Here is a 57,671-nt window from a genome sequence, read left to right as displayed (position 1 = left end):
GCTGCACCTCAATAAAGTCATAAAATTCGGCAACCTTTTCGGCCTGCTCCTTCGATTTCTGCATCATAGTTTCAAAGACTTCACCTTGATCACATGCTGTGCCAACTAGGATGCCATTGCGATACTGCTGTAATTTCGAGCGCGGAATTCGCGGAACTCGATAGAAATAATCAATATGGGATAGTGACACTAATTTGTATAGATTTTTTAATCCTTCTTCATCTGTTGCCAACAAAGTTGCATGGAATGGCCGTGATCGCTGATAGGCATTTCCTTCACCCATATGGCGATTAAATTGATTGTGATTCACAATATCTCGTTCTAATGATAGTTTAATGAATTTCCATAGTAAATATCCCGTTGCCTCGGCATCATAGATGGCACGGTGGTGTTGTGTCAGTTCAATATCTAGCTTCTTACATAATGTGTTGAGCCGGTGGTTTTTCAATTCTGGAAATAACAGCCTTGCTAACTCCAATGTGTCAATTACAGGATTGGACGCTTCTTCTAAATCAATCCGCTTAAAACCTGTATTTAAGAAGCCCATATCAAAGCTGGCGTTATGTGCTACCAAAATAGCATCGCCCATCCATTCATGGAATTCTTTTAAGACATCATCTACCTCTGGAGCATCCTTTACCATATCATCCGTAATACCTGTTAGATTTATCGTCGTATCAGACAAAGGATGATGAGGATTGGCAAAAGATTCATAGCGATCAATAATTTCTCCATTACATAATTTAACTGCTGCCAACTCAATGATCGTATCATAAATAGCAGATAGTCCTGTTGTTTCCACGTCAAATACAACATAGGTATCGTCAGCTAATACACGGTCTGCTTCGTTGTAGGCAATTGGTACCCCGTCATCGACTAGATTGGCTTCCACACCGTACAGCACTTTGACACCATGTTTCTTTCCGGCGGCAAAGGCTTCTGGATAGGCCTGAGCCACAGCATGATCGGTAATGGCAATCGCCTGATGCCCCCATTTAGCGGCCTGTTCAATTAACTTAGAAGCAGAGACAACCGAATCCATTTGACTCATTAAGGTATGGGTATGTAATTCCACTCGTTTCTTGTCGTTATACCCCTTGTCTTCACGTGTAACAGAAGAAACCTGCTGGATATCCCTGGCCATCATTGTTAATTCATGGGTAAAATTATCGGTTTGAACTACACCCTGAGCCTTGACCCACATTCCTTCTTTTAACTGATTAAACTTTTCCACATCTTGATCGCCTTTGGAAAACATTTTGATTTGAAAAGAATCCGTATAATCCGTTACTTTTAACATTAACAAATGTCTACCAGAACGTAATTCTCTGATTTCCACATCAAATAATAAACCTTGAAAGACAACGCTCTTCTCTTCCTCTGTCACAGATTCCATTGGAACCGGGGCTTCCTTAATCGCATAGCCAAGCTGAACTGGACCGCTTGGTTTATCTTCATTAGCTGCCTCTTTTGCCCGTTTCACTTGCTGTTTAAATGCCTCTTCTACCTTCTTACGGTCTTCTTCTGCTTTTGCTTGTTGAAACTTCTCCAGTTCTTCCTGTTCAGCAGAAACCTGTAAGTCGATGGTGTATTTACCGATTCCGACTTTTTCACAAAAATGATCGAGGGTTTGCTGTAAGTCTTTTTTCCAGTTTGCTTCAATTTCATTGCTTACAGTTAACATAATGTTTTTATCGTTAATTAATGGTTTCTTTTTCTCAAAGCTACGGTATTTAGGTGAATGTCGTGTCAGCTCGGACAAAAATATCTGCCAATATTTAAATTGTTCTTGTTCATCGAGTTCCTGAGATTCTGTTTCAATTGTCCATGATACCTTGGCTATCGATGAGAAGGTTTCTGTAAGCTTCAAAATAAATAACTGATATATATCTGCTGGAATTGACTCGGCGAGACGAAAATGAAAGCACCATTGTTGATTGGACTTAAAAACTTCTAATTTCCGAATATAGGCCTTTTGAAAATACCTGTTTTTCATATCATCTGCTATGCCAATCTGCTTCATTAATAATTGAAACTTTTCCTCACCAGAGATACTCATATACAAGCTCCTTTACTTTATGGTCGATTACTATTTTAACATAATAATTATAGGTTAAGAAAATCTAGTATAGTCTCCTTGTCACACCACTTTTCTTCCCCCATAAAAATACATCCCTTGCCTGTATCGTGCAGACAAGGGATGTGTTATCTATGACAGCAGTTCTTTTAGCTTATCTTGTAACTCTGAGATATGGACGTCGAATTGTTCGCCGCTTTCTCTCAGCTTACATTCAACATATCCCTCAGAAGCTGCTTTTCCAACAGTGATTCGAACAGGCAAGCCAATCAAATCACTATCTTTAAACTTTAAGCCTGGACGTTCTTGACGATCATCATAAAGAACAGAAATGTTTGCTTCTTGCAGCTCAACATAAATTTGTTCTGCTAATGCTGATTGTTCTTCTTTTTTAGGATTCACCGCAATTAAATGGGTCAAATAAGGTGCTACTTCCATCGGCCAAATAATCCCATCTTCATCATGGTGTTGCTCTACAATGGCTGCGACAGTACGTGAAATACCGATTCCATAACAGCCCATAGTCATGATTTCTTGTTTTCCTTGTTCATTCAGATATTGTGCGCCCAGCTTCTCTGCATAGAATTGACCGAGTTTAAAGACTTGTCCTACTTCAATTCCTTTGGCAAATTGGATCGTTCCTTTACCATCTGGTGATGGATCTCCTTCTTTGATAAAACATAAATCATAATACCCGTCTACGTGGAAATCGCGATCTGCATTGGCATTAAGGTAATGTTTATCTGTTTGATTTGCTCCGCAATACAGATTACGCATAGCTGCTATCGCATGGTCAGCAACCACTTCGATTCCTTCTGGCACGTTCACAGGGCCAATAGAACCTACCTCTGCCTGCAATAGCTCTTTTGTCTCCTCCACACTGGCCAATTCCACCTCTTTTGCACCTAAGGCATGACGCAATTTAATATCGTTAATATCGCGGTCACCCCGTGCTAATACTAAGACAAAACGCTCATCCACCTTGAATAGCAAAGATTTCACACCTTGCTCTAAAGGAAGCTGCAAAAATGCAGACACTTCCACCATTGTTTTTTGTCCTGGTGTATCAATTAGTTCTAATTCTTTTAAAGGCTCCTCACTTGGTGGATAGGTAATGTTCACTTCAGCCATTTCAATATTAGCAGCAAAATCAGACTGATCGGAATAAGCAATCGTATCTTCGCCTACTTCTGATAAGGCCATAAACTCATGGGTATCTTTTCCACCCATTGCACCAGAGTCAGCAATAACTGGTCTGAAATTAAGATTACAGCGGGTGAATATCTTTGTATAGGCTTGATACATATTTTCATAGGCTTCATCCAAGCTTTCTGCTGTAGCATGGAAGGAATAACCGTCCTTCATAATAAATTCTCTTCCTCTAAGCAAGCCAAATCGTGGACGCTGTTCATCACGAAACTTGGTTTGAATTTGATAAATACTTAACGGCAGGCGTTTATAACTTTTTACTTCATCGGCAATCAAGGTAGTAATAACTTCTTCATGGGTAGGGCCTAAAGCAAATTCCCGGTCATGACGGTCATGCAATCGCATTAATTCACCACCCATTTTATACCATCGTCCGGTTTTCTTCCATAGCTCCGCGGCTTGTAAGGCAGGCATTAGCATTTCTGCCACACCAGCTTTATCCATTTCTTCCCGGACAATTGCTTCTACCTTTTGTAATACTTTATTTCCTAACGGGAGAAAACTATATACACCAGAAGCTGTCTGTCTAATATATCCGGCCCTCAATAATAGTTGATGACTTTTAATATCTGCGTCAGCTGGTATTTCTTTAAGTGTTGGTATTAATGTTTGACTATGTCTCATCTTCTATTCTCACCTCATTCATTGAATCCAATGCTATTTATGATGTTGTACCTAAGGAAAGCAGTATGCCAATGTTTACCACAGTTGCACTCGGTTTATTACGATACTAGCGGCCCGTTAACATCTCGCTTAAAAACCAGCATCAGCGGGAGCAATCCCACTGATGAATATTTCAATTTAATTACACATTTATAAAAACAAACGCTGTATATCATTCCAAGTAACAATCAGCATTAAAATCATCAATAATGCAAAACCGATAAAATGGACTACGCCTTCTTTCTGTGGATCAATTGGTTTCCTGCGAATGGCTTCTAAACCTACGAACATAAGTCTTCCACCGTCTAACGCAGGTAGCGGTAAAAGGTTAATAATACCTAGATTCACGCTTAATACTGCTGTCCATGTCATAAAGTTTAAAAAACCAGTTTTTACTACTTGATCAGTAGCATCATAAATTCCAACTGGGCCTGAAAGTACGTCGATCGAGAATTGTCCTGTAATTAACTTACCTAAATTGGTTAGAATTAATGTTGACCAGGTGTATGTCTCTTCCAGACTATAAGGAATTGACCGAACAAAGGATTTCTCTAATGCCGGTGTCACCCCGACCTGACCAAGCGATTGATCTGGCATTTCAATAAGAGCAGGTGTTACTTCGATCTCCATCATTTCATCTCCACGAGTTACTTCCATGTTTAAGGCCTTATTTGGATTGACCTCTACAATAGAACGGAAATCATCCCATTTCTCAATGGCTTGCCCATCGATGGCTGTGATCTTATCACCAGGTTCAAAACCTGCTTCCTCAGCTGGGCTGTTTTCCGCAATCGATCCAACCGTGGCATCCGCAACCGGAATCCCTTGAATATTCGCCAAAATCAGAAAAAGAACAATCGATAATAGGAAATTCATTAAAGGTCCTGCGAATAATTGCAAGCCCCTTTGTCCCACTGTTTTAGAAGCAAACTGACGATTATAAGGAGCTATTTGTGTGGCCTTCTCATCCATAATAAAGTCGGCTTTATCGTTTACACGAAAAGAATACTTTTCTTCATCATTGACTTCATAGCCCTCAATCCTTAATTCATGGTCTAAATCAATGTGCTCTACTTCTATCACAAATGCCTCTGGATGTTTGGCTTTATTATTGACAATAATTTGGCTGACTTCACCTTCATCATTGAAATTTAAGCCAATATGCTGACCAGGCTTAAGTTCAACAATTTCAGGGTCCTCACCTGCTACCCTTACATAGCCGCCCATTGGCAGCAACCGGATCGTATATAAAGTTTCATTCTTTACTGTTGCAAATACCTTTGGACCAAATCCAATGGCAAACTCTCTTACAAGCATGCCTGTCTTTTTGGCAACATAAAAGTGGCCAAACTCATGGACGGTTACTAATAGACCGAACATCAAAATAAAGGCTATTACCGTTGTCAATCAAAAGCACTCCCTTTCTATTATCTCGTGCTATTCATACTTATCATATATTTGCACACGTGTTTCTTGATCAATAGCTTGTATTGTCTCTAAACCTGGATTTACTATAACTTGATGAGCACCCATCGCCTGCTCAATAATTTCTTCGATTTCTAAAAATGTTATTTTTTCTTGTAAAAACAGATCTACAGCAGCTTCGTTAGCCGCATTTAAGACCGTTGGTAAAGAACCACCTTGCTTCCCAGCTTGGTAGGCATATGCTAAACAAGGAAACCGCTCTTGATCCATTTCGGAAAAGTGTAAAGTGCTTATTTCTGCAAGATTTAAACTCTTGGAGGAAGCGAGTGGTAATCGGTTAGGGTAGGATAGTGCATATTGAATTGGCACACGCATATCAGGTGTCCCTAACTGTGCGAGTATGCTTTTATCAGTATATTCAACCATGGAATGGATAATACTTTCTTTATGCTGAAGCACCTCAATTTGTTCATATGGAATTTGAAACAGCCAATGAGCCTCAATTACTTCTAAGCCCTTATTCATCATCGTGGCAGAATCAATTGTTATCTTGGCACCCATGCTCCAGTTTGGATGATTCAGTGCATCAGAAACACTCACTCCTTGCAATTGTTCTCTGGTTTTATCGCGGAAACTGCCCCCTGATGCCGTCAAAATCAACTTATCGATATCTCGATGGGACTCTCCATTTAACGATTGAAAAATAGCAGAGTGCTCACTATCCACAGGCAGTAATTGTACATTATGTTTTTTCGCAGCTTCCATGACTAAGTGCCCTGCTGTTACTAACGTTTCCTTGTTAGCTATAGCAATCCGTTTCTGATGTTCAATTGCAGTAAGTGTCGCTGTAAGTCCTACACTTCCCATTACCGCATTAACAACAATGTCTGTGTTTGGATCTGCACAGACTTGCTCTAATCCTTCTGTACCGATCAGGACCTTGGATGAATCGATATATGGTGTTAATTGTTGTTTAATAGGCAAATCCTGTGTAACTACGATCTCTGGAGAAAACTCACGAATAATCCTAGCCGCTTGTTCTATATTTTTTCCAAATGCAAAGCTATATAATCTAAATTCATGTTTATGTTCTCTTAATACATCCAAGGTTTGCATACCAATCGAACCCGTTGCACCTAGTAAAGTAATATTTTTCATTATAATAACTCCCCAATTTTAACGCTAAATTCACTTGCAATACGTGTCTATCCAATAAAATGAATAAAATGCAGCAAAGGAAAGACAAACAGCCAGCTGTCAAACCTATCTAAAATACCGCCATGCCCGGGTAACAGCTTACCGGAATCTTTCACATCGAATTGACGCTTAATTGCAGATTCCACTAAATCCCCTATTTGTGCACCGGCTGAGGCAATGATCGTTACAATAATTACGATCCAAACAGAATGGCTGACAGGATAGAACAAATGAAAAATAACCGCCACAACAGTTGCTAACAAAATACCGCCTAGTGCCCCCTCAATCGTCTTATTGGGACTGATTAACGGCCATAATTTATGCTTGCCAAATGCCCTGCCAAAGAAATAAGCACCCGTATCTGTCGAAAGTATAACTAGAATAGCATAAAAAATATAGACTAGTCCATTATCAACCTCACGTGTCTGGATAAAATAATAGAAACCAAATCCAACATAAATACAAGCTAAAAGAAGGAAGCCACCATCTTCAAATGTGAATTTATTTTTTACCAATACCGTATAGGCCAACAATACAAGTACAAAAAACATTAGCAACTCCATTCGGGAGGCGAAAAACAGGTAGTCACTCTGAAATAGTAAGGCCCATAACAACAACACACCTAACGCCGTCGGAATAGGGTATTTCGTCATTTTTCTCATATGTAATAATTCTAAAAAGCCGATAGTTGCAATAATATACATAATAACTTGAAAAGGCAGTCCGCCAAAAAATACAAAAGGGAAGAAAAATAGTATTGCAATGATAGCTGTGATAATTCTTATTTTCATATTCGCCATTCACACCTTATATCCCGCCAAACCGACGTTTTCTTTGTTGAAAATCTTGTATCGCTTTCCCAAACTCTTCTGGTCCAAAATCCGGCCATAACGTTTCTGTAAACCATAGCTCGGAATAGGCAGATTGCCATAAAAGAAAGTTACTCAGCCTCACTTCCCCACTTGTCCGTATCAAAAGGTCTGGGTCTTGATAATTTTTCGTATATAAATGCTTGCTCAATGTTTCTTCTGTAATATCATTGATACTATATTTACCTTCTTGTACCTCCTGGTATATCTCCTTAATCGAGTGGAGCATTTCGCCCCTGCTGCCGTAGTTAATTGCAATATTAAGGATTAATCCCGTGTTATTAGCCGTCTGGTCCTTCGCTCGCAAAATGGCCGCCCGCGTATTTTTCGGAAGACGTTCAATTTCACCGATTGTTTCAATGCGGACATTTTCTTCAATTAACTCTGGTAAATAATGCTGAAGAAAATCGATTGGCAGTTTCATTATATATTCTACCTCTGAGGTAGGTCTCTTCCAGTTTTCCGTAGAAAAGGCGTAGAGTGTTAATATATGTATCCCCATATGATTAGCAGCCTTCACTACCCGTTTCACGTTGTCCATCCCTTCACGGTGGCCTGCAATGCGCGGAAGTCCGCGTTTTTGCGCCCATCTTCCATTACCGTCCATAATAATTGCCACGTGTTCGGGTACATTGATCTCCGCTGACAATAATTGTTCTTTTTCTCTTATTTTCTTAAAAGGAAGCTTAAACAAATGCATACATGTTCCTCCATTATAACAAAGCCATTCTTTCCTTAGCTAGTATATTCATATATAAGTGGAAAAACCCTCTTCTTGGCAAGAGGGCTTCTACACTTATCATTTATTCTACCTTGTTTTTGCTTAAACTTCCATAATTTCTTGTTCTTTTTCTTTAGTTAATTGATCAATTTTCTTGATGTAGTTATCTGTTTCATTCTGAACATCCTCTTGATAAGCCCGCAAATCGTCTTCTGTTAAGTCGCCTGCTTTCTCATCTTTCTTTAATTGATCATTGGCGTCACGTCGAATATTACGAATTTGCACCTTAGATTCTTCGGCATATTTTCCAACTACTTTCACCAGTTCTTTACGACGTTCTTCCGTTAATGGCGGAATACTGATGCGGAGGACATTCCCGTCATTAGAAGGTGTCAAACCTAGATCAGCCTTTTGGATTGCTTTCTCCATATCAGAGATAGAGGATTTATCAAATGGTGTAATGACTAATAAACGTGCCTCTGGTACTGAAATAGAAGCCAGTTGATTCAATGGTGTAAGAGCACCATAGTATTCTACTTGTACACCGTCTAACAAGGCCGGATTAGCTCGTCCTGCTCGTACAGTAGCCAGGTTCTTAGAGTACGCCTTTGTTGCTTGTTCCATCTTCTCACGCGTTTCTTTCATTAACTGTTCAGACATGTTTAGCTCCCCTTTATAATAGTTCCTATATTTTCACCCATTACCGCTTTTTTGATATTGCCATTCTCTGAAATAGAGAATACGAGTAATGGAATATTATTATCCATACATAAGGATGAAGCAGTAGAATCCATCACACCAAGTCCTTCATTCAGAATGTCTAAGTAAGACAATTGATCATATTTTTCTGCTTCTGTATGAACCTTAGGATCTGCTGTGTAAACTCCATCTACATTATTTTTCGCCATCAAAATCACATCAGCTTCAATTTCAGCCGCTCGTAAGGCTGCTGTTGTATCTGTCGAAAAATAAGGATTCCCAGTTCCTGCTGCAAAAATAACCACGCGTTTCTTTTCTAAATGACGGATTGCCTTACGTCTAATATAAGGTTCTGCCACCTGTCTCATTTCGATAGATGTTTGTACACGTGTTGGGATTCCAACATTCTCTAAGCTGTCTTGTAATGCTAATGAGTTCATCACTGTCGCCAACATGCCCATATAGTCGGCATTAGCCCGATCCATCCCCATTTCACTACCAACTTTACCTCTCCAGATATTACCGCCTCCAACAACAACGGCTACCTCTACTCCCAGTTCTACTATATCTTTTACTTGTTGTGCTACAGATTGAATGATGGATGGCTCCAAACCAAAGCCCTGTTCTCCACTTAGTGCTTCCCCACTTAACTTAAGCACAATTCTTTTATAGTTAGCGATAGTCATAATTACCTCCATGTATGTAAATAATATAAGAGTGAGACTCCTGTTCGTCCCACTGAGGATCTGCCAATTTATCAGAATGACAAGCGTTTGTTATCCCTCATCCTGCTTATAAAAGCTGGTGAGATTATACATACGGCCAGCACTGTGATAAAGCAATGTAAATCACCAGCGAAAGGTAATTATACATTTTTTTGTCCCATCTTATTATGCTACAAAAACTAAATCTTTTCAAACAAAAGGGACACGATGTGCCCCTCTTGTTAAAAAAGTAAAGAAGGAAACGGCCTTTGCCTGATATTGCTGTCCGGCAGGATACCTATTTCATTCTTTGCTTATTATTTTTTGTTCACTTGGCTCATTACTTCTTCCGCAAAGTTATCTTCACGTTTCTCAATACCTTCGCCAACTTCATAACGAACAAAAGATTGAACAGTAGCATTGTGATTAGCAGCTACTTGTTTTACTTTTTGATCTGGGTCTTTCACAAAGCTTTGGTCTAATAAACAAATCTCTTCAAAGAATTTATTAAGACGGCCTTCTACCATTTTTTCAACGATTTTTTCTGGTTTTCCTTCGTTTAATGCTTGTGTTTTTAATACTTCTCGTTCTTTTTCTATATCTTCTGCAGAAACAGCGTCACGAGACAAATATTTAGGGTTGATCGCAGCAATATGCATAGCAATATCTTTGGCTACCTGCTCATTGTCTGTCCCTTCAAGAACAGTGACAACACCGATTTTACCACCCATGTGAATATAAGCACCAAATACATCATTGTCTGTTTTGTTGAAGATAGCGAATCGGCGTAAAGAAATCTTTTCACCAATTTTGGCAATGTTAGAGTTAATAAATGCCTCTACTGTATCCTCTCCACCCTGGAATGATTGTTGAAGAGCCTCTTCCACATTCGCAGGCTTTGCAGCTAAAAGATGTTTAGCCAAATCCTGAGCTAATTGTTGGAACTGATCATTCTTTGTTACGAAATCTGTTTCACAGTTTAACTCTAATAATACCGCATCATTACCAGATATTTCAATATAAGCAGAACCTTCTGCAGCAATACGATCTGCCTTTTTTGCTGCTTTTGCAATACCTTTTTCACGCAAGTAATCAATTGCTGCGTCGATATTTCCATCTGTTTCTTGAAGTGCCTTCTTACAATCCATCATACCAGCACCAGTTTTTTCTCTTAGTTCTTTTACCAATTGAGCTGTAATTGCCATAATACCTATTCCTCCTTGTAATATCGAGTATTGTCATTAAAAAAACTTATCATACGTTACTTTATTCTGTATACCCCCTGCCTCTTGTTGCAAAAAGGCATAAAGAACAAACGACACTAACCGACTGATACGTCCCATTAAACCTCACTTGCCGATGAGCGTATCACTTTAAAGTTACTCGTTTATTATTCTTGAAAAAAGGTGATAAAAGGTCTCCCTCTTATCACCAAAACCTTTGATTACTCTTCTACAGTTTCTGCTTCTTTTTCTTCTGTTACTGCTTCTGCCTGAACGTCAGCTTCTTCTGTTACTTCGCCTTGTTTTGCTTCTAAAATAGCATCTGCCATTTTACCAGTAAGAAGTTTTACTGCACGAATCGCATCATCATTTGCAGGAATTACATAATCAATCTCATCTGGATCACAGTTTGTATCTACAATACCAACGATCGGGATATTTAATTTATGAGCTTCCGCTACCGCAATGCGTTCTTTTCTAGGGTCAATAATGAATAACGCATCAGGAACTTTGTTCATTTCTTTAATACCGCCTAAGAATTTCACTAAGCGTTCTTTCTCTTTAAGAAGACCAACTACTTCTTTTTTAGGTAATACTTCAAAAGTACCGTCTTCTTCCATTTTCTCAATATCTTTCAAACGATTAATACGTTTACGGATGGTTTCAAAGTTTGTTAAAGTTCCACCTAACCAACGCTGGTTTACAAAATACATTCCAGAACGGATAGCTTCTTCTTTCACAGATTCTTGTGCTTGCTTTTTTGTACCTACGAAAAGTACAGTACCGTCATTTTCCGCAACTTCTTTAATGAAGTTATATGCTTCTTCTACTTTCTTCACTGTCTTTTGTAAGTCAATGATATAAATGCCGTTACGTTCTGTGAAGATATATTTCTTCATTTTTGGGTTCCAACGGCGTGTTTGATGTCCAAAATGAACACCAGCTTCTAGTAATTGTTTCATAGAAATTACTGCCATGATATTTTTCCTCCTAGTTTTGGTTTATTATCCTCCATTTGTGTCATTAAATACAAGGACTCTAAAGAGCACCTCCTGTATTCTCCACAAACGTGTGTATTTAACACCGTCATTAAATATAACACAACGATTAAGGTCAAGCAAGCGATTTATTGATTTTTTTGTTGGAATTTCAGTAATAATTCAATTTCGGTTGTTCCTTTATTTAGTTGTTTCGCAATTTCTTCTACCGTATAGCCCTTTGCCTGTAAGTGCAAGGCTTTAGCAGCAAGCGATTGTTCTACTTTATCTTCGACCTTATCGTCCACCGTAATCGGCTGAAAATCAGGTGGCGAAAGGGGCAGATCGGCTACAGGTTCCTGTTCAACCGGTGCTTCTGTTGCTGGCTGCGGATCTTCTGCTACATTATTTACTGGTTGTTCTGTTTCCGTTTGAATATGACGGGCGTTCTCCAAACGTTGCAGCAGTTCATTGTTTTCTTGTCTTATGTCAATCAAATACACCGCTAATGTATCTTCGATGGCTTTGGCCTGCTCTTTGATATCTTGCTCCATATCCCCGTATGTATCTAATTTTAACTTGAACTGCCTGATGATGATAAACGTTGCTACATGAATCAAAAAGCTTATTAATAACAAAATGTATACCATATACAACACCTTATTTCTGTCAATTTCCTTGTCTGTGCACCTGTTCAAATATACGATTATTCGTTTTCAAACAGACTCAACTTTCGCACACATAAACAAACACGGCACAGCTTGCTATGATGTATAAACCTGTTCACCATTATTGCCCTTCCCTTATCATTATTTAGACTGAATAAGCGCGTGAAAACCTGCTCCGACCTACCACATCGCGACGACAATCGCAACGTCTGCACTAGTACGTCCTGTACGTCGGAAAGCGAAACGGTCAGCCGCAGCGGTTGCTTTGCTCACGATACCTTACACGCTAAGATATCTGATCACAAAGTACGGTAGCATACAAAACATGCGCTAGTTCCTTTATCAGGAAGTCGGGAAAAGCCACTACAAGTACTTGGTGTCTATCGATTTGTATACAGCATTTCAGAGTGTGACAATTGAGTAACAGATAACGTACGTTTCCTATATATACCCTTGGTCCATTTTCCGAAAACACAGAAATTTATTTTTTGTACTTTCTGAAAATAGACCAATTTAGAAAGGGCACATAGTATGGAAGGGGCGCTACCTTCATACAACCTATTGGTAATGTGCAAACAAACGGCGAATTTTGGTGATCGCTTGTTTATGGATTTGTGAAATCCGTGAAGTCGTTAACTGCAGAACCTTGCCTATCTCAGTAAAAGTGAGCTCTTTATCATAAAATAAATCTAACACCAATTGTTCATTTTCATTTAATTGTTTCATACAATCAGCCAAGGTTTGATAACTCTCTTGTTTTAAAAGATGGTTTTCTGGTTTAGGCTCTCGATCATCGGGAATCAAATAGCCAATCGCTTCACGTGTCTCATCTGTGGCCAATTTACTTTTTTCTTCTATAGATAGCAAATTGGAAAAAAAGCTGTCCTTCATGATTTCTTCCACTTCATCGGTTGAAATTTGCATATGATTTGCAATTTCTGCTGTGGTTACTTCATGTTGTAATTGCTGTTCTAATAATTCGATAGTTTGCTCTACTTTTTTCACCCTGTCTCTTGTTGTACGCGGAAGCCAGTCTTCTTTACGCAGGCCATCAATAATAGCACCTTTGATGCGAAAAGAGGCATACGTATCGAATTTTAACTCACGAGTATGATCAAACTTCAGAAGGGCATCATACAGCCCTGTCATCCCCAAACTTCTAATATCATCCTTATTTACATTCCTAGGCAGATTTGCAGTGATTCGTTGGACATGATAATTCACTAAATACATATAATATTCAATTAATTGATTTGCATCTTCCTCGCGTTTTTTAGTCAGCCAATTTTCCCAAAGTATCTGTTCAGAAGCTGCCTCTTTCACCATCGAATCACCCCAATTCTTGTAGTCATTGTAAATTTCACCTTCTGTTTTGGATCTGCTAACCTGCCAGAAAAGTCTTGTTTGTTCTGATTGTCAAGGTTAGATTTGACTAACACCTTCATGAACGGTTCTAATCTCCAACATACCTGTATCAATATTAAACTCAATCGTTCGCCCTTTACTGCCGCCTACATCCTTAGCTACAACCCTGATTTGATATTCTTTCAATTTCCGAAGCACTGCCTCTACATTTCGTTCACCAATCTTCAACATATTACTGTTTTGATTGGAAAACATATGGGCACCGCCAGCTAATTTTGCCTTTAAACCAGTCCTCGAAATTCCTCGTTTTTTTAATTCCTCCATTAACATATCTACGGCAGTATCGGCATATTTCAATTTATTGGAGATAGGGCGTTTCGAAGAGGTAGAGTCTGGCAGCATCACATGCGCTAAACCAGCAACCTTGCTATTATAAATAACCACACCGACACAGGATCCCAATCCAGATGTTTTAAGTGTATTGGGTGCTTTTGTTACCTTCAAGTCGGCAATACCTATTTTTACTACGTTTTTTATTAGCGTCATTATTCTATAACTCCTAGTGATTCGAAAATTTTCCCGAAGGAGTCTGGATCAGGCAGCAATAAGAAATGACCTTTGATTAGTTCTCGCTGCGGGCTGCCTTCTTGAACAATGGAAGTATCGATAATAATCGCATAATCACTTTCTTGGGAAATCTCTATCATCCCTTGCATGAGAATTGCCGCGGCCATATCCATTACTAATGTCGGAACAGTAGGCTGCATATTAATAGAGGTGAAATCGGACAAAGCCGATAGATAAGAACCTGATAGGATATTACCTACCTCTGATATAGCAGAAAGCGCCATCTCATCCTCGATGATATCTGATACATTTACGTTTATTAACTGTTCCGCCAGTAAATTTGCTTCCTCCGGCTGTAAGACAAAAAACATACTGCCAGGGGCTTCTCCTTGAATTCTGAGACAGACACTGACAATCACTTGATCAGGTCCGCCAACATATTCCATTAATTCATTGAACTCTACAATTTTAATAGCAGGGACAGACATATCAATCTTCTTATTTAACAGGTTGGATAAAGCCGTTGCGGCATTACCTGATCCTATATTGCCAATTTCACTTAATATATCCAGATGGAGTGAGGATAAATTATTCATGTCAACCATTTAGCTGGCCTACTTTCCCTTTCATGGCTTGCAATGCCTCTAAGTCCAGTACCTTTTCTAAATCTAACAGCATAATCAAACGATCGTTTACCTGGGCAACGCCTTTAATATAATCCACGTCTACTGCACCGATAACTTGTGGTGCCGGCTCTAATTTATTCTGAGGAATATCCAGCACATCGTATGCTGCATCAACAATCAAACCAACATCATAGTTCTCCATATGTACAATGATGATACGATTGCTTTCATTTGTTTCTACAGAAGATGTCATGCCAAACCGTTCGCGGAGATGGACAATCGGTGTAATTACACCACGAAGGTTAATAACCCCTTTCACACAAGGCGCTGTCTTAGGCACACGCGTCATATGCAGTTTCCGTTCAATGGCGCCCACCTTCTCCACTGGTATGGCATATTCCTGGTTATCAAGCTGTGCCACAATACATTTGTATATATTTGCATTTCCATCCATGTTTGTTCCCCCCTAAGTGATAATTGTGTTTGTATCGATAATTAAAGCAACTTGACCATCGCCTAAGATCGTGGCACCAGAAATAGCAAAGACATCCCCTAAGAATTCTCCCAAGGATTTAAGTACAATTTCCTGCTGTCCAATAAATGTATCGACAATCAGACCAGCCATTTTATCCCCTTTACGAATAATGACCACTGGATACAGGTCTGATTCTTCCTTTTCTACAGGGACTTCAAAGACATCCTTTAAATCAAGCAGGGGAACAACCTTGCCTCTGAAATCAATGACTTGCTTATTATGAGCATTGAGGATATCTTCCTTATGAATAATCGCCGTTTCAATAATTGAAGAGAGTGGAATTGCATATTTTTCATCAGCTACTTCCACCAGTAAGGCAGAAATAATCGATAAGGTAAGTGGTAACTGAATAGAAAATAACGAGCCTGACCCTTCCTCTGACTCGATTGTCAGCATGCCGCCAAGAGACTCAATCGTATTCTTAACAACATCTAACCCAACACCGCGGCCAGAAACATCACTGATATGATCAGCAGTCGAAAAGCCGCTGGATAAAATTAATTGATAGATTTCTTTTTCGCTAAGCTGTTCCGCCACCTCTGGCGTGACCACCTGATTCTCGATTGCCTTGTGAAGTACCTTTTCTTTATTGATACCAGCTCCATCATCTGAAATTTCAATAAAAACATGGTTACCACTATGATATGCCTTTAACAACAGTTTTCCTGTTTCATTTTTGCCAGCTTGTATTCGCTTATCAGGTGTTTCGATCCCGTGGTCTAATGAGTTGCGAATTAAATGAACTAAAGGATCGCCAATTTCATCAATCACCGTTCGATCCAGTTCTGTCTCCGCTCCTACGATTTGCAAGTCAATCTTTTTGCCTAAATCTTTGGATAATTGGCGTACCATGCGCGGGAATCGGTTAAATACTTGCTCCACAGGAACCATTCTCATATTCAGAATAATATTCTGTAAATCATTTGAGATTCTTGACATATGCTCGACAGTGTCTTGTAATTCACTATGTCTTAAATTGGTAGAAATTTGCTCCAGGCGACCTTTATCAATCACTAACTCTTCGAATAAGTTCATTAATGCATCCAAACGATCGATATTGACACGGATGGTCTTACTCACAACATTTTGTGCTTTCTTTGTTTTCGTTGTCGTTTCTTGCTGCTTCGGTGCGGCTGTCTTCTGTTCCTCTTTCGATTCGTCCAGTTTTGTTTCCTCTTGCTGAGCTGATTCTGACGGTTCTGCCAGCTCATACTCTTGGATAACTACTTCCTCAACCTCTGAAACCTTAAGAATCTTATTTTTTACCTGATCTGCTGTTTCTTTGGTAATCAATAATACATGAAAAGAGCTCTCAAAATTCTCTTCTTCTAATTCCTGTACGGTTGGATCAGATTTAATTACTTCGCCTACTTGTTCCAATACTTCAAAAACCATATAAACACGAGCTGCTTTCAACAAGCAATTCTCTGCCAGCCTTACATTTATCTCTAAATTATTACAATCATTTTCTTTCGATTGCCTTAAGACTGTCTGCTCAAATTCATCCAGATTGGCAAATGGGCTGAATATTGTATCTGCAGCTTCTGGCTTACTATCCACGATATCGGCTGATGCAAAACCTGCACTTGCCTTTGGAATCTCTTCCTTATTCTCAATTGCTTGAAGTTGAGTCACTAACTGCTGAACATCGGCGGCACCTTCGCCACCATCCACAATGTCTAAAACCATTCCCTCCAGCTGATCAACAGCTTGAAATAATACATCCATTATTTCCGAATGAATACTAATTTGATTATTTCGAACTGCATCAAAGACATTCTCCATTTTATGTGTCAAGTCCGCAATATCTCTATACCCCATTGTAGCAGCCATACCTTTCAATGTATGAGCAGAACGAAAGATTTCACTGACTGTTTCCATATTGGCAGGGTCGTTTTCTAATATTAATAAATGATCATTCAATGATTGAATATGTTCCTTACTTTCCTCAATAAACACCTCTAAATATTCATTTACTTCCATCCACCTATCACCTCTTGTTAGGGACTTTTTGTATTAATACATCACTTACATCGTTCAGATCTTCCGTGTAATCTATCAACCCCGTCTTCACAGCAGCTTGAGGCATTCCGTAAACAACACAGCTTGCCTCGGACTGTGCAATCGCGATCGTTCTCGGATGATGCTTCTTTAATTGAATTAAGCCATTGGTTCCATCGCTTCCCATACCTGTTAAAATGACGGCGATTGGGTGGCAGTGTCTGATACTGGCAATCGATTCAAACAGAACATCTACGGCAGGCTGATGACCGTTTACTGGTTCTGATTCTTTTACATCGGCAATCAATTGCGTTCCTGCAGAAATCACTTTAAATTGCTTCGCCCCCTGTGCCACATAAACATGTCCTTTTTCGATGACATCACCATGTGCGACTTCTTTTACATGCAGCGCAGACATCTTATTAAGTCGTTCTGCTAAGGATTTAGTAAACCCTTTTGGCATGTGCTGTACAATCACAACAGGCGCCTGAAAACCTGCGGGTAAACCTGTGATTACATCTTGCAATGCACGCGGTCCCCCTGTAGACGATCCAATCGCCACAATCGGATGATCACTTTGAATTGCTTTATATGTATTCTTTCTCTTCGTTGAGACTGCTTTCTCAGCAGGCAGCCAGCGAAAATGGCTGACTTGTGTAGCTCGCTCAACCTTACTGATAATCTCCTCTTGGATATCTTTAATATTAAGAGAGATTGCTCCGGAAGGTTTGGCAATAAAATCAACAGCTCCATAAGACATCGCCTCCATTGTCTTATCCGCACCTTGTTTTGTTAGACTGGAGAGCATCACTACTGGGGTCGGCTGACGTTTCATAATTTCCTGCAAGGTAGAAATGCCATCCATTACCGGCATTTCTACATCTAGTGTAATTACATCTGGTTTCCATTCAATCAGCTTCTTTAAGGCATCTTCCCCATTTCTTGCTGTACCGCAGACCTCCAGCTGATCGGAGGCACTTAAAATATCTGTGATCATCTTGCGCATAAATGCGGAATCATCTACAACCAAGATTTGTTTTTTGGCCATGGCAGTCTACCTTTCTGTAAAGATTCTTTTTAATCGCCTGATAAACCCTGAACGATTGGTTGGCTCGACAGGTTCATTCAAATATTGCTTGGCAATGCTTTCTAAGGCTTTTGCCGCCCGTGAGTTATGTTGATGCAGTACAAATGGTTCTTGAGCAATGACAGCATTTACAACTGCCTCATCGTCAGGTACAGAACCCAATGGATGAATAGACTGATTTAAGAAACGCTTCACCACACCTATTAATCTATTGCTTACCTCTATCCCCTGCTTGGCATTGCGTGTTCGATTAACAATTACATGAAAGGCTGTTTCTCGTTCCATCAGTACATGTTTGATCATAGAATAGGCATCTGTTATAGATGTTGGCTCAGGAGTTGTTACAAGTATACATTCATCCACTGCCTTCATGAATTCGATCGTATCCCTGGTTACCCCTGCCCCCATATCAAAGATAATATAATCATAGGTTTTCACCGCTTGCTCCAACTGCTGAATAAAAAAAGTTAATTTTTGCTGATTCAGTTGAAATATCTCGTTTAATCCACTGCCACCGGCTATAAAATCTAAGCAATTTGGCCCTGTTTCTATCATATCAAAAAACGTGACTTTTTGCTCAAATAAATGCGAAATAGAGTATTTGGCGTTAGTTCCTAACAAAATATCGATATTGCCCATTCCTATATCTAGATCAATTAATAAGACTTTTTTTGATCTTTTTGCCAACAGTAATGAAAAATTTATGGCGATATTCGATTTACCAACCCCGCCTTTCCCACTAACAATTGCCAGTGTTTTAGCCTGTGGTATAACAGCGTGGCTATCCTGTAACTTTCTTCTTAGTTGTTCTGCTTGATCTGTCATTTACGCAAACCACCAACAATTAGATTAGCAACTTGGTCAATAGAAGCCTCTTGAATATCATCTGGTACATCCTGTCCGTTGGTAATATAAGCCAAACCGACGTCATGTTTCAAACATAAGTTAAGTACTGTACCATAGGTATTTGTTTCGTCTTCTTTTGTAAGAATCGCCTGTTTAATCGGGATCTTATTAAACTGTTGATAAATTACCTCAACATCACTAGCTCTTGTTGTTAATGAAAGCACTAAATATGTATTTACTTCATAGGTTAAGTCAACTATTTTACCGAGTTCATCCACATATTTATCATCGCGGAAATTCCGTCCAGCCGTATCAACAAAGATATAATCATAATCTTTAAATTGGTCCCTTGCCTTCTGATAATCTTTCATGTTATAAGCGATCTCAATCGGTACATCAAGTATTTTGGAATACGTTTTTAATTGTTCAATCGCTGCAATCCGATACGTATCAGTGGTAATAAACGCTACCTTCTTTTTACGGTTTAGTACACATTCAGCTGCCAGTTTGGCAATGGTAGTTGTTTTACCAACACCTGTCGGACCGACTAAATGGATAATCTGCTTATCAAAAGCATCACCGCCAAAGTTGCCTTTCTGTGCCAAGCGATTTTTGATTTCAAATGCAAGCTGGTTAGATAATTGATCCATATCTATTTCTTTGGACTCAAATCGGTGCTGAATCGCTTGGATGATCTCATGTGCGATTGATGAGTCAACCTCTGCCGCTAACAAATGTTGATAGGCTTCTTGATAAGGAGCAGCAAACAGATCATCATTTTTTTGTTCTTTCAGCATACTCTTCATCTCACGCAATTCTTTTAAAAGACTATCCTGCGCAGAAATGGTTGCCGCTTTTTCTAGCTTCTGTCTGTTTTTTACTTTTTGTTTTACCGGGTTTTTCTTTGGTGTTGCGGCATGATCAACAGCCGCAAGCACTTCAATTTTGCGTTTTTTAAATAGACCTAAAAAGCCACCCTCATAGACAATCTTTGAATTTAAAATAACGGCATCCGGGCCCAATTCTTTTTTGACCACCTGCATTACTTCTGGCATTGTTTCACCTTTAATCTTTTTTACCTTCATGCCACATTCACCACCCCGATGCTTTGGATTTCTGCTGTAGGCTCAATCTCGTTATAGGAAAGCACTGTAACATGAGGATAGAAGCGATCTAATAACTGTTTAAAATACATTCTGATCGTTGGAGAACAGATAATAACAGGTGTCTCTTCTTGTAAACTCATGTTTTCGACATTCTCTGACACAGATTGAATAACTCTTTGTTGTGTATCTGGATCCATTGCTAGATAACTTCCATACTCTGTTTGTTGGATATGTTCTGCGATTAATTTCTCTACCTCTCCGGAAACAGTGATGACCTTCAGCTGTTGTTTACCATGTAACAGTTCGGTTGTAATTTGGGCAGATAATGCTTGTCTTACATATTCCCCTAATAGATCGGTATCGGTTGTCATTTTTGAGAAATCAGCTAATGTTTCAAAAATAACAGGTAAATTCTTAATCGAGACATGTTCACGTAACAGTTTGGCTAATACCTTCTGAATATCTCCTACACTTAATGGCTCTGGTGTTACTTCCTCCACCAAAATTGGATTACTTTCTTTTAAGTGATCGATTAATTGCTGTGTTTCTTGACGGCCAATTAACTGGTGAGCGTGCCGCTTAATGACCTCGGTAATATGAGTCGATACAACGGAAGGTGGGTCTACTACTGTATAACCAGACATTTCCGCTTCATCTTTTACTGCCTCTGTTATCCATTTTGCGGGAAGACCAAAGGCAGGTTCAACCGTATCGATCCCCTCTAAATCATCATCTTCAATCCCTGGGCTCATTGCCAAATAGTGATCTAACAGCAACTCACCTTTAGCAGCTTCATTTCCTTTGATTTTCAATCGATATTCATTTGGGTTTAATTGAATATTATCACGGATACGTACAACTGGTATAACTAATCCTAGTTCTATTGCTAATTGGCGCCGAATCATCACTACTCGGTCTAACAAATCGCCCCCCTGATTCGTATCTGCTAATGGAATTAAGCCATATCCAAATTCAAACTCAATCGGATCCATATTAATTAAGCCAATCACATTCTCTGGTGCTTTCATCTCTTCTGACTCCTCTTGAGCCAGTTCTTCTTCTGTCGATGGCTCTTCCACATTTGACCTTCGTGACAGTAGAAAGGCTGCTATAATTAACACGGCAGCAATCGAGCCTGTCAAAAAGAAATTAATAGGGGTAAGCCCTAGCAAAAAGATTGTACCGCCTGCGATATATAACATGGTAGGATATTGGAGCAGCTGCTTACTTACATTGGTACTTAAATTACTATCTGAGGCAACACGTGTGACAACGATACCTGTAGCCGTCGAAATAAGCAAAGCTGGAATCTGTGTAACTAATCCGTCGCCTACTGTTAAGCGCATATAGGTATCAATCGCTTCACCAAAACTAAAGCCCATCTGTGTCATCCCAATAATCAATCCAAAAATAATATTGATAATTACAATGATAATACTGGCAATGGCATCCCCTTTGACAAATTTACTGGCCCCATCCATTGATCCATAAAAATCAGATTCATTTTCGATTTTTTCGCGGCGTTCTTTAGCTTGCTGTTCATTAATTAAACCGGCATTCAGGTCGGCATCAATGCTCATCTGCTTTCCAGGCATAGCATCTAAAGTAAATCGGGCAGCAACCTCTGATACACGTTCACTACCTTTTGTAATAACAATAAATTGGATAATAACCAAAATAATAAATACAACAAAACCAACCAAAGGATTGTCTCCGATAACGAAGGAACCAAAGGTATCTACTACACCGCCGGCATCCGCTTCGGAAAGAATCGATCTAGTAGTGGATACACTGATACCTAGGCGAAATAAGGTAAGCAATAGTAATAAAGAGGGAAACACGGAGAACTGCAATGTTTCCGTTGTATTCATCGCTACAAGGATTACAATTAGTGCTAGAGACATATTCAATAAAATAAGTATACTTAATAACCACCCTGGCAGTGGAATAATTAACATAACAACAATGGAGATAACTCCTAATAAAACAAATAGATCTCTAGATTTCATTTTCTTGCAACTCCTTTATATCCAACTCACACTTCACTCCACGACTTATGCCTTTTTCTGCACACGATACACATAAGCCAGTATCTCAGCCACTGTTTTAAAATATTCTTCTCCAATAACTTGATTTATTTCTACCTCATTATATAATGCTCTTGCTAAAGGGCGATTTTCTACCATCATGATATCATGGTTTCTTGCAACGTCCTTTATCCGCATCGCAACAAAATCAACCCCTTTGGCAACAACATACGGTGCGTCTGCCTTGTCTTCATCATATTTCAACGCAATCGCGTAATGGGTTGGGTTGGTAATCACTACATCTGCATTGGGAATTTCACTCATCATCCGCTGCATGGACATCTGTCGCTGTTTCTCTTTGATCTTCGATTTAATTAAGGGATCACCTTCGATATTTTTATGCTCATCTTTGATATCATTTTTGGACATTCTATTTTGCTTTTCGAAATCATACTTTTGATAACTGTAATCAAGTATAGAAATAATAAGTAAGGCGATGGCAGTAGCCAGCCCCATTTGGATCGTCAATTGCCCAAAGAATGCTAACGAAATGTTGACTTCATTATACGTTAACATCATAATCTCTCCACGATTCATCCAAATAATCGAGAAAGTGATAGTAGCAATAACTGCAATTTTCAACACAGATTTAACCAGTTCTACAAGTGCCCTTGCAGAAAAAATTCTTTTTGCCCCTTGGATAGGGTCAATTTTGTTTAATTTCATTTTTAATGGTTCTGTTGAAAATAGAAAACCAAATTGTAAGAAATTCGAAGCTAGACCTGCGACGACAGCAATTAACATAATTGGTGCTAGTACCAGTGCGATCTGTGAAACCACATCGATAAACATTTTATGTATCTCAATTGCCGTCACCTCATGGTGGATATACTCCGTAAACGACTTATTGTACATCTCTGTCATGGCATTTTTTAATGAATTGCCAATCACTAACAAAATGATAAATACAAAGAATAACAAAATGGCCGTATTTACATCCTGACTCTTTGCTACTTGTCCTTTCTTTCTTACATCCTGTCGCTTCTTTGGGGTTGCCTTTTCTGTTTTTTCACCAGCAAAATATTGCAGATTTAATGGTAAACGCATAGTTAGCCTCCCCCAAGTATTTGCATAAGGTTTTGCATCGATTCTAGAGTAAATTGAAATAACCGTTGGACGATAGTAATATAAAAGGCCATAAATACAAACAAAGTTGCAAAAGATACCAAGATCTTCAAAGGAAGTCCAACCACAAAAACATTCAACTGTGGCACTGTCCTTGCGATCATCCCTAAAGCAACATCCACCAAAAACAAACAACCGACAATCGGTAAAGCCAACTGAAAGGCCATTAAAAACATCTGACTAAACACTTGTAAAATAAATTCCGGATTATCCAACTGGATCGGCTGGTCTAACTGCAATGCTTCAAAACTATACATCACGCCATTCAGAAACAAGTGATGGGCGTCCACTGTTAAAAGAAACAAAATCGCAATGGTATAAAAATACTGGCCGATGATCGGACTTTGGGCGCCTGTCTGTGGATCCACCACATTGGCTATGGCAAAGCCCATTTGAAAATCGATAAATCCTCCGGCTATTTGAATCGCCGTGAGAATAAGAAATGCCAGTAAACCTAGCATTAAGCCGATAAGCGCCTCTTTTAAAGCTAACAGCAAGAACATACCGTCAACGGCTAGTTCCGGTATATCCAATGCATAAAACGTAACCCAAGCAATGAAGAAACCGACCCCTATCTTCAACTGAGCTGGAATATTTCGGTAAGAAAAAATTGGTACTGTTGCCAAAAAAGCCATAATCCTTATTAAAATTAAAATAAAAGCAGGTAATTGATTGATATTTAACAATTCCAACATCGTCTATCTCACAAACTGATTGATGTTTTGAAAAATATTAGAAGCAAATTCAACCATGGTGGCTAACATCCATGGACCGAAAAATACAATCCCCAGTAATACAGCAACAATCTTTGGAATAAAGGCAAGTGTCTGCTCTTGGATCTGCGTGGTTGCTTGAAAGACACTGACTAGCAAGCCGACCACTAATGCCAGTAACAGGAGTGGGCCAGTAACCATTAATATTGTATAAATTCCCTGCTCTGCTAATGAAATAACTGTTTCACCACTCACTTGTTAAACATCCCTTTCCTATACATCCTAAAGTGCATGAATATCCTTATAAGTGCGAGTTCAAAAAGTTCGGTAAAAAGGACCAAGAAGTTCTAGGCGGCGCAGACTTTGAGCCACGGAGCGTATGCTTTTAATACGTGAGTAGCGGAAAAGCAAGCCAACGCAGAAATTCGCCGTGTCATTTTTATCGGACTTTTTGAATATCCCCTACAAAGGTAAAAAACCATCTAGTAAGGAACGGGTAATCAAATACCACCCATCCACTAATACAAATAATAATATTTTAAACGGCAATGAAATCATCACTGGGGGCAACATCATCATCCCCATTGACATCAATACACTTGCAACGGCCATATCAATTACCAGAAATGGCACAAAAATCATAAATCCCATTTGGAAGGCTGTCTTGAGTTCACTGATCGCGAAAGCCGGCACTAATGTTGTTAGTGGAATATCCTCAAGTGACTCCGGCCGATCCATTTCGGCATAATTCATAAACAAAGCTAAGTCCTTTTCCCTTGTATGTTTAGACATAAATTCCTTAATTGGCATGCTGGCATTATCGTAGGCTTCCTCTAGTGTTATTTCCTCATTAAACAATGGCTGCAGCGCATCTTGGTTAATTTCCTGAAAAGTCGGTGCCATAATAAAGAATGTCATAAACAAAGCAAGTCCTATCAATACTTGGTTTGGCGGCATCTGTTGGGTAGCAAGTGATGTTCGAACAAATGATAATACAATAATAATTCGGATAAAACTCGTCATTAAGATTAATAGACTTGGAGCAATAGCCAGTACGGTTAAAAGCAGTAACAGTCGAACCGATGTCGAAATATTACCAGGGTCACTGCCTGAGAATACATCAATCAGACTAATGATCATGGTCTTTTTCTCTTTCTTTCCATTTTTCGAATGCCTTTCTGCGACCGTCTTTCATACTATTTATCTCCTTATTAAATAAAGTGGAAAAAGCCTTGGTATTTTCCTCGCTGTTAGGTTCTTGATTCATATTCCACAACTTTGTCTTTAGTTTATCTAGTGACTCATTTGGTTCACTTTCTGCTTCTAACTGTTCAATGGTTTTCCCGTCGGTAATTTCCATTAATAATTCGATGTTGTCCCCTACACCAACTACAAAATAACGATTGCCTATCTTAATGATTTGAATTGTTTTGTTAGGCCCTAAGGAAATGCCACCGTAATTCTCCACTATTTGCTGCCGCTTGAATAACTTGTTCTTTTTCTGGAGGAACTTAGAGATAAAAATAATAATAGCAATAACCACTGCCAATGCTAATACTAAACGAAGCAGACTACTTAGGAAGCTGGGGTTAGCCTCTTCCATCACCGGCTCCTCTTGACCTTGGTCGACATTATTTGGTTCTTCTTGTTCTGACGGCGCCTGTTCTTGATCAAACATATCGTTTACCATAGCTGCAGACTCGATGTAAGAACCTGAGAACAGCCAAGCCATACTAAAGATACAGAACAAGATTTGAAAGGATATTTTTTTCACCTGATTACCCCATTGCTTTAGAAATGGCTTCAATCACGCGATCTGCTTGGAATGGCTTAACGATAAAATCTTTCGCTCCTGCCTGAATGGCATCAATGACCATTGCCTGTTGTCCCATTGCTGAACACATAATAACAGTCGCATCCGCATGAAGACTTTTAATCTCTTTTAGTGCAGCAATGCCATCCTTTTCTGGCATAGTAATATCCATGGTAACTAAATCTGGTGTTAGCTCTTTATACTTGTCGACTGCTTCCTGCCCATCTTGAGCTTCTCCTACTACTTCATATCCATTTTTTGTAAGTATATCCTTGATCATCATTCGCATAAAAGCTGCGTCATCTACTACTAATACTTTTTTTGCCATAGTTATCTACCTCTCTTAATATCTATTTTAATTGTTGGATTCGATCTACTTTGCTAACTATTTCTGTCAAGCGCACGCCAAAGTTCTCATCAATTACTACTACTTCGCCTTTGGCAATTAATTTCTGATTTACTAATATATCTACTGGTTCTCCGGCAAGTTTATCCAATTCAATAATCGACCCTGAAGACAATTCCAATATTTCTTTCACGGAACGTTTCGTTCTGCCAAGCTCCACAGTTACTTGTAATGGAATATCCATTAATAGATCTAAATTACGTTGTTCATGTTGAGGCAGTTCTACCTCTTCAAAACTAGAAAAAGCTGCCGTTTGTGCTGGTTTAACAGGGGTTGTCTGTTGATTTTCTATATGTATAGGCGTCTGTTCTTGTGGTACAGTCTGTTGAATGGTGGCTTGACCAGCTGGCTCTGCCTCGCTAACAACAGGCTCCTCTGTGACTGCTTCTTCACTTGCACTTGTATCAACTAACTCTTCAGTCAAAGATTCTGCTGCTGTATCCACTTTTTGTTCTGGATACAATAGTTCATCTACCAATTCTTTCGCAAAAGAAACAGGTAATAATTGCATAATTTTAGAATCGATTAACGTGCCAATTTTTAACTGAAAAGAAACTTTAATCAATAAATCATCATCTGGTGTTAGCTTAGGTGACTCTTCTTTCGCTACGTCCATCACTGAAGTAACTGGCGGTGAAATATCCACTCTTTTATTGAATATAGTTGACATGCTTGTTGCAGCTGTGCCCATCATCTGGTTCATCGCTTCCTGAACGGCACTAAGATGAATATCATTCAATTCCGTTGATTCTGGATTGCCTTCTCCACCTAACATCAAGTCTGCAATAATCGCTGCATCATTGGACTCCAGCACAAATAAATTCGCACCTGTAAAACCATCTGTATATTTTACTTCAATACCGACATATGGTACGGGAAATTCATTTGCTAACTCTTCCTTCTTAATGGTAGTTATAGTTGGTGTCGTGATATCCACTTTTTGATTTAAAATAGTGGCCAATGTAGTGGCCGAACTTCCGAAGGATATATTGCCGATCTCTCCTAAGGCGTCTGTCTCTATTGAGGATAGATACTCATTGGCGGAAGATGTCTCATTATCATCACTGTCAACCGATCCATTAAGTAACGCATCTATCTCGTCTTGGGATAACATTCCATCGTTCATCATCCTAATCCCCTCCCTTGAACTCTTCTAATACTTGTACAGCCATTTTTTTCTTTTTCTTGCCTGGCTGCACCAAAAATTTTGGTTTTTGATCAACAAATAATGTCAATTCCTGATCTACTGCTTGATCTAATCTAATTGTATCCTCTATACCTAATGATAAAAATTGTTCTAAGCTGATCTTTGTCTTTCCTAATAGAACCGATAGATTTACAGTTGTCTGTTTAATTTGATGATTTAATGCTGAATATTCTTCTGGCTTTCTTTCGATATTTGCCTCGTTCTGCATCCAATAGTGGGCTGATAATTTAGGCATAATCGGCTCTAGAACAACATGAGGAATACAGATATTGATCATTCCGCTGCTGTCACCAATCGTTGTATCTAAGGATACAACGACTACAGTTTCGTTTGGTGAAACCAATTGTAAGAATTGGGGATTGACTTCAAAATCCTCAAGGACCGGATCGATTTCTGAGACAGACATCCATGCCTCTCTCAGGTTATCCATAGATTTCTCAAACAGCTGAGACATTAAGGTGGTTTCAATTTCGGTCAGGTTATCAATCTTATTGACACTGTTTCCTTTACCGCCCAGCAAGCGGTCTAACATGGCATAGGCTATATTCGGGTTGAATTCAAAAATAATTCTGCCATCAAGTGGTTCGACACTATAGACATTAAGAATTGTTTTTGCTGGGATAGAGCGGATAAATTCCTCATACGGAATTTGATCCACTGAAGTTACTGCGATATGAACATATGTCCTTAATTGAGCAGAAAAATAGGTGGATAATAGCCGAGCGAAGTTATCGTGCATCCTGCTGATACTTCTTATCTGATCTTTAGAAAATCGCAAAGCCCGTTTGAAATCATATACTTTTACTTTTTTATCTTTTTCTTCTTCTTTTAATTGATCGGCATCCATTTCTCCAGAGGATAATGCGGATAATAATGCATCAATCTCATTTTGTGAGAGTATCTCTTCTGCCATTCTTCCACCTCCATTTCGGAGCTACATCTATTGAAGCACTTTATTAATAACTAGTACCTCGGCAATTTCTCCATCTTCCATATGGGCATTCATAGCTGTTTTCATATTCTCTTCTAAACTGCTTAAATCTTCTTTGAAGTCCTTGGCTGACAACTCAGCTGACTGTTTTATAAATTCATTTTTAATTTGAAATTCTCTCTTTTCAATTTCCTCTAACCCCTTAGTAGAATCAGTAATAAATTGAAACTGAATCAAGACAAACTTCCCATCTGGCAAATCTGTCCGAATCTCTTCTGTTGTGTAGGAATTTTCCACCATCTCGTCAAGGGTCATACCGCTGCTTGTCTGCTCTGGTTCATCGCTTAAAACAATGTATAACGCACCTGCTCCTGCACCAACAATAATAAGCAGTGCACTGACTAAGATTTTGATTAATTTAGAACTCATGACCCTGTTCACCTACCTCTTGTGGAAAACGAAATAAGCCTATTTCTTTATAGAATGCAGTGACCAATTGCTTTACTTCTTTTCCTGACTCTTTTACAAAAACTTTCTTATTATTGACCAGAGTGATTGTTGTATCGGGTAATTCTTCGACCCGTTCAATATAAACAGCATTAATCGTTAATTTTTGGTTATTTAATTTGGTTAAGGTAATCATACATGCAGGAGGGTTAAGGAGAGCATCCTTAACCCTCTTCCCCCTTTTTTATCGTTTCAGATTAACAAGCTCCTGCAGAATTTCATCCGACGTAGTAATAATTCTTGTATTTGCCTGAAAACCGCGCTGTGCCGTGATCATTTCGGTAAATTCTTCTGATAAGTCGACGTTAGACATCTCTAAAGCACCCGATACGAGAGCTGCTGTACCATCTGATTCTGGTTGAAAATAGATACTATTATTTTCTCCGGTTTCAAATTGCCCAGCATTTTGTGATGTTTGATACATATTAGCGCCAACTTTCTCTAAACCGCCGGCATTAGAAAATTTACTTAAGGCGATTTGCCCAGCTACTCTTGTTTCCCCATTTTCTAAATAGGTAACCAAGCCATTACTTTGGATACTTAAACTGCTTGCCGATTCAGGAATTTGAATCTGACCGACAGTGGTGTGATCAATATCATCAATAGATGAGGGTTGAGCACCATTCGTTGAGAAACCCATTAAATATTGGCCATTAGGATTGACAACGTATCCATCATCATCTAAATATAGATTACCAGCTCTAGAATACTGAATCTCTTCCTGACCGCCAGGATATCTAGCAAAAACTAACATCCCATCCCCTTCTAACTGAATATCAAGCGGGCGTTCTGTCGTCTGCCGGTTACCACCTGTATGAATATTGTCGATCGCACCTAATTGGACACCTGTTCCAACCTGAGATGGATTTAGACCACCACGGATATCTGTTGGAGCACTTGCTCCTGACATAGGCTGACTCATCATATCTTGAAAAGTTACCCGGCCTTTTTTAAATCCTGTTGTATTTACATTCGCGATATTATTGCCGATGACATCCAACTTTGTTTGAAAACCTTTCATTCCTGAGATACCTGCATACATTGAACGTAACATAATTGATTCTCTCCTTTTCTTATTCCATTACACTGCTTCTGTCATTCTGCAGTGGTCGGCTTCCCTGTTGGGTCCAGCCTAGTCTAATAGAATAGTTCCATTAATATTAGTGAAAATTTTACTATTCATTTCTTGCTTATCTAATGCAGTAATCACCGTTTTGTTCTGCGCGTTAACAATTAACCCTGCATTATCCAAAAGCACTAAAGACTCCTTAACCCCTTTTTGCTTGGCTTCTTCTAATTTCTGCTCCATTTGAAACCACTTATCTTCGCTTATTGCAATATTTCTTGTCCGTAACCTCTCGTTGGCATGTTTACTAATTGTAATGGATTGCTCACTTTTTAGAACCTTTGCAAAAGAGCTGGCTACTGGCTGCGGCTTTGCTGCCGGTTTTGGACTTGCAATAATGGGAGGATGGTAAGCATGAATTCTATTCTCCATCTTGGGACTCCCCTGCCTCTTCTGAGATATCAGAGATCTTAAGAATCTCATCGGTATATATTTTGGTGCCATCTTGTAATTCTATCACTGCATAACCTTGATTTTGGGAGATGGATGTAACTACACTCTCTACCATTTCTTTCGGTTCCGCAACCTTCCCTGTTTCTTCATCTATCTTATAGTACGACACTTGCTTGCCTATTAAATGACTATACTGGATTACAGGTGAGACCATTTGGTTACCGACTAGAAGCTCAATGGATCGAGACATATTCATCAATTGTTCTAATGAAGAAAAAGTAGCCATTTGTGAGATAAATTCCTTATCGTCCATCGGATTCAAAGGATCTTGATTTTGCAATTGAGTCATTAATATTTTTAAAAATTCATCTTTTCCTAGATTGCTGCTCACTTGCCTCTGATTAGTCTGGTTATTCAGATAATACGTTGGATCAATCGATGTCACATGATTCACCTACACTTTCATTTCCATCAGTATCTCATGAAAGTCTTGTGCACTCTCATCAAATGATGGGTTTTCTTTCGGTTGGTCTTGCTGCTCTTCCTGCTCTTGTGAGTCATCTTGGTCTTTGGTCAGGTTTTCCGTCGTCTGTGAAGCAATTGCTTCCTGCCTTTCAATCGTTACTTGCTGCGGACTGAATAAGTGGCGCAACTGGTTCATATTTGTTTCTAATAACTCCTTGGTAGTTTGTGAAGTTACCAACATCTTGACCATCATCTCGCCATTCATTTGTACGAGCCTCACCGTAATATCTCCAAGATTTTCCGGGCGCAATTGAATAGTTAGTTGGGAGTTGCCATTAGCAAACTGCATAAAATTACTTTTTTGCATTACTCGCTGAAATTGTTGAATCAATTGGTTTTGTACCGCTTGTTGTTCTGTATTTGTCTGTTGCAAATGAATCACATAATGCTGAGCCTTAGACATTAATGGTTGTTGATATATAAAAGAAGAGTCTGTCTGTCTGCTGCCCAGTGCTTCCATACCTTTTGTCTGCTCTAATGCATGTTTGATCCATTTCGTTATATCTTGTGCTGTGACTTCTTTTGTATAACCAGTTTGTGATGACATGCTCTTCCTAGTCTGATAGTTGATCAGTAACTTATTCCATACCGCCTTTTCCTGCTCTGTCCATTTGGTTTCTGCAACAAAATTTATTACTTTCTGTGCAGCCGGATTGAGCTGTATCCAGCGCTCTAATAGTATTAACATGTGTTTTGCCTCTGTAGGTGACACTTGGCTGTTCTGCTGGCTGCTGCTCCATTTGTTTAATACAGCTTCCAATGCTTGGACGAATGCCGGCAGATGAAGTTCTTGTTCCGGTTGATTTACTTCTGCTTCTATCAAAGGAAAGAGTGCTTCTATCTTCTGGTCTGACTGAACCGCTTGTTTTAAGACGGGGATCAGCTGCAGAAGTTCGATTTCCTCTGCTGCGATCATCTCTTGCAGCCCCTCTTCTGACATATCGATGGACAAACTTTCTAGCAATTGCTGTAAGACAGGTAATAATGCTTGTTCTAGATTAGAAGATTGAACTAAGAACTCTGGTAACTCTTCCAGCTCTTCAGGCACTGTTGACACTTTTGTTTCATCTGGTTTTATTTCCAGCTCTTCTGTCTTTGGTTCTTCCGTTTTCTCTGACACTTCTGATCGTTTGGCCTCACTGATCGCTGCAATCTCTTCTAAGGTATTTCCATCCTTAAGCAGGCTTATTACTTCTTCTTTTGTTAAGTACAAGCCTTGTAACGAAGGTAGAGACACGACCTCTCCTGTGTCCGCATGCAATAATTGTCTGATCGATAATGCTGGTGTTAAGTCTCCTAGTTGCTGCTGTGTTTGACTTTCAAGCACATGTTGAAAAGACTGAACTTGTCCTCTAATCAATGGGTTACTGGCCGCTGTTGTATGAAACAATTCCATCCCAGCATTTCCTGACATTGCAAATACATCCGTTAGTTTCATCCTTTCTGATTCACCTCCTTTCAACAGGCCTATTCTATTATTCTTGTGAGGCTAGCAGGCTGGCATAATTAGCCGCAACCTCCACGTCCATTTGGGCAAAGATTTTGCCTCTTGTTTCAGAATCCAACATATTTAAAAGTGGAAGGGCGATATCATCTGCTAGATTCTCAATAATTGGTGCTGCCTCTTTCGGTTTCATAGAAAGAAATGACTTGGACAATTCTTTGATATGCTGATCTTCTTCCTGTTCTTCTTCTGTTTCTTCACTGCCGTTTAATTCAACCGTTTCGGTAGACAAAGTTGCGACCTCTTCCTCTAAGCCAGTTATTGTGTCTTCCCTTGCTCCCAACTCTGCTTCCAGTTCTTCTACCTTTGTCTCTAACTGCTCAATTGATCTATCTCTTTGGGTGATCTGGTTCTCATAGTATGCTTCCTCATCAGTTGTGACAAGTTCTTGGATAAAGGGAACCTTATTCAAGGCTTCTTTTGTATGTTTGGCAACGTCCACACCCATTACTGCTAAGATAATTACAGTAATGATAATGGCGAAAAGGAGAGGAACGATAATGACGATCAACCATTGTAAAACACCTGGTTTTTTTTCTGTATTTGTAGATGACTTTTTAGCCATGACCTCACCTTTCCTTACTTATGCATAAACTGTCTTAATGATATTTCATCCATCATTAAGGCTTCATTTCTTTTTTCGATCTGATAAGAAGCTTCTTTTTTCTTTTCGATAATTTTGTCGATCTTCTTTACTTCGATATAGTCCTCTGACACCTTTTCTTGTAATTTCTGCATCTCACCCCTGGCTTGATCTACCTTTTGCTGCACTTGCAAAATGGCTGGTGTCAGAAAATGCAAATATTGGTGATAAGAACTTAAGGTTGCGATCTTTGTTGGCTCAACTAATGATTTTTTATAGGCTTCTTCAATCGATTCTTTCTGCTTCAATAGTTCATATAGGTGCTCCGCGTGTTCTTCAAATACAGCAACTGACTCCTTATATTTCAGTTCCGTCTGTTGTTTTTGATTATCTCTAAACCGTCTAATTTTCTCATAACCTTGCCACTCTTCCATATTGCCCTATCCTTTCGTGATCAAAGTCTTCATTCTTTCCATTATCTGATCTGGTTTGACCTGCTCATCTATTCCTTGTTTTAAAAAGTCCATTATTTCTGGATGCATGCGAATGGATTGATCTACCATCCGGTTCGAGCCTTTTTTATAGGCACCAATTTGAATTAGCTCTTCATTATCTTCATATGTAGCTAACATCGTACGCAGTGATTGCACAATCTGCAGCTGTTCTTTCGATACAACTTCATTCATTACACGGCTCACCGAATGAAGTACATTGATGGCCGGGAATTGACCTTTTTCTGCGAGCTTTCGATCCAAAATAAAGTGGCCGTCTAAAATACCACGGGTCGTATCCGCAATCGGTTCATTAAAGTCGTCACCATCTACAAGCACTGTATAAAATCCTGTAATCGAACCTTTGTCACTTGTTCCTGCACGTTCTAGCAAAGAAGGCAGTAAGGCGAAAACAGATGGTGTATATCCTTTCGTAGTAGGCGGCTCGCCGATTGCCAAACCTATCTCGCGCTGTGCCATTGCGACCCTGGTAACTGAATCCATCATCAGGTTAACGCTATACCCTAAATCCCGGAAGTATTCGCTAATGGCAGTGGCCGTATAGGCACCTTTGATTCTCATTAAGGCTGATTGATCCGAAGTAGCCACCACCACAATCGACTTCTTCAATCCTTCTTCCCCTAAATCCTTCTCCATGAATTCTTTTACTTCGCGTCCCCGTTCACCGATCAGGCCTATGACATTAATATCAGCTTCACTGTTTCGGGCAATCATCCCCATAAGCGTACTTTTACCTACACCACTACCTGCAAATATCCCAACTCTTTGCCCCTTTCCAACAGTGAGCATAGCATCTATCGCTCGGACACCGATTGGAATAGCTTCCGTAATTCGTGGTCTTTCTAAGGGATTCGGAGGAGCTTGTTCAGTTGGATACTCTTTTAAGCCTTTCGGTAAAGGGGTGCCATTTAGCATTTCGCCTGTTGAGTCAAGTACACAGCCAATTAGAGAACGGCCAACCTTGATTTGTAATGATTGTTTGGTTGCTTCAACCAGACAGCCAGAAGCGATGTTTTGTACGCTCGTATAAGGCATTAACAGCACCTTCTCTTCATAAAAACCGATGACTTCTGCTCTGATTTTTCTCCCAGCTTGCATAGTGTGTATATAACAAAGTTCACCTATCCTGGCTTCTGGCCCTTTTGCTTCAATTAATAGCCCTATAACGCGATCCACTTTCCCATAGCGCTTATAGGTATCAACCTGCTCTACTTCATTCAACACTTTCGTGACATTCACTAGTAATTTCCTCCGTTACTTTGGACAAGTGATTGCGAATTTCATCCAACTGACTGTCAATCGAAGCATCTACCTTGCCAAATGGTGTTTCGATCATGATTTGCTGCTTGTTCTCACTCATGATTGGGTAGATAGAAAAACCTGCTTGATGGTGAACAATCGCCGCCAACTCCTCTTTCTGTTCGACAAACATCGGATATACCTCATTTGGTACATATAATTTGATCTCAGGATGGTCCTTCACCTGGTGGATGAGTGCCTGAGCAACTGGGAAAAACTGTTCTTTATTTTCCGTTAGCTCCGTATGTAATACTTTTTCTGCAACTGCCAGTGCGATGTGAATAATGGTTTCATCACTTTCAGAAATGATACGCTGATATTCCTTTTTGGCAATGAATAGTGTCTCTTGGGCTTGATCCAACAATTGCTGAAATTGATGATAGCTATCCTTTTTTCCTTGATCAAAACCTTGCTGATAGCCTTCTTGCTGTGCCTGCTCCACATAGGAGATCCGTTCTTGCTCCCAATTACTCCGCCACGACTCCATCTTTTGCATCGCTTGTTCTTGCTCTATTGTTATTTTTTGCTGCAAATCATGCAGTTCTTGCTGTTTCTTTTGGATTTGTTTTTCTATTTGATCGACTGCTTCCTGTTCGTTAACAGGTTGCTGATCTGGTTCTTGCTTGGTTATTCGAACGTCTCTTAAAGGGATAGAATAATCAGACAATGATATCATCTCCTCCGCCACGGGCGATCACAATCTCTCCAATCTCTTCTAATCTTCTAATGACAGAGACAATTCTTGATTGTGACTCCTCCACATCACGTAAACGAACAGGTCCCATATATTCCATTTCTTCCTTAAATGTCTCTACCATACGGCTGGACATATTGCTGAAGACAATTTCCTTCACTTCATCACTAGCCACCTTTAATGCTAAGCGTAAATCATCGTTGTCCACTTCACGAATAACACGTTGAATCGCACGATTATCGAGGATAACAATATCTTCAAATACAAACATACGTTTCTTAATCTCTTCAGCCAATTCTGGGTCTTCAACTTCCAATGCCTCTAAGATCGTTCGCTCTGTGCCTCGATCTACTCCATTCAGCACCTCAACTACAGCTTGAATTCCGCCAGTTTGCGTGTAATCCTGTGAAACGGTCGTTGATAATTTTCTTTCTAACACTTGTTCTACCTCAGCGATAATCTCTGGTGAAGTAGAGTCCATCAATGCAATCCGCTTAGCAATGTCGGCCTGCATTTCTGGTGCCAATTCCGATAATATTTGGGAAGCCTGTTCGGAATCTAAGTAAGAGAGAATCAGTGCTATTGTTTGCGGATGCTCATTTTGAATAAAGTTAATAATTTGATTAGGTTCTGCCTTTCGGGCAAAATCAAATGGCTTTACTTGTAAAGAAGAGGTTAGACGATTCAGAATTGCTTGTGCCTTTTCTTCACCTAGAGCCTTCTCAAGTACAGTTTTGGCATAGCCGATCCCACCTTGTGAAATGTAATCTTGAGCCATCGTGATTTCATGAAACTGTTCTAAAATTTCTTCTTTTTGATCGCCATCCACTTTTTTTACAGAGGAGATTTCTAACGTTAATTTTTCAATCTCTTCTGGTGTTAAATGTTTAAAAACTTGAGCCGATACATCTGGGCCAAGAGAAATTAATAAAATAGCTGCTTTCTGCTTTCCAGTTAATTCTTTCCTTTTAGCCAAAATTATTATCCCCCTTTAATCTTCTGACAGCCAAGTCCGCAATAGTTTAGCAAAATCTTCTGGCTTATCCTGCGCATATCTCTCTAATTGTTTTCGTCTGACATTGGTATCCGAATCGTCATTCGTTTCCATTGGCGGTACTGTCTGCTCAAATGTGGACGGAATTTCTGGGGAATCAATTTCGACTTCCTCAATTATTTCTTCATATTCCTCTTCTGACTTGCTTCTGCGCCATAACCAAATAACCACAATAATCGCTATTAATACAGCTGCTCCAGCTATATAAACCCATAAAGGAATACCCGCTGCAGGAGTTGGTGCTTCCGTCGTTTCCATTCCTTCAAACGGTTGAAACACAATCGATACTTTTTCTTCTGGTTCAAATTCTCCATAAGATTTATCAATGGAGGTAGTAATAATCGAATTTAAGATCGAGGCAATACTTTCTTCTACAGCCACTTGCTCTTGTGCTGTTAATTGTTCGATTGCCCCATTCTCCAGCTGACGGGTATTATCCACAGCCACCTGAACTCCCAAGTCTCTGATCTTGTATGGACTTTCGATGATATCTCTTTGAATTCGATTCATTTCATTGTTAACCGATTCTTTCACCATTTCATAGTCTCCGACATTACCTTCCGTACCAGCAGGATAATTCGCAATTTCACCATCCCCTACCCCAGCTGCCCCTTCTTCAGGAGGAGCTCCGGTAAATGATTCAGTAATTGTCTCTACACTGACAGGTAATGTCTCGTTATCTTCGTCTACTGGTTCAACTAGCTCTTCCATCCGTTGCTCTTGGGTAAAGTCGATATCGGCTGTGGCAGAAATAGCAACCTTATGCATACCAATCATGGAACCTAACATTCGTTGTACATTGCGCTCTATGTCTCTCTCAATATCGTTTTTTATTTGCTGCTGAGAGGTATATGTTTGATCTGCACCAAAGTTATTTTGATTATTCATGTCAAAATACTCAAAATGTTGATTCATAATGACGATATTATCAGTAGAAAGATTCGGAACCGATTTGGAAACCAAATGATACAATGCATTGACCTGGCTTGGTTCAAATTGATATCCAGCTGCCGTTTGAATCATAATTGCGGCTGAAGCCGGCTGCTGCTGATCGGATACAAACACCGGATCTTCTGGCATGTTCAGTTTGACCTCTGCCCCATTAATACCATCTATTTGTGTAATTAGATTAGCAATCTCTGTCTGCATGGCATCCAGTTTCATGATTTCAAATTCATTATCTGTGACACCCCATGAACTGTTCTCAGCAAAGAATGAGTAATCAATATTGCCACTGTCAGGAATACCTTGGGCTGCAAGATCAACTAATAATGAATCAGCCATGTCTTGCGGAACTTCTACCCCAGTCCCGGCATCGGTGATTTGATAGTTTACCTTTCTTGCCTCAAGTTCTTCGGTGATTTGTCCAACTTCTTGCAATGATAAATCATTATAAAGAACTACCATATCATTTTTTGTTGTGGTAAAGATCGTACCTAGGATGATTACAGCTAAAACTAAGCCAATACCACTCAATAACACGATTCGTTGTTTATTGGATAATGACTTATATGTATTAACTAATTGATCCCGGGTCTGTTTTATTTTCTCTTTCATGTTCTGCCCCCAAAATCGTTACGTGTTAGGATCTGTCTACTAAACCTCTTAAACTTGCATTCTCAAAATCTCATTATAAGCGTCCACCGCTTTTCGCTGTATTTCAACTCCAGCTTGCAATGTGACACTTGCCTTCTGTGCTGTCACCATCACATCATGCAAATCTTCGATCTCTCCTCTAGCCAACGCTTCTGTTTTTTGGTCTGAGGCCATTTGTGCCTGATTGATGTGTTCTATTGCATGCTTTAGCTGCTTTGCAAATGCCTGCTGTGATTCTCCTACCGTTACACGCGGTTCTGAAGTTGGCAGCGGTCTTGCTTGTATATTTTCTAATGAATAGATGTTCATCTTCCACCACACCTTTTAGTTATGTATTATTTTCCTATTTCTAAAGCTTTCATCAACATTGTCTTTGAGGCATTTAGTGATGTTACATTTGCTTCATAGGATCTTGTCGCACTCATCATGTCAACCATTTCTTTTAATGGATCAACATTTGGCAAGGCAACATATCCTTCTTCATTTGCATCTGGGTGATTAGGATTGAACACCATTTTAAATGGTTCTTCATCTTCTATGATTTGTGCTACCCTTACACCTTTATTAGTAGACTCGCTGCCAGACTGCAACCTAGACAACGCTGAAGAAAAGGTTTGGCCTCTTTCCCCAAGAACAGTCATTTTCCGCTGATAAGGTTCATAGGTACCATCTGGATTAAGGGTTGCCCGTGTTGTATCCGCATTAGCTATGTTAGAGGAAATAGTGTCCATTCTTAACCGTTGTGCCGTTAGCCCGCTAGCACTCGTATTAATCGCTTGAAAAAATGTCATCATTAATTACCTCCTCTAATTACGCTTTGCAAACTGTTAAATTTACCGTTTATACGATCAACAAGTGCTTGGTAATGAATTTGGTTCTTTGCCAATTCCGTCATTTCTTGATCAATATCGACATTATTGCCGTTATGGTTGTATGTAGTATTTGAATTCGACACAATTCTAAATGAACTTTGTTCTGACGAAAAATCCAGGTGACGCGAGTCTGTCCTTTTCGCTTGAAATTGATTCGTTAATTCTGACTTTAATAGATCATTAAATACGGCTTTTTTTGCTTTATAATTTGGTGTATCTACATTTGATATATTATTAGCAATCGTTTGGTTATTTACTGAAGTATAATGTAATGCTTTTTCTAGTTGTTGAATGGTGCCACTAAACAAACTCATAAAATCCTCCTTTTTATGATTCGACGGTCACAATATGTATCCATTTATCAAATATTGTAAAGTAAAAATTGACTATTGTCTATGACTATTCGTCATATTTTTATTAAATTATTACAATTTTTTTAAAAATTGATCCATTATTACTATTATTTTTTAACAAAAACGACAATCAGTAAGTAATTATACCCTTTACAAAAAATAAAACAAGTAAAAAGTAATATAAAAAAAGGAAAATTCCCTATAAAAATTCGCTATAATTTAACAAAAACTGCTGAAAACTTATCTAAAAAACTGTTACATGTAAAAAAGCTAGGATTTATCGTCAATTTCACACGACAAAAGACCTAGCTTCGCTTATGTGTTTATTCATTTTAAAATCATTATATAAGAGAGTCAACCAGAATTCCTATAGATCGTGCTGCTTGTCAGAATATGCTGGTTTAAAAACAACCTCTATTAAGAAGTCTATTTCACTTAGGTAAGCATTTTTGCATTTCCTTTTCAAACATAAAGAGTATTGTTGACCGTTGCACTGACTGTTAAGAAATGGTGTGTTGTTGCTGTAATTCATCCAGGAATTTCTCATTTAATACCTTTAGGTAGGTTCCCTTCATCCCTAATGAACGTGATTCAATAACACCTGCACTTTCTAGTTTGCGTAAGGCATTAACAATCACCGATCTGGTAATCCCTACACGATCAGCAATCTTACTAGCAACGAGTAAGCCTTCTTTGCCATCCAGTTCTTCAAAAATATGAACAATAGCCTCTAGTTCACTATACGATAAGGAACGGATTGCCATTTGTACAATGGCAGTACTTCTTGCATCTTCTTCGATTGCTGCAGACTTTTCATAAAGGATTTCCATCCCGACAACAGTTGCCCCATACTCCGCTAAGATAAGGTCATCATCTCCAAAGCCATCAGATAACCTGCTGAGAATTAGTGTCCCTAAACGTTCTCCTGCCCCGATAATAGGAACGATAGTTGTAAGCCCCTGACGGAATAGATCCTTATTCTCTACGGGAAAAGCCGTATATGGGCTGTCTATATCTAGATTCGTAGTAGTAGAGGTGATTTGGAATAGGTTGTCAGTATATTCTTTAGGAAATTGTTTCTCTTCCAGCATTTTTTTCATACGCTCGTTTTCAATTTGCTGGTTAATAGCAAATCCTAATAACTTTCCCTTGCGGCTGACGATAAATACATTGGCAGATATGATATCACGAAGCGTTTCTGACATTTCTTTGAAATCGACGGAATTACCATCTGTTGTCTGCAGAAGCTTATTAATCTCCCTTGTTTTATCTAATAATTTCATTTCGTTCACCATCCAATTTATAAAATAAAATGACTGAGGTCCTTATCTGTAGCAATAGATTTCAACTTCTCATTAACATAGTTTTCAGTGATCTCAATATTGCCTATACCAATATCTGAGGCCTCGAATGATAGTTCTTCCAACAGCTTCTCCAATATGGTGTGCAGGCGTCTGGCACCGATATTATCTGTCTCTTGATTTACTTGATAAGCGATCTCTGCTAATCGATTGATTGCCTCATCTGTAAAGGAGATTGTAATCCCTTCTGTGCCCAGTAATGCTTTATATTGTTTGATTAATGAGTTGGATGGTTCTCCTAGTATTCGCTTAAAATCTGCTACAGTCAATTTCTCAAATTCTACTCTAATAGGGAAACGCCCCTGCAATTCTGGGATCAAATCAGAAGGTTTAGACATATGAAAAGCACCCGCCGCAATAAAAAGCATGTGATCTGTCTTAACTGGACCATACTTCGTCACAATAGAGGATCCTTCCACAATCGGCAAGATATCACGCTGTACCCCTTCTCGAGATACATTCGCAGATTGTTCCTGCTTAACGGCTATCTTATCCATCTCATCAATAAAAATAATCCCTGTTTGTTCTGCCTTCTCCAAGGCCTGCTGTGTAACTTGATCCATATCGATTAATTTCTGGGCTTCTTGATGTGTCAAGGCCTTTCTGGCTTCTTTGACTGGAAGTGTGCGGTTCTTCTTTTTCTTAGGGAAGAGCTGACCAAAAGCATCTTGCATATTCATCCCCATCTGTTCCATACCAGAACCTTGCAGCATATCAAACATATTAGGAGACTGCTCCTCTACTTCAATCGTAACCATCCTGTCTTCTAACTCTCCCAGGTCTAATAAACGTTTCGTTTGCTGGCGCTGTTGCTTAATCGAGTCTTTTTCTGGAGTATCTTCAGTTTCTGCAGTTTGCTGTTGATTAGGATTCATAAAAATTTCGAACGGATTTTTGGCACCATGCTGCCGTTTCTTGCCTGACGGCACAAGTAATTCAACTATTCGCTGATTGGCCTGTTCTTCTGCCTTATCCTTCACTTGCTCGGCCGCTTCCTCTTTCGTCATGCGAATGGCCATTTCCACCAAATCACGTACCATGGATTCAACATCACGCCCAACATAACCAACCTCAGTATACTTGGTTGCCTCGACCTTTATAAAAGGGGCACCAACCAGCTTGGCTAATCTTCTGGCCACTTCTGTCTTACCTACCCCTGTTGGACCAATCATCAGGATATTTTTCGGTACTACTTCATTCCTTAATTCCTCCGGCAGCTGCATACGGCGGTATCTATTTCGCAATGCTACTGCTACTGATTTTTTTGCCTCTTGTTGTCCAATAATATATTCATCTAACTTCGCCACAATTTGTTTTGGAGTCAAGTTCACTGACATTTTGCTCACCTCTAATTATTCAATTTCTTCTAAGATTAATTGATCATTTGTAAACACACAAATTTCTCCTGCTATTTCTAAAGAAGCTTTGGCAATTTCCTTTGCTTCCATATCAGGGGCGTGTTGCTTAAGCGCCCTGCCTGCACTTAAGGCATAGTTTCCTCCTGAGCCAATTGCCAGAATGCCGTCATCAGGTTCAATGACTTCACCAGTACCAGAAATTAATAAGAGCTCATTTTTATCCATTACAATCAACATAGCTTCTAGTTTTCGCAAGTATTTATCATTTCGCCAGTCCTTTGCCAATTCAACGGCTGCCCTTGACAAGTTACCGTCAAAGGTCTCCAGCTTGGCTTCAAAACTTTCAAATAAGGTAAAGGCATCAGCCACTGAACCAGCAAATCCTGCTAGTACTTTATCTCTAAATAGACGCCTTACCTTCTTGGCGGTGTGCTTCATCACAACCTGATTCCCAAAGGTTACCTGTCCATCCCCGCACATAGCGGCTTTACCTTTGTGTTGTATCGCAAATATAGTTGTTGCATGAAATGATCCCATTAAGCCTTCCTCCTATTTACGTGCCCTTGGATGGGCGTGTTGATATACATTTTTTAAGCGTTCTTTTGAAACGTGTGTATACACTTGAGTAGATGATAGATGGGCATGACCAAGCAAATCTTGCACCGCGCGCAGATCGGCCCCATTATCTAATAAATGTGTTGCAAAGCTATGCCTTAGTTTATGCGGATGTAGATCCATCGTTAACGAGGCTTGATCCACAAGCCGGTTCAAAATCGTCCGTACACCTCTTGCACTTAACGGGTTGCCCTTGGCATTCAAGAATAAATAATCTTGAGGCCGACTATTTTTGTTTAACATGGCCGGCCTTGCTGCTTCGATATATTCCAATAATGACTTATAGGCATATTTTCCAAAAGGAACATACCTCTCTTTATTTCCCTTACCCAGCACCAAGACTGTCTGCAATTCTAAATCTACATTCTTCAATTGCAGTTGTACACATTCGCTCACACGAATCCCTGTACCATACAAAACTTCTAATAATGCCTTGTTGCGTTTGCCTAAAGGCGTCGTAGTATCGATCGAGTCAAACAAAAGCTTTAATTCTTCCTGATACATCATATCAGGAATCAGCTGATCTGTTTTCGATAATTGTAGTTGGGCAAATGGGTTGTTGGCCGCGATTCCTTCTCTCATCATAAACTTGAAAAAAGAACGTAAACTCGAGACCTGTCGGTTTACAGATCGCTTAGAAAGCCCTTTGTTGTATAACTCTGTCAAATAGGCTCTAATCATGAAGTAATCTACTTCGTTTATGGCTGGAACATCTTCATTAATCAAGAATTGAATAAAGTTGCTGACATCCTTTTCATACGCCTGGATTGTCAGGGGCGAGGCGTTCTTCTCGATTTGCAAATATTCCAAAAATGAAAGCCAATATTTATTGTAATCCATATGCCACCTCTTAATGCGTTAAAATAGTAACACAATCATTGATAAACTTCAATTCACATCGTTATTAACTAACTGACTACTATTATCTTATCATTGTTTTTCGAATATGAACAATCATTAACAAACGGAACGTACAGCATATTTCTGAAAGGACAAGCATGGAGAGGCATTTTTGTCTATACTTTCTTATAAAGCTCAACCTTCACACATAACTCCTCTCCGTTGTTACACCTGCCTTATCATTATTTTGACTTAATAAACGTGCGAAGGTTCGCTCCTGCCAACCACTTCGCTTTCCATGGGGACGGCCTCAGCTAATTTGAAAAGGAAGATCGCCTTTTCAAGTGGATCTTCAGCTCGTCCTGTTCCCATAGGAGTCTACGCAGTTGCCCTGCGCTGGAAAATAGTTCTACACTTCATGCGAGAAATAGCATCATGGCTGGACGGTCTTTGGGATAGCTTATCTCATTATTTCTGATGGAAGCATTCTATGAAAGAAAATGAACAACATCACCATCAAGGTTCTTTTCATCCTTATACCTACAATCAATGAAGCAACGTTATGGTCAACATCCCTAGTTGTCCAATTCATCTCTAACAAGAAAGTCTCTTTATAGATTGATCCATATTCTTCACTTTCTAAACTTCTGTTCTGTTTATCATTTCTTGATGAATTAGCAGAAGATGTTAAAACTCGCAAACGTTGTAGAAACAGACCATAGCGAAGTCCGACCGTTTCGACTCCGTTGGAAAAGTGACAAGTGCCAAATAAAAACGTAGGGACTGAACGGGCATAACTGAGATAAAGGAATCACGATGAGCTTGTGAATCGATGATGACTTATCGTAGGGCATGACCGGAAGTCACCTAGTATTTGGCACTTACAACTAGACACGGATTCGCATGATCTGAAGATCCATTTTTGTCAAGTGCTCTTCTTGACAAAAATTAGCTGAAGAGCATGCCCCTCGGAAAGCGAAACGGTCAGCCGCAGCGCAACGTAACTGCAAATACCTGTGTCTATGGGGTGCGAAAATAAAAAGAACCGAGGACAGAGCTTTATGATCTGTTCTCGGTTCTTTTTCATATTTACTAACATGCTGGAGGCGATCAGCCTTGTTCTTCTTCTTTATAATCACACTTCGAACATTGTACTTGAGCCTTTTTCTTGTTTTTCTTTTCTACTAGCATAGAGTTACATTTTGGACAGTCTCTTCCTACTGGTTTATCCCATGAAATAAATTCACATTCTGGATAATTATCACAGCCGTAAAATGTCCTTCGCTTCTTCGTTTTTCGCTCGACAATGTTACCTTCCTTACAAGCAGGACATTTCACACCAATCTCTTTTAGAATCGGCTTAGTGTTGCGACAATCTGGGAAGTTTGAGCAGGCAAGAAACTTACCATATCTGCCCATCTTATAGACCATCTCATGACCGCATTTCTCACAGTTGACACCTGCTGGCTCATCGCGGATTTCCACTTTCTCCATTTCTTGCTGGGCTATATCTAAGCGTTTTTCAAAGCCTTGATAGAATTGATCGATGATAGCAATCCACTCGGTTTTTCCTTCTTCTATCGCATCTAGGTCACCTTCCATTTTTACCGTAAAGGCCACATCAATAATTTCAGGGAAAAACTCCTCAATTAGCTTCGTAACAATTTCACCTAGTTCGGTTGGGACAAAGCGACGGTTATCCAAAGCAACATACCCACGGCGCTGAATGGTATCTAGTGTAGGTGCGTAAGTGGACGGACGCCCAATCCCTTTTTCCTCCATTGTTTTGACTAATCTGGCCTCTGTATAACGTGGAGGCGGCTGTGTAAAATGCTGATTTGGAGTGATCTTCTCCGCTTTGACTGTTTCTTCTTCTTGAAGATCAGGAAGCCACTTATCCTTTTGGTTTGTTTGATCATCTGAACTCTCGATATATACGCCCATAAACCCCTTAAACTTGATTTTGGAGCCAGTAGCCCTGAATTCCACCCCATTATTAGTTAAATGAACTGTCATCGTGTCCATTACTGCTGGCGCCATTTGACTGGCAATAAATCGTTCCCAAACTAATTTATATAACTTATATTGATCACGAGACAACGTCTGCTTTAATGATTGAGGATCCCTAAAGGCGTTAGTAGGCCGGATCGCTTCATGGGCATCCTGTGCACCTTCTGAGTTTTTGGCTTTTTTAGCTGCACCGGTATACTCTTTTCCATGGTTTGCCTCAATATATTCTCTTGCTTGTGACTGTGCCGTATCGGAAACCCTAGTCGAATCGGTACGCATATAGGTAATTAAACCTGTTGTTCCTCCCTCACTTCTGCCAAGGTCGATCCCTTCATACAGCTGTTGAGCAACCATCATTGTTTTTCGAGCACGGAAGTTTAGTTTCCTTGCCGCTTCTTGCTGCAGTGAAGAGGTTGTAAACGGAGGCGAAGGATTGCGTTTTCTTTCTCTCTTATTTACTTTCGATACTAAGAAGCTTTTATCATCCAGGCTAGCTAATACTTTATCGACATCTTCTTTTGATTTAAGAGCCTTCTTCTTCCCATCTATTCCATAAAAACTGCCTTCAAAGGCTTGTTTTCCTTTAAAGAAATTGGCATCGATACTCCAATATTCTTCTGGTTTAAAATGCTTGATTTCATTTTCACGATCAATAATCATTTTAACCGCAACAGATTGCACCCGTCCTGCACTTAACCCTTTTTTAACTTTCTGCCATAATAACGGGCTAATATTATAACCTACCAGCCGATCTAAAATTCGTCTTGCCTGCTGGGCATCAACTAAATCCATGTTTATCTTGCGAGGATGCTTGAAGGATTCTTTAACCGCATCTTTCGTAATCTCATTAAAAACAACACGACATTCACTATTCGTATCAATATTTAAACTATGTGCCAAATGCCAAGCGATTGCTTCCCCTTCACGATCGGGGTCAGCTGCCAGGTATATTTTATCAGCTTTCTTAGCAGCTGTTTTTAGTTCTTTTAATACAGGTCCTTTTCCACGAATGGTAATATACTTCGGTTGATAATTATTCTCTACATCGACACCTGTTTGACTTTTTGGTAAGTCGCGTACATGTCCCATCGATGCCTTCACTTTGTATTTCTTGCCTAAGTAACGTTCAATTGTTTTTGCTTTTGCTGGTGATTCCACAATTACAAGATATTGTGCCATATATCCATACCCTCCCAAGAGGTAAAGTCATTTTCATTCTTTTTTATAGTGTATGTTCCCAAAGCTTGGTAAAAATGTGTTTTACACTTATCAAAAAGACCTTTCTCTTTCAATACATTTAATAAAGTCTCCCCCATAACAGCCGGGGTTTCTGCTACTTCAATACCACAGGCATTCATGGTCTTAATTTTTTCTTCTGCCGTTCCTTGACCGCCTGAAATAATCGCACCAGCATGTCCCATACGCTTCCCTGGAGGTGCTGTACGACCGCCGATGAAGCCTACTACAGGCTTTGTCATATTAGCTTTTACCCATTTGGCAGCTTCTTCTTCTGCCGTACCGCCGATTTCTCCAATCATAATTACTGCTTCGGTTTCTGGATCTTCGTTAAATGCCTTTAAGACATCAATGAAATCTGTCCCATTTACAGGGTCCCCGCCAATACCTACTGCAGTAGATTGACCGAATCCTTTTTCTGATAATTGATGAACAGCCTCATATGTCAGTGTTCCTGAACGAGAAACTACGCCAATGTGGCCTTTTTTGTGGATATAGCCTGGCATAATACCAATCTTACACTCTTCAGGCGTAATAACACCAGGGCAGTTTGGACCTACTAGACGGGTCTTCTTACCTTCCATATAGCGTTTAACCTTCAACATATCCATCACTGGAATATGTTCTGTAATACAGATGACCAAATCCAATTCAGCATCTACTGCTTCTATGATGGCATCAGCTGCAAATGGTGCTGGTACATATATGACAGAGGCATTTGCGCCAGTCTGGCTCACCGCTTCTGATACAGTATTAAACACAGGTACACCTTCTACTTCTGTACCACCTTTTTTCGGTGTGACACCCCCAACAATCTGGGTACCATATTCTAGCATTTGCTTTGTATGAAAAAGTGCTGTCGAACCAGTTATTCCCTGCACTAGCACCTTTGTATCTTTATTAATAAAAACACTCATCTGAATGGCTCCTCCTTTTTACTGTCTAGATATTGATTATTGTGCTTCATTTACTAATGCGACGATTTTTTCTGCGCCATCTGCCATCGATTCTGCTGGTGTAATGTTCAATCCAGAATCTGCGAGAATTTGCTTCCCTGCTTCTACATTGGTTCCCTCTAAACGAACAACTAAAGGTATGGTTAAGCCGACCTCTTTGGTAGCTTGTACAACCCCTTCTGCAATTACGTCACATTTCATAATACCACCAAAGATATTAACAAAAATCCCTTTCACTTGATCATCAGATAGGATAATCTTGAAGGCTTCGGTAACTTTCTCTGCAGTAGCACCGCCCCCAACATCTAGAAAGTTCGCCGGATCACCGTGATAATGTTTGATAATATCCATTGTTGCCATCGCAAGGCCAGCACCATTAACCATACAGCCAATGTTACCATCCAATGCAATATAGCTTAGATCATATTTCGACGCCTCGATTTCCTTCTCATCCTCTTCATCTAAATCACGATATGCCACAATATCTTTTTGACGGAACAGCGCATTATCATCAAAGTTAAGTTTTGCATCTAATGCGAGCACTTCTCCATCTCCAGTTGTGACTAATGGATTGATTTCAGCAATCGAGCAATCTTTTTCTACGAATAATTGATATAAACCCATCATAAATTTAACCGCTTTCGATAGGTATTCAGCCGGAATATTAATATTGAAAGCTAGACGACGAGCTTGATATGGCAATAATCCTGTTACTGGATCAATCACTTCTTTGAAGATTTTCTCTGGTGTCTTTGCCGCTACTTCTTCGATCTCTGTACCGCCTTCTTCTGAGGCCATCATGGTTACACGCGAAGTAGCTCTGTCTAATACCACACCTACATAATATTCTTTTTGAATATCACAGCCTGCCTCAATCAGCAAACGCTTAACTTCTCTGCCTTCCGGACCTGTCTGGTGAGTTACTAGCGTTTTGCCAAGAATCTCATCTGCATATGTACGGACTTCTTCTACATTTTTAGCAACCTTCACGCCTCCTGCTTTTCCGCGGCCCCCTGCGTGAATTTGTGCCTTAACTACTGTTACAGCCGTGCCTAATTCCTCGGCAGCTGATACAGCTTCATCTACGGTATAGGCTACTTTACCATCAGGCACAGTAACACCATAACTTCGCAAAATTTCTTTGCCTTGATACTCATGAATATTCATGTTTCATCCTCCCATCAATTTATCACTGCATGTATATTGTATAAAAAGATGCTAGTCATTGTCTAGAGAATAATACTAGTAATGAAGAAATACTATATTAAAAATTGTCTAAAACAATCAAAAAAAATTAGGAGTACAACCAAGATTTTAATAGATAGTGGTGTCTATTCAGGACTTTTTGGTTTTGAGCATGCACTATTAAAATATATCTATATCCATCCGATCAGATATTCAGCTTGTCTCTATTCCAGAAAAAGCAGGCTTTTGTGTTGCCCTCCTGTTTAATTGTTTTGCCATAACAAATACCGGTTTTGTAATACTTCATCAAAATACCTTATTTCGGAACATTTTTATCAATCTGATAGATGTAGGCGAATACCTCTGCTACAGCTTGATACAATTCTTCTGGAATCTCTTCATTTATATTCAGCTCAGATAACAAGGCTACCAATGAAGGGTCTGATTGAATGGGAATATGGTTCGCCTTTGCTCGTTCGATAATTTCTTCAGCGACATACCCCTTCCCTGCGGCCGTGACTTTTGGGCTCTGCTCTCTTGTAACATCATACTGTAATGCTGCTGCTCGTTTACGATAGATTTCCTCTTTCATATCCGATAGTCAATCCCTTCATTGCTTGATATAGTCTGATTCTCGTGACGACCAGGCTTCTCCACTTCATTGATCGGTTTGTGTGTAACACTGGAAAGGTGATAGTCAAGCTCTGACAATTTGGTTTTTAACATCGGCTTAAATTGTTCTACCAATGACGTAACCGCCGGATTTTCATTATAAATCGTTAGATGTACAACTCGTTTCTGAATAGACATAGCCATGATGGTTTCTCCAATATGGTGCAGCTGTAAATGAAATAAAATCCGGCAATAATCTGCATCAATCATTTCAGCATCTGATGACTGTTTCCCTTCAAACTGAATATTGATATCTTCCACCAGCCCGAGACGTTCCCCTGGTATCTGAACAGGGATATGAAGCATACTTTGTTCGGTTTGCACCATATTTAGCTGTAAACCAGTCAAACTGTGTATCAGACGTTGTACATTATTCGCAGCTAAGTCTGGCTGCTGCTGTTGAATCGTCAATAATTGCTGCTTTACGGACTGTGCTGCTTGTTCACGATCAGTAGGTGCATGGGTATCCGACAGCTGCAGAGCCGTTCGTATCATTTGTACCAGCTGCTCTTTTGTAACAGTCTGCTGATCGCCTAAAGCCGTCTGCAGCTGCTGAGCGATGAATTGTTGATTGGCATGCTGTACTGCCCATTGCTTCAGTACCGCAGCAATTTGTTGATTTTGCCCTGTGTTAGCCGTTGCTTGAGTAAACCATTGCTCAAATATCTGGCGATCCGTTACTGATAAATTCTGGTGTATGCCTTGTAAAACTTGGCCAACTCGCTGAATCACGGATTGAACAGTGTCTGCTTGTGTTCTTGATACTGCTGCAGCAATCGATGACTGATCAAATATAGAGTGCTGGCTAAATAAACGATCTGATAACAATGCTAATAAACGAGATATATTGGTTGTATCAGGCTGGCCAAGGTTGGCAATTTTTGCTTCATCTCTTATCCCACTGATTTGATTAAATGACTTCCATAAGTGAACAAATCTGTCTTTTTGGCTAAGAGCGGCCGGATATATTTGATCTGCCTGCATCACAAACGATCGTAATACTTGTTGATCAGTTTCTGATAATTGCACAGCATGCAGCTGCTTTAACAATGATATCGCTTGTTGATTTTGTACCTGTGAAGTATTAGCGGTCTGAAGCCATTGCTGTAATTGTTGGCGATCAGAAGCAGACAAGGCATTAGTCACGCTCAAAAGGACTGAATGATTGAATACCTGTTGCTTCATCACTGGCAGCATCATTGTTTGATTTCCTGCACTTTCAAGCCGTTCAATAAAATGACTTAGTACTTGACGATGATTGTTCTTTAGCGGCAGCTGTTGCTGTAATACTTGATTCAGACGTGCAAGCAGTGTCTCGATGTCTTGTGCAGCCGGCAGATTTCCAGCGGCAAGCTGACTAATAAGTGTAGATTGCTGACCATCTGCCTGCGCTACTATTAGCTGAAGCAGAGAAAAGTTGCTTTTCACCAGTTGCTGTAAGGCTTGCTGTGCCTGTGTATTGGGCAAAGATTGAAACAGTGCCAATTGCTGAGCTAGTTGTTGTCCGACTCCTCGCTGATTAGCCTGCAGATTTAATTGCTGCTGCAGCTGTGTAATTTGTTCCCTAAAAGAACTAGTTTGTGCTGCACGCAAGCTTTGAAAGACCTCTGCAGAAATCGGCAATTGCTGTTGAACCATTTGAAACAAAAGGTCCCGATTGGCAGGAACAGACCCAAATTGATCCAATATTTGGGCGATTTGTTGGGCATCTCTGATCGTAAAAGGGATGTTATTGTTAACCAGCTGCTGAATAAACGTTTTAAGAGCCGTATGGTTAGCTGGCATCCCTAAATCCCGTAACAGTGTGGCACTCAATGATTCTGCCCTCGTGGCAGGAATCTCGCCTATTTTCTTCAAGCTTAACAGATTGTCTGTAGATGTAACCTGAAAGAGATAGTTATGCTTGGCTGATAATGCCGTTTCAATTCGTGCCAGCGTTTTGGTACCTCCAAGCTCAATTAGAGCCCGCTGGTTAGGGTATAATTCTAATACCTTGCCAGTAAGTAATTGACCTGGACGCAAAGTGCTGCCCTGATTGACCTGCCTAATATTATTGGTTGGCAATGAAGAGGAAAATCGCTGCATTTGCACCACTGCTACCTCCTCCTTTCTGTTCTCCATTTTGTGTTCAAAAAGTAGATGTGTGAATACCCTCTTAAAGTGATTTTAGAAAGCTGCTCCGGTGATAAGGAGTTGTACCATATGTTCGAATAGCTTCCAGATGATGACGTGTTCCATATCCGCTGTTCTGATCAAAGTGATAGGCTGGGAATTGCTGATGCAGTTCCTCCATATATCTATCTCTGGTTACTTTAGCCATCACACTAGCAGCTGCAATAGAGATGCTTTTTTGATCTCCTTTGATAATTGATTCCTGTGTTACAGCAAGCTGTTCAAGCTGAACGGCATCGATTAACACATGTTCGACCTTATCTAATTGCTTGATTGCTTGGTACATGGCCTGTTTAGAGGCATTTAAGATATTGATTTGATCAATTGTTTCTGCATCTATCATGGTTATTTGATAATCAATGGCATGCTCTTTGATGTATTGATAAAAGGTTTCTCGTTGTTTTTTAGAAAGTTTTTTAGAGTCATCTAGGCCTATCAACTGAAAATCAGCTGGCAGGACAACTGCTGCTGCCGCCACAGGCCCGGCTAATGGTCCTCTCCCCACTTCATCTACTCCCGCAATATATTTCATCCCTGCCTTCCAGCATCTCTGCTCAAATTGGCTCATTTGCTCATATCGAAGCCATAGTGCCTGGAGTTGTGCTTGTCGTTTGTCATATTGGCTTAACAGCTGCTGTACTCCCTTACGCTCATCATTATGTAATTGTTCCAAAATAGCTGCTTCTACCGTTTCTTTTGACAAATAACTTTTTATTTCGGCAATCGTCCATTTCGTTGACAATGCTATCATCCCCATTTCTTCTATTATCGTCACAAAAACAAAAAAATAAAGAAGCTGTTACTAAGACAGCTCCTTTATTTTACCGCTGGTCATACTGTTTCATTTGGCTGTTCCAATGTTAGTTCGCCAAAATGTCCACTTCGAATATCTTGTAAAATCACTTCTGCGGTTTTCTCATAATTAACCGAACCACCAGCTTCTAAACAGCCTCGTTTGCTGCCGATCGCCTCGAAGACTACAACCATTTCCGATTGTGCTGCTGTTATATCGTACCTTTCCTGCAGCTTATCCGGATAGACGGTTTGCATGTATTGGATGATAAAAGCAGCTACATCTTCTTTTGGCAGCAATTGATCCTTAATCGTACCAATCGCAGCTAAACGCAGACCAACCATTTCCTCTTCAAATTTCGGCCACAAAATACCAGGTGTGTCTAACAATTCAAAATCTTTTTTCACCTTGATCCATTGCTGGTTCTTAGTAACTCCCGGCTTATTGCCTGTTTTTGCTATCTTTTTTTGTGCCAGACGGTTAATTAGGGTCGATTTCCCGACGTTTGGAATACCGATAATCATAGCTCGTGCTGGTCGGGGGCGGACACCTTTCTTCTGAAGGCGTTCCATTTTCTCCCGCGCCATTTCTTTCGCAGTCATGATTACATGCTGAATATCTTGGCGCTGATTAACATCTACCGCAATGGCCATCATGCCTTGTTCGGCAAAATGGGCAAGCCATCGGTTCGTCATCTCCGGATCTGCCAAGTCTTTCTTCATCAATACCATCATCTTCGGTTTTTGATTTAGTATTTGTTGTAATAGTGGATTTTGTGAGGAATATGGAGCTCTCGCATCGACCAATTCAATCACAAAGTCGACTAATTTTAACTTTTCTTGTACTTCTCTTTTGGCCTTTGCCATATGACCTGGAAACCACTGGATTACCATTTTTTACAAAACCTTTCATATCAAGGGTTCCTCCTTGATTTTCACTGATTTTTGATAGATATGCATAGGAGTTTTACACATTTTTATATCTAAGTTCAGAGTAGAACAATGGGATTGTCACCGTCATATCTTCGTTTTGATCTATTATCTCACAAGCCCAAAGCGATTCAGTGGCCAATATGTGAAACTGGCCATACCTTCTATTTGATCAATTGGTACAAATCCAAGATGCCTGCTGTCTGTTGAATCAGGACGATTATCCCCTAGAACAAAGACATGCCCTTCTGGCACAACTTCTTCATTTCCAGGGATATCTGCCATAGAAAAATTAGTGGTATAATTAAATTGCTCATCCGCACGTTCTGCTTCAATAAAGGGCTCTGCAACCGGCTCCCCATTGACATACAGTTGATCATCCTGATAAACAATCGCGTCGCCTGGTAAGCCAATAACTCGCTTGATATAATCTTCTTGAGCCGTAGCATGAAAAACAACGACATCAAAACGGTCAGGCTCACTAAACATTAAGCTTATTTTATTAACAATCACTCGGTCCTTATCTACCAATGTCGGCAGCATAGAAGGGCCGTCCACAACAATCGGTATAGCAATAAACATCCGTAAGATGAAGATGATGCCCACTGTAATCACAATGGTTTTAACCCAATCAACCCAATCTTGCTTCTTCTCTGCCATAAAGATTCCTTCCTTTTACACCTTGGTTACTCAATTATTAAAAAAATGATAGAAAGTATAGAATTTTTGCACCGTACGAACGAAATATAATTATCCTCTATTCACGGATGTTTCCATCATTATATCAGTAAAAGAGGTCGCACTAAAGCTAGTCCTTTTGAAATTGATAAAAAGGAGCCTGACTGCTCAAGCTCCTTTTACATCAACATAATTAGCGAATTTCTTTGATACGCGCAGCTTTACCACGTAATTTACGCAGATAATAAAGCTTAGCACGACGAACTTTACCGCGACGGCTAACTTCGATTTTATCAATTCGTGGTGAATGCAATGGGAATGTACGTTCCACTCCTACACCGTAAGAAATCTTACGAACTGTAAATGTTTCACTAATTCCACCGTTTTGTCGTTTAATTACAACACCTTCAAATACCTGAATACGCTCACGAGTACCCTCAACTACCTTCACGTGAACTTTCACTGTATCACCGGCACGGAATGCTGGTAAATCAGTTTTCAGTTGATCTTTTGTAATTTCTTCGATTAATTTCTGCATTCTCTTACACTCCTTCCAAACCAATGTTCTTAACGTTCTAATTACGCCAGCGGAACATCGTTTATTCACCTTAAGCGTTCACTTAAGCACAAATATCAATATAGCATAATCATAGTGATATTTCAACTATTATTTCGTGAGGATTGCCATTCTTTTATCCATTCTTGTTCTTGATCTGTCAAATCGATATTTTCCAGTAAATCCCCTCGGCGAAAATAAGTTCGTTTCAAAGCTTCTTTTCGACGCCATTCCTCGATGTGGGCATGATTGCCTGACAGCAATACCTCAGGCACCTTCATACCTCTGAAATCGGCTGGTCTTGTGTAATGAGGATGTTCTAACAGGCCAGTAGAGAATGAGTCTTGTACGGCAGACGCCTCATTACCTAATACCCCTGGCAGCAGGCGAACTACACTATCGATCACTGCCATTGCCCCTAATTCACCACCTGTTAACACATAATCACCGATCGATATCTCATCTGTCACCAGTTCGGTCCGAATTCGCTCATCATAGCCTTCATAATGACCACAAATAAAAATAAGCTGTTCTTCTTTGGCGAGCTCCTCTGCCTTCTGTTGGCTGTATCGTTCCCCTTGAGGGCACATTAAGATTACTCTCGGCTTGCTGGTTATCTTCTCTATTTGGTGAACAGCATCGAAAATAGGCTGAGGCATTAACACCATGCCGGCTCCTCCACCATAGGGATAGTCATCTACTTTATTATGTTTGTTATCCGTAAACTCACGAAAATTAGTGATTTGATACTGAAAAGCCCCTAAATCCTGCGCTTTCTTCAAGATAGAAGATTGCAGCACACCTGCAAACATTTCTGGGAATAGTGACAAAATATCTATTTTCATTCGTTTAATAGTCCTTCCATTGGTTCTATCGTGATTTCGCCATTCTCTACATCCACTTGTTTAACGACATCTTCGATATAGGGAATTAAATGCTGCTTTCCTTCCCCTTTCACTACCCATATATCATTCGCTCCAGGAGAGAGAATTTCTGTTACCTTGCCAATCCATAGACCGTCTGTTGTCTTTACTTCACAGCCGACTATTTCATGATAATAGAACTCATTTTCTGCTAAATCAGCTAACTGTTCTTTATTGATAACAAGCAGGGAATCTTTAAACGGCTCTACGTCGTTAATATTATTCCATCCTTCGAAATGCAATAGATCAAAATTTTTATGCAGGCGATGGCCGTCAATGGTTACTTGCTGCAATTGCTCTTCATCTTTCTTTTTGATCCAAAGCACATTTCCTATTTCAAACCGTTCTTCAAAATCTGTAATACGAATTACCCTTACTTCGCCTTTTATTCCATGGGTATTTACTATCTTTCCTACCTTTAAATATTCCATACGCACAGTACCACCTTCCTATTTATGTAATTTTAGTAATTATACCATCTTTGATCGTAATAGACTTTTCTTCCATTACTTCCTGCCAATTCATGCCTTCCTCAATTTCAATCAGTGCCTCTACTTCGCCCTCTTGAACTTGGCTTCCTAATGGCAGAACTTGCAGTTGTTCTAATTTATATTTATACCATTTAATATGGTCTTGTCGACTGGCAATACGTTTGCTGAATTTAGCTGCAATGTCTTCTTTCTTTCCTACCGTCTGCTGTTCCATTTTCTTTTGTTCAAATTTGAGCTGTTCACATTCTTGCTCCAGTTTAAAGATCTTGATTTGATATTCTTCCGCTAACTGTTCTTTACTATGATCTGTTACTACTTTTTTTATTGGAATTTTTTTTATGATTTTCATATCTGTCAGCCTCTCTCCCCTAATGCTCACAAGGAATAAACATATCTATTAAAAGAATAGCATGTATTTTATTGATCATGCAAGTACATGCCAAGAAGTGTAAGATTTAGCTGCAACATATATATCACCATTAATAAAAACTCAAGTTGTCCTACGTATTGGTTCATTTGTATAAATGAACCAATCGCAAGCATTGAGTCAGTGTTTTCGAATTAGAAGAGCATTTAGTCCTTTACCTTTTAGCCAAGATAGATGTCCGCTACGAGAAGTCGCTTTCCGCAGGCATGGCTTCAGCTAACTTGAATAAGAAGAACACTTTTTCAAGTGGATCTTCAGCTCATGCTATTCCTTTGTTTGGCTACAAGCGTCAAAAACCAGACAATTTCCCGTCAGTGCCCTACGATAAGTCATCATCGATTCGTAAACTCTTCTAATCTTGGCTAAGAAATGTTAGAATTCAATTACACGCATCTCCCTTTTGTTTTTGGTTTATTGGTCTAAACAAAGTCTAACAAAATTAGGAGATGTCGTGTTTTATTTTTTGAATTTTTCTATATCCCAACAAATATTTTAGAGCCGAAAAAATTATATACTTTCTGGTGTATGAAATAATTAATTCGTACACAAAAAGTCCCATTGACTATGCTACGATTGAAATACTTAACCAAGTTTAATCAATCAT

Annotated in this window: 58 protein-coding genes and 1 pseudogene (1 of these 59 running past the window's edge); all 59 read right to left on the bottom strand. The window is 39.6% G+C overall.

Annotated elements, in window-relative coordinates; all coding sequences use genetic code 11:
- On the bottom strand, window positions 1-2,059 hold the 5' end (the start) of the coding sequence (locus JOD18_RS14880; RefSeq protein ID WP_204669935.1) for a PolC-type DNA polymerase III. 2,231 nt of this gene lie to the left of the window's left edge; 2,059 of the gene's 4,290 nt are visible here — the first part of the coding sequence; it begins with the start codon at window positions 2,057-2,059; the stop codon falls past the left edge of the window.
- A gap of 150 nt (window positions 2,060-2,209) precedes the next feature.
- Entirely contained in the window at window positions 2,210-3,910 is a 1,701-nt protein-coding gene (locus JOD18_RS14875) for a proline--tRNA ligase (protein ID WP_204669934.1), read from the bottom strand.
- Between the two features lie 189 nt (window positions 3,911-4,099).
- On the bottom strand, window positions 4,100-5,356 hold the full coding sequence (rseP, locus tag JOD18_RS14870; protein WP_204669933.1) for an RIP metalloprotease RseP: 1,257 nt from the start codon (window positions 5,354-5,356) through the stop codon (window positions 4,100-4,102).
- Window positions 5,357-5,386: 30 nt separating this feature from the next.
- Window positions 5,387-6,532, bottom strand: a complete 1,146-nt coding sequence (locus JOD18_RS14865; RefSeq protein ID WP_204669932.1) for a 1-deoxy-D-xylulose-5-phosphate reductoisomerase — start codon at window positions 6,530-6,532, stop codon at window positions 5,387-5,389.
- A gap of 47 nt (window positions 6,533-6,579) precedes the next feature.
- Window positions 6,580-7,362, bottom strand: a complete 783-nt coding sequence (locus tag JOD18_RS14860) for a phosphatidate cytidylyltransferase (protein WP_204669931.1) — start codon at window positions 7,360-7,362, stop codon at window positions 6,580-6,582.
- 16 nt (window positions 7,363-7,378) lie between these two features.
- A complete protein-coding gene (locus tag JOD18_RS14855; protein ID WP_204669930.1) occupies window positions 7,379-8,140 on the bottom strand; it encodes an isoprenyl transferase in 762 nt (253 codons plus the stop codon).
- 123 nt (window positions 8,141-8,263) lie between these two features.
- Entirely contained in the window at window positions 8,264-8,821 is a 558-nt protein-coding gene (gene frr / locus JOD18_RS14850) for a ribosome recycling factor (RefSeq protein WP_204669929.1), read from the bottom strand.
- Window positions 8,822-8,823: 2 nt separating this feature from the next.
- Window positions 8,824-9,546: a UMP kinase gene (gene pyrH / locus JOD18_RS14845; RefSeq protein WP_204669928.1), complete on the bottom strand. Its 723-nt coding sequence runs from the start codon at window positions 9,544-9,546 to the stop codon at window positions 8,824-8,826.
- A gap of 335 nt (window positions 9,547-9,881) precedes the next feature.
- A complete protein-coding gene (gene tsf, locus JOD18_RS14840; protein WP_204669927.1) occupies window positions 9,882-10,769 on the bottom strand; it encodes a translation elongation factor Ts in 888 nt (295 codons plus the stop codon).
- 239 nt (window positions 10,770-11,008) lie between these two features.
- The gene (gene rpsB, locus JOD18_RS14835) at window positions 11,009-11,764 is read right to left on the bottom strand and encodes a 30S ribosomal protein S2 (protein ID WP_204669926.1); all 756 of its coding nucleotides are present in this window, start codon (window positions 11,762-11,764) and stop codon (window positions 11,009-11,011) included.
- A 149-nt stretch (window positions 11,765-11,913) separates the two neighbouring features.
- A complete protein-coding gene (locus tag JOD18_RS14830; protein ID WP_204669925.1) occupies window positions 11,914-12,414 on the bottom strand; it encodes a hypothetical protein in 501 nt (166 codons plus the stop codon).
- A gap of 576 nt (window positions 12,415-12,990) precedes the next feature.
- Window positions 12,991-13,758 (bottom strand): FliA/WhiG family RNA polymerase sigma factor, encoded by a 768-nt coding sequence (locus tag JOD18_RS14825; RefSeq protein ID WP_204669924.1) that lies wholly within the window; start codon window positions 13,756-13,758, stop codon window positions 12,991-12,993.
- 96 nt (window positions 13,759-13,854) lie between these two features.
- Window positions 13,855-14,343 carry a chemotaxis protein CheD gene (locus JOD18_RS14820; protein WP_204669923.1) on the bottom strand — a complete coding sequence of 163 codons (489 nt, stop codon included), beginning with the start codon at window positions 14,341-14,343 and terminating at the stop codon, window positions 13,855-13,857.
- Window positions 14,343-14,969 (bottom strand): chemotaxis protein CheC, encoded by a 627-nt coding sequence (locus JOD18_RS14815; protein WP_204669922.1) that lies wholly within the window; start codon window positions 14,967-14,969, stop codon window positions 14,343-14,345. Before JOD18_RS14815 ends, JOD18_RS14820 begins: the two co-directional genes overlap by 1 nt.
- Window positions 14,962-15,444 carry a chemotaxis protein CheW gene (locus JOD18_RS14810; RefSeq protein ID WP_204669921.1) on the bottom strand — a complete coding sequence of 161 codons (483 nt, stop codon included), beginning with the start codon at window positions 15,442-15,444 and terminating at the stop codon, window positions 14,962-14,964. Before JOD18_RS14810 ends, JOD18_RS14815 begins: the two co-directional genes overlap by 8 nt.
- Window positions 15,445-15,456: 12 nt before the next feature.
- Window positions 15,457-17,508: a chemotaxis protein CheA gene (locus tag JOD18_RS14805; RefSeq protein WP_204669920.1), complete on the bottom strand. Its 2,052-nt coding sequence runs from the start codon at window positions 17,506-17,508 to the stop codon at window positions 15,457-15,459.
- A gap of 7 nt (window positions 17,509-17,515) precedes the next feature.
- The gene (locus tag JOD18_RS14800; RefSeq protein ID WP_204669919.1) at window positions 17,516-18,574 is read right to left on the bottom strand and encodes a protein-glutamate methylesterase/protein-glutamine glutaminase; all 1,059 of its coding nucleotides are present in this window, start codon (window positions 18,572-18,574) and stop codon (window positions 17,516-17,518) included.
- Between the two features lie 6 nt (window positions 18,575-18,580).
- On the bottom strand, window positions 18,581-19,438 hold the full coding sequence (locus tag JOD18_RS14795; RefSeq protein ID WP_204669918.1) for a MinD/ParA family protein: 858 nt from the start codon (window positions 19,436-19,438) through the stop codon (window positions 18,581-18,583).
- Entirely contained in the window at window positions 19,435-20,544 is a 1,110-nt protein-coding gene (flhF, locus tag JOD18_RS14790; protein WP_204669917.1) for a flagellar biosynthesis GTPase FlhF, read from the bottom strand. Before flhF ends, JOD18_RS14795 begins: the two co-directional genes overlap by 4 nt.
- Window positions 20,541-22,574 carry a flagellar biosynthesis protein FlhA gene (gene flhA, locus JOD18_RS14785; RefSeq protein ID WP_204669916.1) on the bottom strand — a complete coding sequence of 678 codons (2,034 nt, stop codon included), beginning with the start codon at window positions 22,572-22,574 and terminating at the stop codon, window positions 20,541-20,543. The genes flhF and flhA overlap by 4 nt, the downstream gene beginning before the upstream one ends.
- A 45-nt stretch (window positions 22,575-22,619) precedes the next feature.
- Window positions 22,620-23,699: a flagellar biosynthesis protein FlhB gene (flhB, locus tag JOD18_RS14780; RefSeq protein WP_204669915.1), complete on the bottom strand. Its 1,080-nt coding sequence runs from the start codon at window positions 23,697-23,699 to the stop codon at window positions 22,620-22,622.
- Between the two features lie 2 nt (window positions 23,700-23,701).
- Entirely contained in the window at window positions 23,702-24,472 is a 771-nt protein-coding gene (fliR, locus tag JOD18_RS14775) for a flagellar biosynthetic protein FliR (RefSeq protein ID WP_204669914.1), read from the bottom strand.
- Window positions 24,473-24,475: 3 nt separating this feature from the next.
- Window positions 24,476-24,745, bottom strand: coding sequence for a flagellar biosynthesis protein FliQ (gene fliQ, locus JOD18_RS14770; protein ID WP_204669913.1), 270 nt, complete (start codon window positions 24,743-24,745; stop codon window positions 24,476-24,478).
- Between the two features lie 207 nt (window positions 24,746-24,952).
- Complete coding sequence (gene fliP, locus JOD18_RS14765) at window positions 24,953-25,630, bottom strand: flagellar type III secretion system pore protein FliP (protein WP_239588149.1); 678 nt, start codon at window positions 25,628-25,630, stop codon at window positions 24,953-24,955.
- Window positions 25,620-26,264, bottom strand: coding sequence for a flagellar biosynthetic protein FliO (locus tag JOD18_RS14760; RefSeq protein ID WP_204669912.1), 645 nt, complete (start codon window positions 26,262-26,264; stop codon window positions 25,620-25,622). The genes fliP and JOD18_RS14760 overlap by 11 nt, the downstream gene beginning before the upstream one ends.
- 4 nt (window positions 26,265-26,268) lie before the next feature.
- Window positions 26,269-26,631 carry a response regulator gene (locus tag JOD18_RS14755; RefSeq protein ID WP_204669911.1) on the bottom strand — a complete coding sequence of 121 codons (363 nt, stop codon included), beginning with the start codon at window positions 26,629-26,631 and terminating at the stop codon, window positions 26,269-26,271.
- 22 nt (window positions 26,632-26,653) lie between these two features.
- Complete coding sequence (gene fliY, locus JOD18_RS14750) at window positions 26,654-27,838, bottom strand: flagellar motor switch phosphatase FliY (protein WP_204669910.1); 1,185 nt, start codon at window positions 27,836-27,838, stop codon at window positions 26,654-26,656.
- A 1-nt stretch (window position 27,839) separates the two neighbouring features.
- Complete coding sequence (gene fliM / locus JOD18_RS14745; protein WP_204669909.1) at window positions 27,840-28,829, bottom strand: flagellar motor switch protein FliM; 990 nt, start codon at window positions 28,827-28,829, stop codon at window positions 27,840-27,842.
- Between the two features lie 27 nt (window positions 28,830-28,856).
- Complete coding sequence (locus JOD18_RS14740; protein WP_204669908.1) at window positions 28,857-29,276, bottom strand: flagellar basal body-associated FliL family protein; 420 nt, start codon at window positions 29,274-29,276, stop codon at window positions 28,857-28,859.
- Complete coding sequence (locus JOD18_RS14735) at window positions 29,266-29,490, bottom strand: flagellar FlbD family protein (protein ID WP_204669907.1); 225 nt, start codon at window positions 29,488-29,490, stop codon at window positions 29,266-29,268. Before JOD18_RS14735 ends, JOD18_RS14740 begins: the two co-directional genes overlap by 11 nt.
- Before the next feature lie 48 nt (window positions 29,491-29,538).
- Window positions 29,539-30,408 (bottom strand): flagellar basal body rod protein FlgG, encoded by an 870-nt coding sequence (gene flgG, locus JOD18_RS14730; protein WP_204669906.1) that lies wholly within the window; start codon window positions 30,406-30,408, stop codon window positions 29,539-29,541.
- A 78-nt stretch (window positions 30,409-30,486) separates the two neighbouring features.
- Window positions 30,487-30,852 (bottom strand): TIGR02530 family flagellar biosynthesis protein, encoded by a 366-nt coding sequence (locus tag JOD18_RS14725; protein ID WP_204669905.1) that lies wholly within the window; start codon window positions 30,850-30,852, stop codon window positions 30,487-30,489.
- Window positions 30,842-31,318, bottom strand: a complete 477-nt coding sequence (flgD, locus tag JOD18_RS14720; RefSeq protein WP_204669904.1) for a flagellar hook assembly protein FlgD — start codon at window positions 31,316-31,318, stop codon at window positions 30,842-30,844. Before flgD ends, JOD18_RS14725 begins: the two co-directional genes overlap by 11 nt.
- Window positions 31,319-31,327: 9 nt before the next feature.
- Window positions 31,328-32,836 carry a flagellar hook-length control protein FliK gene (locus JOD18_RS14715; protein WP_204669903.1) on the bottom strand — a complete coding sequence of 503 codons (1,509 nt, stop codon included), beginning with the start codon at window positions 32,834-32,836 and terminating at the stop codon, window positions 31,328-31,330.
- Window positions 32,837-32,873: 37 nt separating this feature from the next.
- Window positions 32,874-33,467 carry a MotE family protein gene (locus tag JOD18_RS14710; protein WP_204669902.1) on the bottom strand — a complete coding sequence of 198 codons (594 nt, stop codon included), beginning with the start codon at window positions 33,465-33,467 and terminating at the stop codon, window positions 32,874-32,876.
- A 14-nt stretch (window positions 33,468-33,481) separates the two neighbouring features.
- Window positions 33,482-33,919, bottom strand: a complete 438-nt coding sequence (gene fliJ, locus JOD18_RS14705) for a flagellar export protein FliJ (RefSeq protein ID WP_204669901.1) — start codon at window positions 33,917-33,919, stop codon at window positions 33,482-33,484.
- 6 nt (window positions 33,920-33,925) lie between these two features.
- On the bottom strand, window positions 33,926-35,236 hold the full coding sequence (fliI, locus tag JOD18_RS14700) for a flagellar protein export ATPase FliI (protein WP_204669900.1): 1,311 nt from the start codon (window positions 35,234-35,236) through the stop codon (window positions 33,926-33,928).
- Entirely contained in the window at window positions 35,211-35,963 is a 753-nt protein-coding gene (gene fliH / locus JOD18_RS14695; RefSeq protein ID WP_204669899.1) for a flagellar assembly protein FliH, read from the bottom strand. Before fliH ends, fliI begins: the two co-directional genes overlap by 26 nt.
- On the bottom strand, window positions 35,956-36,966 hold the full coding sequence (gene fliG / locus JOD18_RS14690) for a flagellar motor switch protein FliG (RefSeq protein WP_204669898.1): 1,011 nt from the start codon (window positions 36,964-36,966) through the stop codon (window positions 35,956-35,958). Before fliG ends, fliH begins: the two co-directional genes overlap by 8 nt.
- A 15-nt stretch (window positions 36,967-36,981) precedes the next feature.
- Complete coding sequence (gene fliF, locus JOD18_RS14685) at window positions 36,982-38,601, bottom strand: flagellar basal-body MS-ring/collar protein FliF (protein ID WP_204669897.1); 1,620 nt, start codon at window positions 38,599-38,601, stop codon at window positions 36,982-36,984.
- A 48-nt stretch (window positions 38,602-38,649) separates the two neighbouring features.
- Window positions 38,650-38,949, bottom strand: a complete 300-nt coding sequence (gene fliE, locus JOD18_RS14680) for a flagellar hook-basal body complex protein FliE (protein ID WP_204669896.1) — start codon at window positions 38,947-38,949, stop codon at window positions 38,650-38,652.
- A 26-nt stretch (window positions 38,950-38,975) separates the two neighbouring features.
- Entirely contained in the window at window positions 38,976-39,431 is a 456-nt protein-coding gene (gene flgC, locus JOD18_RS14675; RefSeq protein ID WP_204669965.1) for a flagellar basal body rod protein FlgC, read from the bottom strand.
- Window positions 39,432-39,433: 2 nt separating this feature from the next.
- Window positions 39,434-39,826: a flagellar basal body rod protein FlgB gene (gene flgB / locus JOD18_RS14670; RefSeq protein ID WP_204669895.1), complete on the bottom strand. Its 393-nt coding sequence runs from the start codon at window positions 39,824-39,826 to the stop codon at window positions 39,434-39,436.
- 539 nt (window positions 39,827-40,365) lie between these two features.
- Complete coding sequence (gene codY, locus JOD18_RS14665) at window positions 40,366-41,148, bottom strand: GTP-sensing pleiotropic transcriptional regulator CodY (RefSeq protein WP_204669893.1); 783 nt, start codon at window positions 41,146-41,148, stop codon at window positions 40,366-40,368.
- A 17-nt stretch (window positions 41,149-41,165) separates the two neighbouring features.
- Window positions 41,166-42,563, bottom strand: coding sequence for an HslU--HslV peptidase ATPase subunit (gene hslU, locus JOD18_RS14660; RefSeq protein ID WP_204669891.1), 1,398 nt, complete (start codon window positions 42,561-42,563; stop codon window positions 41,166-41,168).
- A 15-nt stretch (window positions 42,564-42,578) separates the two neighbouring features.
- Window positions 42,579-43,121 carry an ATP-dependent protease subunit HslV gene (gene hslV, locus JOD18_RS14655; RefSeq protein ID WP_204669889.1) on the bottom strand — a complete coding sequence of 181 codons (543 nt, stop codon included), beginning with the start codon at window positions 43,119-43,121 and terminating at the stop codon, window positions 42,579-42,581.
- 12 nt (window positions 43,122-43,133) lie between these two features.
- The gene (xerC, locus tag JOD18_RS14650; protein ID WP_204669887.1) at window positions 43,134-44,039 is read right to left on the bottom strand and encodes a tyrosine recombinase XerC; all 906 of its coding nucleotides are present in this window, start codon (window positions 44,037-44,039) and stop codon (window positions 43,134-43,136) included.
- 1,110 nt (window positions 44,040-45,149) lie between these two features.
- Entirely contained in the window at window positions 45,150-47,228 is a 2,079-nt protein-coding gene (gene topA / locus JOD18_RS14645) for a type I DNA topoisomerase (RefSeq protein ID WP_204669885.1), read from the bottom strand.
- A 74-nt stretch (window positions 47,229-47,302) separates the two neighbouring features.
- A pseudogene (gene sucD / locus JOD18_RS14640) lies at window positions 47,303-48,202 on the bottom strand (succinate--CoA ligase subunit alpha); the annotation flags it as partial.
- A 36-nt stretch (window positions 48,203-48,238) separates the two neighbouring features.
- Window positions 48,239-49,408 carry an ADP-forming succinate--CoA ligase subunit beta gene (gene sucC, locus JOD18_RS14635; protein ID WP_204669883.1) on the bottom strand — a complete coding sequence of 390 codons (1,170 nt, stop codon included), beginning with the start codon at window positions 49,406-49,408 and terminating at the stop codon, window positions 48,239-48,241.
- A 334-nt stretch (window positions 49,409-49,742) separates the two neighbouring features.
- Window positions 49,743-50,018 (bottom strand): EscU/YscU/HrcU family type III secretion system export apparatus switch protein, encoded by a 276-nt coding sequence (locus JOD18_RS14630; RefSeq protein WP_204669882.1) that lies wholly within the window; start codon window positions 50,016-50,018, stop codon window positions 49,743-49,745.
- Window positions 50,015-52,192: a hypothetical protein gene (locus JOD18_RS14625; protein WP_204669881.1), complete on the bottom strand. Its 2,178-nt coding sequence runs from the start codon at window positions 52,190-52,192 to the stop codon at window positions 50,015-50,017. The genes JOD18_RS14630 and JOD18_RS14625 overlap by 4 nt, the downstream gene beginning before the upstream one ends.
- A 61-nt stretch (window positions 52,193-52,253) precedes the next feature.
- Window positions 52,254-53,012 (bottom strand): ribonuclease HII, encoded by a 759-nt coding sequence (locus JOD18_RS14620; RefSeq protein WP_239588148.1) that lies wholly within the window; start codon window positions 53,010-53,012, stop codon window positions 52,254-52,256.
- 89 nt (window positions 53,013-53,101) lie between these two features.
- Window positions 53,102-53,956, bottom strand: coding sequence for a ribosome biogenesis GTPase YlqF (gene ylqF, locus JOD18_RS14615; protein ID WP_204669879.1), 855 nt, complete (start codon window positions 53,954-53,956; stop codon window positions 53,102-53,104).
- Window positions 53,957-54,100: 144 nt separating this feature from the next.
- Window positions 54,101-54,652 (bottom strand): signal peptidase I, encoded by a 552-nt coding sequence (gene lepB, locus JOD18_RS14610; RefSeq protein ID WP_204669878.1) that lies wholly within the window; start codon window positions 54,650-54,652, stop codon window positions 54,101-54,103.
- Between the two features lie 211 nt (window positions 54,653-54,863).
- Complete coding sequence (rplS, locus tag JOD18_RS14605; RefSeq protein WP_204669877.1) at window positions 54,864-55,208, bottom strand: 50S ribosomal protein L19; 345 nt, start codon at window positions 55,206-55,208, stop codon at window positions 54,864-54,866.
- Between the two features lie 122 nt (window positions 55,209-55,330).
- Complete coding sequence (trmD, locus tag JOD18_RS14600; protein ID WP_204669876.1) at window positions 55,331-56,071, bottom strand: tRNA (guanosine(37)-N1)-methyltransferase TrmD; 741 nt, start codon at window positions 56,069-56,071, stop codon at window positions 55,331-55,333.
- The gene (rimM, locus tag JOD18_RS14595; protein WP_204669875.1) at window positions 56,068-56,580 is read right to left on the bottom strand and encodes a ribosome maturation factor RimM; all 513 of its coding nucleotides are present in this window, start codon (window positions 56,578-56,580) and stop codon (window positions 56,068-56,070) included. The genes trmD and rimM overlap by 4 nt, the downstream gene beginning before the upstream one ends.
- 22 nt (window positions 56,581-56,602) lie before the next feature.
- Window positions 56,603-56,989 carry a YlqD family protein gene (locus JOD18_RS14590; protein ID WP_204669874.1) on the bottom strand — a complete coding sequence of 129 codons (387 nt, stop codon included), beginning with the start codon at window positions 56,987-56,989 and terminating at the stop codon, window positions 56,603-56,605.
- Window positions 56,990-57,671: the final 682 nt, after the last annotated feature.

Source organism: Gracilibacillus alcaliphilus (genome assembly GCF_016909015.1).
Taxonomy (GTDB): Bacteria; Bacillota; Bacilli; order Bacillales; family Amphibacillaceae; genus Gracilibacillus; species Gracilibacillus alcaliphilus.
This window is presented reverse-complemented; position numbering and strand designations above follow the sequence as displayed.

Coding starts and splice junctions, on each gene's coding strand:
- JOD18_RS14795 (WP_204669918.1), bottom strand. CDS start 19,438: ATGACAGATCAAGCAGAACAACTAAGAAGAAAGTTACAGGATAGCCAC.
- JOD18_RS14810 (WP_204669921.1), bottom strand. CDS start 15,444: ATGGATGGAAATGCAAATATATACAAATGTATTGTGGCACAGCTTGAT.
- fliY (WP_204669910.1), bottom strand. CDS start 27,838: ATGATGAACGATGGAATGTTATCCCAAGACGAGATAGATGCGTTACTT.
- JOD18_RS14815 (WP_204669922.1), bottom strand. CDS start 14,969: ATGGTTGACATGAATAATTTATCCTCACTCCATCTGGATATATTAAGT.
- JOD18_RS14800 (WP_204669919.1), bottom strand. CDS start 18,574: ATGGCCAAAAAACAAATCTTGGTTGTAGATGATTCCGCATTTATGCGC.
- rimM (WP_204669875.1), bottom strand. CDS start 56,580: ATGGAATATTTAAAGGTAGGAAAGATAGTAAATACCCATGGAATAAAA.
- fliF (WP_204669897.1), bottom strand. CDS start 38,601: ATGAAAGAGAAAATAAAACAGACCCGGGATCAATTAGTTAATACATAT.
- JOD18_RS14875 (WP_204669934.1), bottom strand. CDS start 3,910: ATGAGACATAGTCAAACATTAATACCAACACTTAAAGAAATACCAGCT.
- JOD18_RS14735 (WP_204669907.1), bottom strand. CDS start 29,490: ATGATTACCTTAACCAAATTAAATAACCAAAAATTAACGATTAATGCT.
- fliM (WP_204669909.1), bottom strand. CDS start 28,829: ATGGCAGAAGAGATACTCTCACAAAATGAGATTGATGCATTATTATCC.
- JOD18_RS14710 (WP_204669902.1), bottom strand. CDS start 33,467: ATGGCTAAAAAGTCATCTACAAATACAGAAAAAAAACCAGGTGTTTTA.
- frr (WP_204669929.1), bottom strand. CDS start 8,821: ATGTCTGAACAGTTAATGAAAGAAACGCGTGAGAAGATGGAACAAGCA.
- flgB (WP_204669895.1), bottom strand. CDS start 39,826: ATGAGTTTGTTTAGTGGCACCATTCAACAACTAGAAAAAGCATTACAT.
- flhF (WP_204669917.1), bottom strand. CDS start 20,544: ATGAAGGTAAAAAAGATTAAAGGTGAAACAATGCCAGAAGTAATGCAG.
- JOD18_RS14830 (WP_204669925.1), bottom strand. CDS start 12,414: ATGGTATACATTTTGTTATTAATAAGCTTTTTGATTCATGTAGCAACG.
- JOD18_RS14590 (WP_204669874.1), bottom strand. CDS start 56,989: ATGAAAATCATAAAAAAAATTCCAATAAAAAAAGTAGTAACAGATCAT.
- JOD18_RS14805 (WP_204669920.1), bottom strand. CDS start 17,508: ATGGAAGTAAATGAATATTTAGAGGTGTTTATTGAGGAAAGTAAGGAA.
- flhA (WP_204669916.1), bottom strand. CDS start 22,574: ATGAAATCTAGAGATCTATTTGTTTTATTAGGAGTTATCTCCATTGTT.
- trmD (WP_204669876.1), bottom strand. CDS start 56,071: ATGAAAATAGATATTTTGTCACTATTCCCAGAAATGTTTGCAGGTGTG.
- rplS (WP_204669877.1), bottom strand. CDS start 55,208: ATGCAGAAATTAATCGAAGAAATTACAAAAGATCAACTGAAAACTGAT.
- JOD18_RS14725 (WP_204669905.1), bottom strand. CDS start 30,852: ATGGAGAATAGAATTCATGCTTACCATCCTCCCATTATTGCAAGTCCA.
- flhB (WP_204669915.1), bottom strand. CDS start 23,699: ATGCGTTTACCATTAAATCTGCAATATTTTGCTGGTGAAAAAACAGAA.
- JOD18_RS14755 (WP_204669911.1), bottom strand. CDS start 26,631: ATGGCAAAAAAAGTATTAGTAGTAGATGACGCAGCTTTTATGCGAATG.
- hslU (WP_204669891.1), bottom strand. CDS start 42,563: ATGTCAGTGAACTTGACTCCAAAACAAATTGTGGCGAAGTTAGATGAA.
- JOD18_RS14715 (WP_204669903.1), bottom strand. CDS start 32,836: ATGAAACTAACGGATGTATTTGCAATGTCAGGAAATGCTGGGATGGAA.
- ylqF (WP_204669879.1), bottom strand. CDS start 53,956: ATGGTAATCCAGTGGTTTCCAGGTCATATGGCAAAGGCCAAAAGAGAA.
- fliR (WP_204669914.1), bottom strand. CDS start 24,472: ATGTTGGAATTGTTAAATATCAATCAATTACCTGCTTTTATTTTAATT.
- JOD18_RS14740 (WP_204669908.1), bottom strand. CDS start 29,276: ATGAGTTCTAAATTAATCAAAATCTTAGTCAGTGCACTGCTTATTATT.
- JOD18_RS14860 (WP_204669931.1), bottom strand. CDS start 7,362: ATGAAAATAAGAATTATCACAGCTATCATTGCAATACTATTTTTCTTC.
- JOD18_RS14820 (WP_204669923.1), bottom strand. CDS start 14,343: ATGACGCTAATAAAAAACGTAGTAAAAATAGGTATTGCCGACTTGAAG.
- codY (WP_204669893.1), bottom strand. CDS start 41,148: ATGAAATTATTAGATAAAACAAGGGAGATTAATAAGCTTCTGCAGACA.
- topA (WP_204669885.1), bottom strand. CDS start 47,228: ATGGCACAATATCTTGTAATTGTGGAATCACCAGCAAAAGCAAAAACA.
- lepB (WP_204669878.1), bottom strand. CDS start 54,652: ATGGCAGAGAAGAAGCAAGATTGGGTTGATTGGGTTAAAACCATTGTG.
- flgG (WP_204669906.1), bottom strand. CDS start 30,408: ATGTTACGTTCAATGTATGCAGGTATCTCAGGAATGAAAGGTTTTCAA.
- JOD18_RS14855 (WP_204669930.1), bottom strand. CDS start 8,140: ATGCATTTGTTTAAGCTTCCTTTTAAGAAAATAAGAGAAAAAGAACAA.
- fliE (WP_204669896.1), bottom strand. CDS start 38,949: ATGAACATCTATTCATTAGAAAATATACAAGCAAGACCGCTGCCAACT.
- JOD18_RS14825 (WP_204669924.1), bottom strand. CDS start 13,758: ATGGTGAAAGAGGCAGCTTCTGAACAGATACTTTGGGAAAATTGGCTG.
- xerC (WP_204669887.1), bottom strand. CDS start 44,039: ATGGATTACAATAAATATTGGCTTTCATTTTTGGAATATTTGCAAATC.
- hslV (WP_204669889.1), bottom strand. CDS start 43,121: ATGGGATCATTTCATGCAACAACTATATTTGCGATACAACACAAAGGT.
- JOD18_RS14865 (WP_204669932.1), bottom strand. CDS start 6,532: ATGAAAAATATTACTTTACTAGGTGCAACGGGTTCGATTGGTATGCAA.
- pyrH (WP_204669928.1), bottom strand. CDS start 9,546: ATGACTATCGCTAACTATAAAAGAATTGTGCTTAAGTTAAGTGGGGAA.
- rpsB (WP_204669926.1), bottom strand. CDS start 11,764: ATGGCAGTAATTTCTATGAAACAATTACTAGAAGCTGGTGTTCATTTT.
- tsf (WP_204669927.1), bottom strand. CDS start 10,769: ATGGCAATTACAGCTCAATTGGTAAAAGAACTAAGAGAAAAAACTGGT.
- fliP (WP_239588149.1), bottom strand. CDS start 25,630: ATGATCATTAGTCTGATTGATGTATTCTCAGGCAGTGACCCTGGTAAT.
- JOD18_RS14630 (WP_204669882.1), bottom strand. CDS start 50,018: ATGAAAGAGGAAATCTATCGTAAACGAGCAGCAGCATTACAGTATGAT.
- sucC (WP_204669883.1), bottom strand. CDS start 49,408: ATGAATATTCATGAGTATCAAGGCAAAGAAATTTTGCGAAGTTATGGT.
- flgC (WP_204669965.1), bottom strand. CDS start 39,431: ATGACATTTTTTCAAGCGATTAATACGAGTGCTAGCGGGCTAACGGCA.
- fliJ (WP_204669901.1), bottom strand. CDS start 33,919: ATGGAAGAGTGGCAAGGTTATGAGAAAATTAGACGGTTTAGAGATAAT.